The sequence below is a fragment of the Streptomyces sp. NPDC002446 genome, assembly GCF_053595675.1.
This window is the reverse complement of record NZ_JBSFYC010000063.1, coordinates 1-48,348: the sequence shown is the minus strand read 5'-3', so window position 1 is coordinate 48,348 and position 48,348 is coordinate 1. Positions and strand designations below refer to the sequence as shown.

Genomic DNA, 48,348 nt, shown 5'->3' with positions numbered 1-48,348 from the left:
CCTGCAAGACGGTCTGGGCGGAGTTCGATCTGCCGCTGTGGAGCTGACGGCCGGAAAGCGGGCTGACCAGGATGGCGATTGCCAGCTCCCGGTGCACCCGCGGGTGCCCGCCCCGACCACTGTGGATCTCCATGCCGGCGCCTCCGCCGCATGGGGGAGGCGGATCATGCGCCGGGCCGATCCCCTCGCGCTGCGGATCCAGAACAGTGATCCCATGGCGATCAGCGAGACAGCGAGACAGCGAGACGAGTCCAACGACGGCGGTCTCCGATGAGGGGCCGTCTGTGACGATTTGGCTGATGTCGTTCCCGGCGTTCGGCTGTCTACTGGCCTTGTTCGCCCTGGTGGAGAGCGCGTGGCGATGGTTCACGGGGCTGGGCTTGATCCCGTGGCTGCGCAGGCGCGCGGGGCGGTCGTTGTCGAACACGGCCTTCGATGAATTCACGGCGGTCGTGAACGGAAACAAGACGGTAGAGCTGGAGCAGCGGCGGGTGGAGATGATGCGGCGGGACGACGAGAGCGACGGTGCGCCACCTCGATCCAGCGTCGACCTGGCCCAGGGCACCGCGTTCATCGTGGTGCCGCAGGAAGCGGACAGCCCGCGCGCTGCCAGGTGCGATGCCCGTGAGGACCGGCGATGAGACGCACAGCGGAGGGAACGGTCGCAGAACCGTGCACGCTGTGGGGGCGTATCGCATGCGGGTGGGCGGCCGCGTTCGCCGGGGTGCACTTCTACTGGGCCGTCGGTGGTGATGTGGGGCTGAGCATCTCCGCCGGTCCGCTGGCCACCGAGCGCCCGCTGTGGTTCGTCGTAGCCGGTTTGTGGGGTGTGGGCGGGCTCTGTCTCCTCGGCGCCCTGCTGGCATGGCTGCTTGCCCGCTCCAGGCTCCGGGGCCTTCCCGCTCTGTTGGCAAGGTGGCTGGGGTGGGGCGTCAGCGCCCTGTTGCTGGCTCGTGGCATCGGCATCGAGGTGCTGCTGCTGACCGACACGACGTACCTGGACGCCTCCGTGAGCGTGGGGCAGCGGGCCTGGACGCTGGCCCTCTGGAACCCCTGGTTCATCGCCGGAGGACTGGCCTTCGGCCTCGCCGCCCTTCGGTCCGGCAGGCATACGGAAGCAGAACCGCCGCCCCCGTAGGGAGTTTGGAGGGTCGGTGTCGGTGTCGGTGTCGGTGTCGGTGTCGGCGTGGCCTGCGGCGGGACCGGATGGGTGGGATGCCGCGGACCAGGGCCCGGGATCGACGCCGAGCTGGCCCGAATTGGAGGTGACCTGGATCTGAGGCGGTCCGCTGCTGAAGGCGACACTCTCGTCCTCGTCGGCGCTCATATAGCGGGCAACGTGCTCGTCACGGACACCAAGGTCTCAAGCGCCGGAACTGCTCCCAGGGCTTCACCGCGCAAGGGGAAGTGCGGCTGCGGAGGGCCCGGATAGAAGGTCCGCTGACTCTCGCAGGAGCTCACCTGAACGGCACCGGCATCGCCCTCGACTGTGCGGCGATGCAGGTAGGGGAATTCGACTACACACCCGCCGCGCCCCCCGAAGGAACGGTGGACCTCCGCTCCGCACGGGCCGCTGGTGCCAGGACCGCGAGCAGAGCTGGCCGCAAAGGGTGTTGCTGGACGGATTCACCTACGGCTCCCTCCGCTTCGGGAACACGGCGTATGCGGCAGGCGAAGACGGAACTCCCGGCAGGAATGACGTGGCCCGTCGCCTGGCGTGGATCCGGCGCAATCCCGGCTACGCTACGCAGCCGTATGAGCAGTTGGCGGGCTGGTACCGGCAGATCGGCCACGACGACGCCCGCCGCGTGCTCCTGGCCAAACAGCGCCACCGGCGCCGGACGCTGCCTCTGGCCGCACGTGTGTGGGCGGCACCTGCTCGACGTGACCGTCGGCTATGGCTACCGGCCGTGGCTGGCCTACCTGCTCATCGCCGCAGGCTGGGTGCTGACGACCGCCGTCATCGCGGGTGTCACCCGTACCCTGCAGAAGAACTAGCAGGCGACAGGCGGGCGCAGGGGCCGTCAGCAGAACAACCCAGCGCTGGGAAGCGGCTCCCGGGCGGCTACGACCCTCGTCCCCGAGCGCTACGCCCAGGCCAGGCAGCCGGTCGACGGTCCCCGTTCACCGGTCATCCCCCGGAACCCAGCTCCCGTGCAGACCCAACGGCACCCGTACCGGCAGGTGGATCCGGGCGACCGGTTCGCCGCTGAAGTCCTGTGCGGGGAGGATGACCAGGTCGGATGCGGACCGCTCCGGGTTGAAGACGTACGCCATGACGTACCCGTCATCCTCCGCCGTCGGCGACTCCGCCGCGACGAACACCCCCTCGCCCACGGCCGCGTCCCGCCCGAACTCATGGGCTTGTGTCGTTCCCCGGCTCAGATCGTGTTTGAGCAGCGCATTGCTGAACCCCTCGTCCGGCCGGTCGTCTTCCGGGCCGGAGGGCGGGGCGTAGAGCTCGACCGCTGCGGCGTAGCCGTACCGGTAAGGGCGGCCCGTATAGCGGGAGTTGAGGCGGGGGAATTCCTGGACCCGGTCATCGAGGCGTTCCTCCCGGACCGTCCCCGCCGTCAGGTCGATCGTCCACCGGTCCAGTGTGGGCCGACTGGACCCGACGTCCCTGATGTCGAACCCTTCGGGATGCCGGATCACGTCGACGACGATGTCACAACCGCCCGCGCCCGACCCGCGCAGGTCCTCGTGCGGCCTCTCGTACGCGTTCAGGGTGTGCCCCACCATGCTCGGGGTGAGCCCGAACCAGCGCACCTCGCCACCCTCGCGCGGCAGTACCCCCACGCGCGCCCCACGGCGGTCATCCCAGGTGAACGGCACCCCGGTGGCCAGATGCGCGGGGCTGAACACCACGGGTGAGTCGAAGAGCAGCACGTAGTGGTCGGTCAGCGCGAAGTCGTGCATATACGGGTTGCCGGGGACCGGGATGGTGGTGGTCCGCTGCACCGTGCCGGAGTCGTTCATCACGATGTGCTGGACGTTGTCGGAGCCGTAGCGGAAGGCGAGCGAGTGCAGTTCGCGGGTGCGCGGGTCGAAGAGGGAGTGGGCGTTGGCGCTGTACCCCTCCGGGGTCGCCCCTAAGGCGCAGGGCCCCACCGTCTCCAGCTCGTAGGTGAGTTCGTAGGGGCGGATGCCGCCCTCGATGAGTGCGAAGGTGCTGCCCGCGAAGCCCACGACCTGCACGTTCGGTGAGATGTCCAACTGTTCGTCGATCGGGGTGCCGCGGCGGGGCTCGCCGAGGTGGTCGGCGACCGAGCTGGAACGGACCCAGCGGTTGCGGTACCACTCGGCGCGCCCGTCCCGTATGCGCACCCCGTGGACCATGCCCGCGCCGAGGGTCCAGATGTGCGCGGCGGCGTCCTCGATGCCCAGTGGGTTGGGGCCGTTGCGGAGATAGCGGCCGTTGAGATGAGCCGGAATCCGCCCGGTCACGGGCAGGTCGTAGGCGGTGACTTCCTCGGTGACCGGGGCGAAGTTCCCCGACAGATAGCGGTTACGTGTGGTGGTCATGTTCCTTGCCCTTCGTTCTTCGACTCGTGCTGGGTGCTGAACGCCCGTGCCACGGCCGCCATCAGCGCGTCATAGCGCCGACCGCCGTCCTCCGGCGTGAAGTGTCCGGCGATCTCCAGACTCACCGCGCCGTGCGAGGCCGCCCAGAAGATCTTTGACACCTCATGGGCATCGCCCGGCTGGAAGATCCCGGCCTCCATGCAGGCGGCCACGGCGGCGGCCGAGGTGTCGAAGGCGGTCTCGGCGACGGCGAGGGCCTCCGCGCTCGGCCGGAAGCCCGGTACGGTCTGCTCGAACATGACCCGGTAGTAGGCCGGTTCGGCGAGCGCGTGCTCCCGATAGGCCGCCCCGAGATGGGTGAGGTGCGTCAACGGGTCTTCCGTACGCGGTACTTGTTCCTGAACCCGGCGCAGCCGCGCGAAGCCCTCTCGGTACAGCGCATCGACCAGCCCTTCCTTGCCGCCGAACATGGTGTAGAGGACCTTGGTCGAGGAACCGATGTCGGTGGCGATCCGCCGCATGGTCAACGCGGCGGGCCCGTCCGTGACCAGCAGGTTGATGGCGCAATCGAGGATCGTGGTGCGCACGGCGTCCTGGCCGGCCCGTAGCGCGTCTTGATAGAGCGTGCTCATGGGTAACAATGTAGCGCAGTGGAAACAGTGTTACCGGTGTTATCGGTGTTACTGGCGCGCGTGCCTGGTTCGGCCGCGGTGGGTCAAGACGTCGTCAGAGTTGACGGTGTGCTGGATATGGGCGTGGTGGCTGAGTGATGGCAGCCAGCTAGCTAGCCAGCCGCGCTGCTGATCTGGTTGCGGAGCTGAACGTCAGGGGCGTCAGGAAGCGCATCGCTGGGTCAGGCGAACTCCGGTCGGCCAGCCGCCTGTTGGGGGCGCAAGGTGCGGAGGTACGCCTGGGGGCTGACGCCGATGGCGGCGTGGAGGCGTTGGCGCAGGGAGGCGCCCGTGGATGTACTGGGCCTGGCCGCCGTCGCGCCACGGCGGTACAACGCAGGAGCGGGCGACCTCGTTGGCGATGCGGTTGCCGTGGTCGCGGCGGACGATGTGCAGACACAGGTCGCACAGGTCGCACAGGTCGATGCCCGCGGCGACTCCAGCGGAGGTGAGGACGTCGCCGTCACCGTCGCGGTCGTCGACGTACAGGACGTCGGGGCGATCCGGGTGCTGGTGAACATCCGCTGCAGCCGGTCGGCTTCGCGCCAGTGGGTGGTGGCGGGCGGTAGCGGGACGGCCGTTGAGGAGTCCGGCGGCCGCCATGACGTAGGCGCCGGTGCACAACCAAGCCCTGGCCACCCGCTACGACAAACACGCCCGCCACGTCGGATGCCCTGGTTCCGGCAAGCAGCTCCGTGTTTCCCAACTAGGCAGCTGAGGCCTGTTCTTCGGGTTCTCCGGTTCTCCTTGGCGTCCCTCCACTACTCACACCCGTGTTAGCCGGACGTTAGCGGAGCGGCATCCCTCCGATAGCGGCCCCGACCAGAGTGGGTGACGTACCGAGGAAACAACGACACCGACTGCCCCGGGGGATCCGAAATGAGCTCCAGCACCACTGTCCGTATCGCTCGTCGCCGCACCCTGCGCGTTGCCGCCGCGGCCCTGACCGCAGCCGCCGGCCTTACCCTGACCGCCTGCTCCGGCTCGGACGCCAGCGGCGCGAAGCCCGCGGCCCACACGGACACGGAGACGGGCGCGGCCGCCGCCGAGCCCAGCGGCGCTGGCTCCTCCGCCGGAGCGCAGGGCTCCGGTGCCCAGGCGAGCCCCGGTGCCAAGGCCGACGGCAAGGCGGGCGCTGCGGGCAAGCAGTCGGGCAGCGCGCGCGCCGCCGACGGTGGGAGGGCGGGCTCGGGAGTCCAGCGCTGCCACACCTCCGGCCTGAAGGCGGCGTTCGCCACGGGCGAGGATGTGGCCCCGGACCCGAACGCGGGCGGCTCGACGACCACCAGCGTCGTGCTGACCAACAAGGGAAGCCGCACCTGCGTGATCGGCGGCTTCCCGGGCGTGGACCTCAAGTCCGAGAACGGCGGTCAGAGCTGGTCGCTGCGACGCTCGTCGGCCAAGCACGGCTCGATCACCCTGAAGCCCGGGGACAGCACCGACTTCACGATCAACCTCGGCATGGCCAAGGAGAACGAGGAGGGCTCCTGGATGCCCGCCTTCGCGGCCGTCACCCCGCCGAACGAGACCACCGCGCTGACCCTGAAGTGGCCCTGGGGCCCGCTCGTCGACCAGCAGGGCGCCACCCACCCGGCCACCTACGTCAACCCCATCGGCTGACCATCTCGACTCCGGCATTCCGCGGCACTTGCCCCAAAGGGGGCGGGCACGGATGGATCGTGCAGATCCGCCTGCGTTGCACCCCACGCAGCAGGTGAGAGGCGAAGAACCCCCGTCGGCTGGCTCCGGCGGGGGTTTCCGCGTTCGGGCTCGGCGATCTCCTCGTGCTCCTCGTGCCATGGCCGCCACGCCCCGCCGCTCACGCAGGGTGGCGCGTTGTGCGCACAGAGCGACCAACGTGGATGACGTGCCGTGACACATCCGCGCGAGCTGCAGATGTGCAGGAATGGTAGCTAAGAGTTTCGAAGATGTTACGGACCAGACATCGACAGCGTGCCTACTATGGCCAACTTGTTCAGACGAGTTATTCGCACAAGTTCTCACCTCCCACGCGAATCTCGTGTGTCCCCTGTGCCCCGTTGTGTACCCCTCTGGAGAGACCGTGACCGAGATCCTGCCGAGATCTGTCGTCCTTACCGGCGGCCTCGTCGCCGCCACCCTCGTCCTCAGCGCCTGTGGCGCGGGCCAAGACGCGTCGACCAACGCCGACGGAGAGAGCGCGGCCACCGCGATCACGGCCAAGGACTTCGGGGGCATGGACGCGCTCGTCAAGGCAGCCAAAGAAGAAGGCACGCTGAACGCCATCGCGCTCCCTCGCGACTGGGCCAATTACGGCGCGCTGATCGACGGCTTTGAGAAGAAGTACGGCATCAAGGTCAAGGTGGAGAACCCGGACGGCGCCAGCCAGGACGAGATCAACGCCGTCACCTCCCGCAAGGGCCAGGACCGGGCGCCCGACGTCCTCGACCTCGGCAGCTCCTTCGCGTACAGCGCCGCCCAGCAGGATCTGCTGGCGCAGTACATGGTCGCCGATTTCATTGACATCCCCGACGGCCAGAAGGACACGATGAGCCGCTGGTACAACGGCTACGGCGGCTACATATCCATCGGCTGCGATGCCAATCGCGTGAAGACCTGCCCGACCACCTTCAAGGAACTGCTCAAGCCGGAGTACAAGGGGCAGGTCGCGCTCAACGGCAACCCCACCAAGTCGGGTTCGGCCTTCGGCAGTGTGTACGCGGCCGCCCTCGCCAGCGGCGGCTCCTTCGACTACATCCAGCCCGGCCTCGACTTCTTCGCCAAGCTCAAGAGGAACGGCAACTTCACGCCCGTCCAGTCCACCTCGGCCACCATCGTGAAGGGCCAGACGCCGATCGTCCTCGACTGGGACTACCTCAACGTGAGGTACACCGACGAGTTCAAGAGCAAGGGACTCGACTGGCAGGTCACGGTCCCGGAGGACGGCAAGTTCTCGCAGTACTACTCGCAGGCCATCAACAAGGACGCCCCGCACCCGGCGGCCGCCCGACTGTGGCAGGAGTACCTCTACAGCGCCGAGGGCCAGAACCTCTGGCTCAAGGGCTTCGCCCGCCCGGCCCTGATGGCCGCCATGGAGGAGAAGGGCACGCTCGACAAGACCGCGGCCGCCAAGCTGCCGAAGGTCTCCGGCACGCCGAGGTTCCCGACCGAGTCGCAGCTGGGCCACGCCAAGGACGACATCGCCCAGGGCTGGGCCAAGGCCGTCTCCAGATAGCCGCGACTCTCACCAGGCCGACGCGGTGCCCGCCGTTCCTTCGGAGCGGTGGCGCCGCGCGGCCGGCCGCCCGGTGCTCGCGCATCTCGGCGGCGCCCCGCTGGCCTGCGCCTTCGTCGGCCAGGCGGGGCCCCCGGCGTCCGGTCAGCGGGTGGCGAGGAGTTCGAGTGTGTCGATCACGCGGTTCGAGAAGCCCCACTCGTTGTCGTACCACGCGACCACCTTGACGTGGCGGCCGTCGACGCGGGTGAGGGCCGAGTCAAAGATCGACGAGGCGGGATTGCCCGTGATGTCGGACGACACGAGCGGGTCCTCCGAGTACTCGAGGATGCCGGCGAGCGGCCCCTCCGCTGCCGCGCGGTACGCCGCCAGCACGTCGTCGCGCGTCACGTCGCGGGCGACGGTCGTGTTGAGTTCGACGATCGAGCCCACCGGCACCGGTACGCGGATCGAGTCGCCCGACAGCTTGCCGTCGAGGTTCGGCAGCACCAGGCCGATCGCCTTGGCGGCGCCGGTCGTGGTCGGCACGATGTTGACGCCGGCGGCCCGGGCGCGACGGGCGTCGCGGTGCGGACCGTCCTGCAGGTTCTGCTCCTGCGTGTAGGCGTGCACCGTCGTCATGAACCCGTGCTCGATACCGGCGAGTTCGTCGAGGACCGCGGCCAGCGGCGCGAGCGCGTTGGTGGTGCACGAGGCGTTCGAGACGATCGTGTGCACGGCCGGGTCGTAGGCATCGGTGTTGACCCCGAAGGCGAGCGTGACGTCGGCGCCGTCCGACGGCGCGCTGACGAGTACCTTCTTCGCGCCCGCGTCCAGGTGGGCGCGGGCGGCCTTGGCCGAGGTGAAGCGGCCGGTGGCCTCCAGGACGATGTCGACGCCGAGTTCGGCCCACGGCAGCTGCGCCGGTTCGCGCTCGGCCAGCACCGTGATCCGGCGGCCGTCGACGACGAGGACGTCCCCGTCGGCGGTCACCGGGCGCCCGAGCCGGCCGGCCGTGCTGTCGTAGGCGAGCAGTCGGGCGAGAGTCGCGGGCTCCGTGAGGTCGTTGACGGCGACGACCTCAAGAGTGCTGTCGCGCTCCAGCAGTGCGCGCAGCACATTGCGTCCGATGCGGCCGAATCCGTTGATGGCGATGCGAGTCATGAGTGATGTCCCTTCCCTTCGCCACCAGGCTCGTCCGCGGCCGGCGCCGCTGACAGTGGCGGTATCGCCACGGTTCAAAAGGATCCCGCCACCGATCCCGCCACCCGGTGCCAGGCGGCGGGGCTATTCGCCCCGGGTGAAGGTGCGCCGGTACTCGCTCGGTGTGGTGCCGAGGACGCGCTGGAAGTGCAGCCGCAGATTCGCGCCGGTGCCGAGCCCGACGTCGGCGGCGATCTGTTCGACGCTGCGCTGCGAGCGTTCGAGCAGTTCGCGGGCCAGGTCGATACGGGCGCGCATCACCCACTGCATCGGCGTGTAGCCGGTCTCCTCGACGAAGCGCCGGGAGAACGTGCGCGGCGAGACCCCGGCCTGCCGCGCCAGTATGTCGAGGGTGAGGGGCTCGCCGAGCTGGTACAGCGCCCACTCGCGGGTGGCGGCGAAGCGTTCGCCGAGCGGCTCGGGGACGCTGCGCGGCACGTACTGGGCCTGGCCGCCGCTGCGATAGGGGGCGGCGACCAGACGCCGGGCCGCGTGGTTGGACGCGGCCACTCCGAGGTCGCCGCGCAGGATGTGCAGGCACAGGTCGATGCCGGAGGCGGCGCCGGCCGAGGTGAGCACGCTGCCCTCGTCGACGAACAGCACGTTCTCGTCGACCTGGACGAGCGGATGCCTGGCCACGAGTGCCCGCGTGTAGTGCCAGTGCGTCGTGGCGCGCCTGCCGTCGAGCAGGCCCGTGGCGGCGAGCGCGAAGGCGCCCGTCGAGATGGCGGCGAGCCGCGCGCCCCGGTCGTGGGCGGCGATCAGTGCGTCCACGACGGCCTGCGGCGGGTCGTCGCGGTCCGGGAACCGGTAGCCCGGGACGAAGACGATGTCGGCCCACGCAAGCGCGTCGAGGCCGTGGGCGGTGTGGTACGCGAGGCCATCGCCGCCGGTCACGAGACCGGGTGTCGCCCCGCACACCCGCACCTCGTACGGCATGCTCGCGCGGGTCGTGAAAACCTGCGCGGGAATGCCGACATCGAGCGGCTTCGCACCCTCAAGCACAAGGACGGCGACGCGATGCAGGCGGGAGGCTGGCACGGGAAGAGGTTACGTGGGGCGTGGCCTGCCCGTCACCGCGGGAACCCGCCTGTAGGCAGCGCGTTCTCCCAGTCGATCAATGCGACTGCCGAAGCTTCAGCCTCCGGCCCGGGTGTGCTGTTCGGAGAGGTTTCGGAGAGGTTGGTGACGCGGCTGGCGGGGGTTTGGCCGCTGATTCCGGTGTGAGGTCGGTGTGAGGTCGGTGGCAGATGACCGGACCGGGGAATCGACGGGCGGGACGGGCGGGGCGCTTCGCGGGTGGAGTAGCGGGTGGCGTGCCTGTGGGGCCCGCCTAACATCACTTGCCATGACTGCTGAAGCCGCCCCGGCAGAGCCCGAGGTCACGCTCACCTGCCCGGCCGAGTTGTTGGCGGGCTATCTGGATTTCTACCGTGACGCCGTGCTGCGCAAGCTGGACGGTCTGACCGACGAGGAGCTGCGGGGTAGCCGGCTGCCGTCCGGTTGGGCGCCGCTGGAGCTGTTGAAGCATCTGGCCTATGTGGAGCTGCGCTGGCTGCAGTGGGGCTTCGCCGGCCAGCAGGTCGAACAGCCGTGGGGCGATATGGAAGCCCGTGGGGGCAGATGGCGTGTCGAGGCGGGTGAGTCCGTCGAGGATGTGACGGCGTTCTTCCGCGCCCAGTGCGAGCGGTCCCGCACGATCGTCGCCGGCGCGCGGCTGGAGGACCGGATGGCCACGCTCGGAGGCCGGGTCCCACCCGAGGAGGAGCGGCCAACGCTGATCTGGATCCTGTTCCATTTGCTCCAGGAGTACGCGAGGCACGTCGGGCAACTCGACATCGTCCGGGAGCTTGCCGACGGCGTCACCGGCGAGTAGCCGGAGCCAGCGGCGGTGTGCCGCTCCCACCGGCTCTCGATAGAGCACGTGGTGTGTGACGACCACAAACTCACCGGCGGAATGGGCTTCTTCGAGAATCCTCGATAAGGGCATGGCAATGACATGACATGACATGGTCAGACGCCTCGGTAGGTCACCTTCCTTCCTGGACCCAGTTCGCGTGCCACCCGCTCGGCGAGCGTCTCGCCGACGTGGTCCAGCCGTTCATACGTGGCTTGCTGCCTGGCGTCGTCACGGTCTTCCAGCCACGTATTCATGGCCTCGTCGATGTCCTTCGCCCACTGGTAGAGGTCGGATACGAGAATGTCGGAGAGGTGGAGAGCGGCAGCAGGGTCATCCGGAGCGAAGTCTTCGAATCCTTCAGCGCGGAGCGGATACCAGTGGTACTCGCCCTGCACGATGACGTGGACCGGGTGCGGTGGTGTGCCGTGAGTATCAATGGTCCAGTGGAGCCGGTCGCATCCCCAGCACACGAACTTCACCGAATCGTGCGCCTCGTCTCTATAGCGAACGACCCATAGCGGTCCGAGATGCTTTGCCACCCGCTGGGCGGCTTCCCTGCCTTGCCGTGCGTGCTTACGCAACTGGGGGCGGGACGTAAACCCGTTCTCAGGCCGTGCCTGAGACCACGACACCAGCCTGTCGGCCAGGTCGTCCGGCAAGCTCAGCTCGGGTTCTTCCACCGGTACGCTGAGAGCGAATTGCTCGACCTCGGCGTGGAACCCGGCCTCCGCCGTGTACAGAGGCGATCTGCCGCCGCTGGCCTGAACAAGAAGGTGCCGAGGCTCGTCGTAGTCGTGACTCATGCCCGATTCGCCCCCACGATGAATCCGTTGTCCCCAACGGCGATGGCTACGTAGCGAGTTATTCCGTGGTACACCGTTTCGTGAATCGGCCTTTCCTTGTCCGCGCCCTGATACCCGATACCCGATACCCGATGATCTTCCCGTCGGTCACGGCGTGCTTGATGAGTTCGGGAATTTCCTCGGCAGCCGTGCCTCGTTCGATGAACTCACCTGCGCGCCTGAAGAGTATGTGCACGAGGCCAGCTTTGACATCACCCTTTTCGATCCAGGCTATAGGGCTGAAATCGTCGCCGTCTTCCTTCTGAACCTCTGCAACGGCGGACAGGCAGGCGCGATGTGCGCTCATCGCCCAGCGGACCGTCTACTCGTTAGCGGACCGTCGACGGCATCGAGGCGTCGTTCGTCGTCAACCACCTCTCGCCGTACCTGCTGACCGAGCTCCTGCCGGAGTCGCTGCGCGCCGCGACACCGAGTCGGATCATGAACGTCAGCTCCGGAGCCGTCCGGGTTGCCAAGCCCACCTTCGACGCCGTCGAGCCGCCGGCGGCTACTACGGCTTCCACTGGTACGGCCGGGCCGGGCCAGGCCAGGCTCGCGAACCTTGCCTACGCCCTCGGGGAGCCATGACCGGACGAAGTCCTGCATCGATCGGGGCAAGTACCGCCGCCTGGTCTGGGCGCTCGGTGTGAATCCGGTGATCGTCCGTAGGGGTATCGACCACGGTTCCGGCCTGGGCACCCAATGCTGGGTTGTGGAGCGGGGGTTCGCTCACCTGCACTGGCTCCGTCGTCTGCGGATCCGCGGGGAGAGAGGCGACGACTGGTCGGTGGTTCGCGCTTGCTGCCAAGCGCCGAGCGCGTCACTCGTCGCAGGGGGTGCGGACGACATGGCTTCAGCAGCCATGAGGAAATCTTGCACTCGTAGCATTTTTATGTTGACACTCCTGGGGGATCTGGCCTAACTTTACTTCCGTCGTAAATTTGCCACGGAGCGAAGAACGGAAGTGCCCATGCCCGAACCCCACCTCACCTCCCTCTGCATTCCGGCCGTCAACATCGGCCCGGCCCTGGCCGAGCGCGACGGCCGCACCCCCGCCCCGCCCCGCGGCGACCGGCGCCCGCCCGTCCAGGCGTCCCCCGCACGCGCCCGACGGGTTCCCCCGCCGGTCCGCAATCTGCCGCGCCGCTCCGGCTACTGACCCGCGCCCGACCGGCACCCACAACTCCCACCTCCCGGAATCCGCTGAGGAGAAACACCGTGCAGATCACCGCCTCCACCGTCTCGCTCACCGTCGACGACGTCGCCGCCTCCCAGCAGTTCTTCACGACCCATCTCGGCTACACCGAACAGGCCGCCGCCGACGGCTTCGCCTCCCTGACCCGCCAGGACGCCGCGGTCGACATCGTCCTGCTCGCCCGCGGCACCCAGGTCCTGCCGGCCGACCAGCGCGACCAGCGCGCCTCCGGCCTGATCCTCGCCTTCACCACCACCGGCATCCAGGACGAGGAGAAGCGCCTGCAGGCCGAGGGCGTGGAAATCACCATGCCGCTGCGCGAGGAGCCCTGGGGCGAACGCCTCTTCCAGATCACCGACCCCAACGGCGTGATCGTCCAGTTCGTCGAGTGGGCAGCACCGGCAGCCCCCTGACCACACGACGACGCCGTCACGCCCTGCCCCCGCGCAGGGGAGACATCCCATACATAGGACGCCCGCTACCCCCTCCAGCCTCGCTGCGAGGTCGGTGTCATCGGCGACAACCGATCCGGGAAGTCCACGCTGCTCAGACTCATCGCCCGGCAGGAGCGCTTCGAGAAAATGCTGTTGGTGAGACGCGTGTGATACGGCGTGAGAGGTGAGAAACCCCCGTCGGCTTGCCGGCGGGGGGTCCCGTGTTCGAGGACGGGGCACCCCGCTGCCCTGACATGCCCCTGTCGATCGCTGGGCGGGCGGGTGTCCGTCCAGAGGATGACGTCGCGCCTGGGGATGGCACTTCCGGCGGGTCCGGGTTCGGTCCCTGTGGGTGAGGACCGGGCTGACCTGTGTATTCGAGAATGGTGTCGAATCGTCCGCCGAGGCGCTCCTACGAGCTGCCGCCCTCGGGGCGTATCGGGCTGAAGGAGTTCAAGGCCGTCTGGCTGCACTTCCGGGACGCCGTCGACCCCTTCCTAGCTAACTGGCCGGAGACCGCTGTGAAGACCCCCACCGAGCCCGCGCACCCGTTGATGAAGAGCTGTCTGTCCGCCGCGGCGCGTGAGACGGCGACCGCGTTCGGTGAGGAGCCTCCCACCTCGTTCGGTGAGGAGCCTCCCACCTCGCCGGCCGGCCGCGGCCGCACGCTCGCTCTCGTAGGGCTGGCGATCGTGGCGCGGTCGGCATGACGAACGCATATCTGCTGCCGATCGGCACGGCCGCGCTGCTCTTCCCTGTGCTGGCCCTCCTGATGTTCGTGCCGACGGCGATCGTCCTCTACCGGCGGCACGGCGTCATGACCCGCTGGCGGGTGCTGTCGCTGTACGGCGGCGTGTACTACGCGCTGACCGCCTTCTGCATGACGATCGTGCCCCTGCCGAGGCCCTCGGTGGACGTCTGCAAGGCGTATCCGACCTTCGCCCACCCCCAGCTCACACCGGGCGTCGCCTTCTCCGACATCTGGAAAGAGGCACACCACCGCATCACGCTCGACGCGCTCATCCTGCACAACTCGGCCTTCTGGCAGACCGTGTTCAACCTGATCCTGCTACTGCCGCTCGGGGTGCTCGTACGGATTCACTTCCGCCGCGGCCTCGCCGCGGCCACTGCGGCCGGGTTTGCGGCATCGCTGCTCTTCGAGCTGACCCAGTACAGCGGGCTGTGGGGCCTTTACGAGTGCCCCTACCGCCTCTTCGCCGTCGACGACCTCATCGCCAATACGGCGGGCGCCGCATTGGGGTGGGCCGCCGCCGGGCCTCTGGCACGGGTGCTACCAGCCCTGGACGCCCTGGACGACCGCGCGTTGGCCGCCGGCAGGGTGCCCCTCGGCCGGCGCTTGGTCGCGCTGCTTGTGGATGTGACAGGCGTCGAGCTGCTGATCGGCGTTGTCGCCGGGATCGCATCCGTCGTGGCCGGGGCGGGGTCGGTGCTGTGGGTGCCGCCGGTCGTCTTCGCGCTGTGGTTCGTCGTCATCCCGTGGCGGACCGGTGCGACGCCGGGCAAGCACCTGCTGCTGCTGCGGCTGGCCACGGCGGAAGGCGGACGCCCGAGCCTCGCCGCACTCGCACTGCGCGCCGCGGTGCTCAGCCCCCCACTGGTGGTCATGGGGCTCGTCGGGGCAGCGGCCCTTCCCGCCGCGGTCACGGGACTCACCGTCGGCCCGGTCCTTCTCGGCTCCTCCAGCCCATCCGCCGACACCTCTGCGCTGATCGAGATGGCGGGCGAGAGGGGCTACCAGGTGGTGTCCTACGGCCTGACGACCGGCGCGGGGATCGTCCTGCTGATCTTCCTGGCCGGCTGCCTGACCCTGATCGGTGCCTACGTGAGGGCGGTCCGCCGTCACCCTTCGGGGCTGGGGCCGCACGAAACCCTCTCCGGGGTCCAGAACCACGCCCGTGCCCACACACGGGCACGGACCCGACCGGACACAGCTGGCCCGCCCGATGCACCCGACTCGGCTCCGCTGGCTGCGGCAGGGGACGTCCACACGAGCGGATGACCCTCTCTCGCCTTTCCGCGTACGCCTCCGATGTGGGCCGTGTCCGTGTGCGCCGGCCTGCTGTCATGTGGCGCCGTACCCCCGGACCGCCGTCGCCGCGGCCCGTACGGGCGTCGTCCCGTACGGGCGTCCTCCCGGGTGGACTCGACCGTCGACTGAGGGGGCAGCCCCGGCTCGCACCAGCCGCGCGGCCTGCGGATTCACCCGTTCGTGTGTGGGTTGGTCCGGGGGTGAGGGCGGTAACCGGCCATCCTCATGGGTCGAGAATTGCGGCATAGGTGAAATAGGGAACATCTCGCTGCGAGGGAGGGGGCTGGGGGCTGGGTACGTGCGGCCCATGGTCGGCCCTGCCCCAGTCGACGCCTGCCGGTGGCGGTCTCGATAATCCCTCCCGGTCCAACCGGCCACGGCGCCTTGCCGTATAGCAGACGACGAGGTCCCGGTAGGGCGTATGTCCACTTTCTGTGGCGGTGGGGTGTGCTGCGGCTGTGTGCTCTCAATACCGTTCGCGCACCCGCTGTTGAGCAATGGCGGGCCGGACGAACCACAAGGCGGAGTGGATGCATCTGACCCCCCATGAGCAAGAGAAACTGCTCATTTATGTGGCTGCCGACATCGCGGAGAAACGCTGGAAGGGCTCGAAGGATTCGGGCGAGCTCGTAAAGCTCAACCACCCCGAGCGCGTAAAGCTCAACTACCCCGAAGTGGTCGCGCTGATCAGCCGGTACGTCATGGAAGGGGCGCGCCGGGGGAAGCCGGTGTTGAAGCTGGCCGATGAAGCGGCCCGGTTGTTCGAGCCCGATGAACTGATGGAGGGCGTCTTCGAGATGGTCCGCGACCTCCAGGTGGAGGCGACCTTCCCTGACGGGAGCAAGCTGTGCTCCGTACGGGAGTTGGTGTCTCGTAGCTTGGAGGATATGCCTGGTCCTGGTCCTGGTCCTGGTCCTGGTCCTGGTCCTGGTCCTGGTCCTGATCCCGAGCCCGCCTGCACGGCCGCAGGGGAGCGATCGTGATTCCTGGGGAAATCGAGTTCGACAGCTCCGACATCGTCGTCAATGAGGGTAAGCCGGTGACGGAGCTGATCGTGAAGAACGAGGGGGACCGGCCCGTCCAGGTCGGCTCCCACTACCACTTCGCCGAGGTCAATCACAGCCTGAAGTTCTTCTCGAAGGAAGACCAGCCCCTGCCGCGGAGCGTGGCGCGCGGGCTGCGGCTGCATATCGCGGCGGGAACGGCGAAGCGCTTCGAGACCAATGACTGTCGCATCGAATTAGTACCGCTCGCGGGCAAGAGGGTGGTGCCGGGACTGCGTGGCGAGACCGCGGGACCGGTGGACGGTTACGCGGAAGCCGTGGACGGCGGCACGGAGTCGGGGGCGGAGCGATGACCGGGAATTCGCCACACAGGCTGGAGCTGGACCGGGAGAAGTACGCCGAGCTGTTCGGCCCGACGACCGGCGACCGCATCCGGCTTGCCGACACCGATCTGTGGATCCGCATCGAGGAAGACCGCTCCGGAGGACCGGGACTGGCGGGCGACGAAGTGGTCTTCGGTGGCGGCAAGGTGCTGCGCGAGTCCATGGGGCAGTCCCTGCTCAGCCGTAAGGACGGGGCGCCCGACGCCGTCATCACCGGCGTGGTGATCGTCGATCACTGGGGCATCGTCAAGGCCGATGTCGGCATCCGCGAGGGCCGGATCGTCGCACTGGGTAAGGCCGGCAACCCCGACATCATGGACGGAATCCACCCGGACCTCGTCGTCGGGCCCGAGACGGAGATCATCGCAGGCAACGGCAAGATCCTCACCGCGGGCGCCGTGGACACGCATGTGCACTTCGTCGACCCGCAGGTCATCCCCGAGGCGCTGGGGTCCGGCGTCACCACCCTCATCGGCGGCGGCGCCGGACCCGGCGAGGGCAGCAAGGCCACCACTGTCACGCCAGGGGCCTGGTACCTGGCCCGGATGTTCGAAGCGTTGGATGCCTACCCGGTCAACATCGGCCTGACGGGCAAAGGAAGTACGGTCAACAAGGAGTCGATGCGCGACCAACTGCGCGCCGGCGCCTTTGGGTTCAAGATCCACGAGGACTGGGGGGCAACCCCCGCCGTGATCCATGCCGCGCTGGAGGTGTGCCAGGAGAGCGGAGCCCAACTCGCCCTGCACGCCGACACCTTGAACGAGGCCGGTTACGTGGGGAGCACCCTTGCGGCCATCGATGGCCGGGGCATCCACGTGTACCACGCCGAGGGTGCGGGCGGTGGGCACGCACCGGACATCATCACCGTGGCCAGCTGCTGCAATGTGCTGCCGTCCTCCACCAATCCGAGCATTCCGTACACGTACAACACCGCGGAAGAGCATCTGGACATGCTCATGGTGGCCCACCACCTCAACCCGAAGGTCGACGAGGACCTGGCCTTCGCCGGTTCGCGGATTCGGCCGACCACCATGCTCGCCGAAGACATCCTGCACGACCTCGGCGCGATGTCGATGACATCCTCGGACGCCCAGGCGATGGGGCGCGCGGGCGAGACCATCCTGCGCACCTGGCAGCTCGCACACGTCATGAAGGAGCGCAGAGGCGCCGCGGACGGCGACTCCAGGCGCTCCGACAACCACCGGGTGCGCCGCTATGTCGCCAAGTACACCATCAACCCGGCGATCACCCACGGCGTCGGCAACGTCATCGGATCGGTGGAAGCGGGCAAACTCGCCGACCTGGTGCTGTGGGAGCCGAAGTTCTTCGGCGTCAGGCCGCATCTGGTCATCAAGGGCGGGCAGATCGCGTACGCGCAGCTGGGCGACGCCAACGCCTCCATCCCCACCCCGCAGCCCGTGCTGCCTCGCCCCGCCTACGGCGCGGTCGGCCGGGCGCCGGCATCGCTCTCGCTGAACTTCGTCACGCCTTTCGCGCTGAGGAACGGCGGCCTGGTGCAGGACCTCGGTGTGGCCAAGCCGTTCCACGTGATCGAGGACACCCGGAACCTCACCAAGGACGACATGAAGGAGAACGACGCGAGGCCGGACATCGTCGTCAACGCCGACACGTTCCAGGTCACCATTGACGGCAAGGACGTGGAGCACCTCTGCCCGGAGCGCGAACTGAAGGTTCTTCCGCTCGCCCAGCGGTACTTCATCGTCTGATGGCTGCTGTGAACGCCGTCCCGAGGACTGCGGCGAACTTGCCGATGAGTCACCCTCGACACCGTCGCCTCTGCCGCCGTTGCAGTCACTTCAGGGAATCGCGATGAGCCGCGCGGCACTGCTGGTACTCGCCGACGGTCGGTTCCCCGCCGGAGGGCATGCGCACTCCGGCGGCGCCGAACCGGCCGTCGCCGCGGGCCGTATCAAGGACACCCCCACCCTGGAGGCGTTCTGCCGGGGCCGGCTGCACACCGCGGGGCTGGTCAGCGCGGGCCTGGCCGCCGCGGCGGCATCCGGCTGCGACCCGCTCCTGCTGGACGAGGCCGCCGACGCACGGACCCCCGCCCCCGCCCTACGGCTCGTGGCCCGCAGGCTGGGGCGGCAGATGATGCGGGCCGCCCGCGCGACCTGGCCCTCGGCCGAGCTGGACGCGCTGGCCGCCGCCCGCCCGCGCGGCGCCCACCAGCCCGTCGTGATGGGGCTGGCGGCCCGCTCGGCCGGGTTGGCGCCGCTGGATGCCGCCTACGCGGTGGCGTACGAGAACGTCAGCGGCCCGGCCACCGCCGTCGTACGCCTGCTGAGCCTGGACCCCTTCGAGGCCACCGCCGTCCTGGCGCGCCTGACCGACGATCTCGACCTGGTCGCCGCGCAGGCCGCGCAGGCCGCCGAACGTGTCCCCCGGGAGGGAGTCGACGCGCTGCCCGCCGCGTCCGCGCCGCTGCTGGACATCACCGCCGAGCAGCACGCGGCCTGGCCGGTACGCCTCTTCGCCTCCTGACCCGCCCGCATCGACCACGAACACGCCTCTTCGCCTCCTGACCCGCCCGCATCGACCACGAAACACCGGAGCGCCCATGCACCTCGACCACTCGCAGACCTTTCCCGAGCGGCACACCCACAGCGCCGCCGACCCCACGCGCCCCGGCTCGGCATCCAAGGGCCGGCAAGAGAGCCGAGGCGGAGCGCAGCGGAGCGGAAACCGCCGGGCGCTGCGCATCGGCCTGGGCGGGCCGGTGGGCACCGGCAAGACCGCCACCGTCGCGGCGCTGTGCCGGGCACTGCGCGAGGAGCTGTCCATCGCGGTGGTCACCAATGACATCTACACCCGTGAGGACGCGGAATTCCTGCGGCGGGAGGCGGTGCTGCCCCCCGAGAGGATCAGCGCGGTGGAGACCGGCGCCTGCCCGCACACCGCCATCCGCGACGACATCTCCGCCAACCTGGAGGCGGTGGAGGACCTGGAGGCTGCGTTTTCTTCCTCGGGGGGCGGGCCGCTGGACCTGGTACTGGTGGAGTCCGGCGGTGACAACCTGACCGCCACCTTCTCCAAGGGCCTGGTCGACTTCCAGATCTTCGTGATCGACGTGGCAGGCGGGGACGACATTCCGCGCAAGGGCGGCCCCGGCGTCACCACCGCCGACCTCCTCGTCGTCAACAAGACCGACCTGGCCCCCTACGTCGGCGTGGACCTGGAAGGCATGGCCCGCGACGCCACAGCACAGCGCGGCGAACTCCCCGTAGCCTTCACCACCCTCACCACCCAAGCCGGCATCCAGCCCGTCTCCGACTGGGTGCGCGCACGCCTGGCCGACTGGACCACGGACGCCGCATGACCCTCGCACCCGCTGAGCACCCACCTCACGCGGCCGCACCTGCCGCACCCGCCTCAGGGGTTTCCTCCGCCGCGCGGATCGTCGCCGTCCCCGACCCGCGCGGCGGCACGGCCCTGCCCGTGCTGCGCGGACGACGGGCCCTCATCCCCCGCCGGCTCCACGCCCCCGGCACCTACGCCCGAGTCGCCCTCACCGCCGCCGTGAGCGCACCTCTCGGCGGCGACCGGCTCAGCCTCCACATCGACGTACGCACCGGCGCACGACTGCACCTCGACACGATCAGCGCCACCCTCGCCCTCCCCGGCCCCACCGGCGGCACCGCCACCAACGACGTGCTGCTCCGCGTTGAGGACGACGCGGAACTGCACTATCGGCCGGATCCCCTGATCTCCGTCAGGGACAGCGACCTGGTGACGACCACCCGCGCCGAACTGGCGCCCAGGGCCCGGTTGGTCCTGCGAGAAGAACAGGTACTCGGCCGCACCAACGAACCCCCAGGACGGTTGCGCACCCGCCTGACCGTCCGACTGGCCGAACACCCCCTGCTCGACCAGGAACTCCTTCTCGGCCCCGGGGCCCCCGGCTGGTCGGGCCCAGCCGTCCTCGCGGACTACCGCATGACCGGCCAACTCCTCATCGTCACCCCGGAATTCACCCACCACAAACCCTCAGCCCAGCTGCTCTCCACCGACTCCGACCACGGCGAGGCCGTCCTCACCCCCCTGGCCGGCCCTGCCGTCCTGATCTCCGTGACGGCAGCCGACAACCGCACCCTCCAACGCCTACTGGAACGGGGCCACCAAGCAACGGGAGTACCCGCGCAGCCTGGTCCTCAGCGTTGATGTCCTGGTGCTCTGATGCCCTGATGCTGTCGGCGATCTTCGGGCCAGGTACCGCCGCCTTACATGGGAGTGGGCAAGGGAACCGGCCTGCACCCCGCGAGCGCGGGGTCACCCGCCCGGCGGCCTTAGGGACCGGGGCACTGGGTAGGACCGGCGAGCCAGTGCACGGCAGCACCGCCGGGCGGTCCTGACAGAAGGGCTTTCAGTGAACGGAATCGTCGCCAAGCGACTCGTCTTTGCCATGCTCGACACGGATGGAGACGGGGTTGTCTCCAGGGATGACTACTTCACGCGGATCGACCGGGTGACAGTGGCGACGGGACGCAGCGAGCAAGACTCCATGGTCGTCCACGCACGCGCGGCCGGTGAACGGGCCTGGGCAGAGATGGACGGGGACGGCGACGGCAAGATGACCCTCGACGAGTATCTGGCGTGGGTCGGCGTCGAGGCGTTCGACAACATCTGCTCACCCGCGCTCGGCGCACTGTTCGACCTCGCCGACACCGACGAGGACGGCGCCCTGAACCGGCCGGAGTTCATCATGCTGCGCACGGCACTGGGCAACCGGGCCGGCAACGCCGAGGCGGCCTTCGACGCACTCGATGCCGACGGCGACGGACGCGTCAGCCGCCATGACTACCTCATGTCGATCCGCACACACATCGCCGGGGGCGACTCACCCGCGGGTGCGGTTCTGTACAGCACGGAGACATTGGAGCCCAGCGGGCGGGAGTGAACCCGAGGCCCGCCGGCACCGCAGCCGTTGTCCCTACCTTCCTCCGTACACATGGGACAACGGTGCGTTCGGCCGTACACCTGGACATCCGCCGACGGTCGGAGAACGGGCTGGAGGAGTCCCTTGAGAGGGGAGGTATTTGGAGTGCGTCCGAACCAAGCGGGGCCTCCGCCGTGCGGCGGAGGGGGTTCGTGCTCCGGGAGGATCTGAGGGTGTCCGGCCCGCGCGAAGGTACTGATGTCGCACTTTCACCGGGAGCGGAACGGGGGCCTGTCATGGCCAAGGAGCAGTACCGAGTCGATCTGGACGCTTTGGACCAGGTCGTACGGGAACTCAACGAAATCCTGCGCGATATGGGCGGTCCTAGACGTACGGCGGAGAACAACACCTATCTGGCTCCGGGAGCCCTGGGGGTGAATTTTTCCGAGCAGCAGGAGTTGTACGACGCGCACGACAAGATGGTCGACCATCTCAAGCACGATGTCATCGGTCCGTTGGAGAAGCTGATCGATGACTTCGGGCAGAAGACCAAGAAGGTCAAAGGGGCGTACGACGACGCCGAGGCCGAAAATTCCGTGAGGTAGCGGCGGACGCGCACGGAAACAGGGTCAGGAAAAGAAGCGGGAACGGGGAGCGGGAATGTCGGGTTCGGAGAGAAGTCTCAAGCCCTTCGACACGGATTTCAACACGCAGACAGGGTCGAGTCTCCACTGGATGCTCAGCGACGCCAAAGTGGACCATGTCTACGGCGTCGCGAAGAACTGGCTGGACGTTCACGACCAACTGGTGGGTGAGGAAGGCGACGGCGGGGCCAGTGTCCGGGGGAGACTGGTCAAGGCCGTGAAGAAGGTGCGGGAGACCTGGCACGGCAAATCCGCCGAGAAGTTCTCCGAAGAGGCCGACAAGGTCATCGAGGACATCGGGCGCGGCGCGACGTTCGCGAAGAACGTCTCCGGCACGATGAAGGAGGCCGCCGACGCGTTGCAGCACGCCGTGGGGGAAATGGAGAAGATCGACTGGGGCCTGCCCGCGTGGGGGTCGCCGTATATCGAGTACGAGCAGGCGATTCAGCAGGGCATTTTCGATGATCCCGTTCTCGAGATGCAGTCCCGACTCATAGGCCACGACCGCTATCGACGGCTTGGCGATGCCTACAAGAAGGTGCAGGAGGACCTCGCCAGTGAGATGAGTACGGAAGACATCCTCTCCATGTGGAAACCGGATAACGACGGTGACCTGGCACTTGGGGATCTGTGGATGCCCAAGTTCCAGCGGCAGGCGCTCGAGGCCGCGTTGGCCATGGAGAAGCTGGCCACGTCGTACAAGAAGCACACCGGCAACCTCAAGCCGCCCGAGGACATCAAGGGCGCGCGGCCCGAGAGCCAACGGCCGTCCGGCGGCCCCAAGGGCGGCATGCCGATCCCCAAGGGCGGCCTGCCCGGCGGAGGCGTGTCGCCGAGCGGGCTGATCTCCGGTGGGGCGCCCTCGGGGGCCTTGGGGGGTCCGTCCGGGGGAGCGGGCGAGCTGCATGGGCCGGGGTGGTCGCCGCCGGACGTGCCCGGCGCGTCCCACGGCTCCGGGTGGTCCGGAGGCGGTGGGCACCACACGTCGCCGGTCAGCACCGGGCTCGACAGCTTCCCCAGCACGGACGCCCCCTCGGTGACGGGTGGCGGCGGCCTCTCCGGACCCGGGTACTCCGGGCACAGCGGGGGATCCGGCACCCCCGGCGGCAGTACCGCCAGCGGCGGCTACACGGGCGGACTACCGGGCGTGCCGGGCGGGTTGGGGCCCTCCGGCAGGGCGAGCGGCGGATCGGGCCCGCGCGCGGTCCCGTCGCCGGGCGCCGGGGCGCGTTCCGTCCCGGGGGCGCCGGGCGGTGCGTCCGGAGGGCGTACGGGCTCGGGTCCGGGTGCCGGCCGCCCCGGCATGCCCGGTATGGCGGGTGGCGGTGGCATGGGCACCGCGGGCAAGGGAGCCACGGCGGGCCGTGGCCCCGGCGGGTTGCGCACTCCCGGCGGCACGGCCGGCACCCCGTCCGGCGGTGCGGCACAGGCCCCGGCCCAGGGTGGATCCGGGCTGCACCGCAGCCGCGGCGGCAGCGCGGGGCCCCGGTCCGCCACCGGCGGGCTGCCGGGCGCCCCGGGTATGAACGGCGCGGGCGCACAGCGCCGTACGGGCCGCGCGGCCCGCGACGACCGCCGCCGTAACTTCCTGGCCGAGGAAGAAGAGACCTGGCTGCCGCGGCGCAACACGGTGCCGCGGGTCATCGAGTAGGCGATCGCGCGGGTGTGGCGGTGGGCGCGGCGGGGCCGCCTCCGGACCTGGCCAAGAAGGCGGCCACCGAGACCAACGGCGTGATCCAACGCCGTCTGCGCCCGTTCGCCGAGCCCGGAGTCGGGCGTCTCGCCCTGAGGTTCTCTCCGTCTTGGGTTCTCTCCGTCTTGCCGGTCGTTTGAATGTCGACCCCACTGGAGGTCACAGGCTGACGAGCAGGCTCTCGAAGCCGCGTAGTGCTCCGGTGGACCGACGCCGGGGAGGTGCGGCGAGTGTCAGGCCGGGAAGCCGGTGGCGCAGTTGTGTCACGACAGTGGCCATCTCGGTTCGTGCCAGTGCTGCACCGAGACAGTAGTGCGGGCCCTGGCCGAAGGTGAGCAGAGGGCGGCCCGACGTCCGGCACGGCAGGAACCGGCCGGGCTCGGCGAAGATCTCCGGGTCGCGGTTGGCCGCGCCGAAGAGGACCCGCACATCGGCCTCGGGGGGCACGAGTACGCCGCTCAGTTCGACCGGTTCAGCGGGCATCCGTGGAGTACCGGTGGACGAGATCGGCGGGTCGTGCCGCAGGCACTCGGTGACGAATGCGTCGGCCTCCGCAGGCGTGCCGTCCAGATGGTGCGCCTGGTCCGGGTGGGTGAGCAGGGCGACGATGGCGGTGTCGATGCCGCCGACGGTGCTTTCGTAACCGGCCGTCCACACCACCCACAGCATGGTGACGGCGTCCCGCTCGGGCAGTCGACCTGCCACGCAGGAGACCAGATCCTCCCGTGACTCCTCGTGCAGACCGTCCGCACGGCTCCTCAGCAGTCCGGCGAAGTAGTCCTCGATGCGAGCGCTCGCAGCGTCGGCCCGTTCCAGCTCCTGTTCGCCGATGCCCGGGTTGACGGCGGCGAGTGCGGGCAGGGCGTCGGCGATGAGCGCGGAGCGTTCGGCGTCGGGAACGCCCAGGACGTCGGACACGACGTTCCAGCTCAGGGGGAAGACGAGGTCGCGGTGCAGATCGACCGTCTCGCCGTCGCGCAGCCGCTCGGTCACCGGTGCGAGGAGACGGTCGCAGTGGTGTGCGCAGATGGCCTGGAACTGCTGTGTCCTGCGGGGGGTGAAGTACTGACCTACGGTCTTGCGCAGCTGGGTGTGCTCAGGCGGGTTGGCCACCACCATGCTGTCCAGGAAGGCCCGCGTCGCTCGTGACGTGCGGTAGTGCGGGTACCGCTCGGCGAGTTGGGCTCGGCCGGGCGGTCGGAACAGCGGATCGCGCAGGACGCGTACGGCGTCGGCGTACCGGCTGACGAACCACAGCCCGCCGGTGGGATTGCGGTGGACGGGTGACTCTTCCCGGAGCCGGGCAAGGAAGGGGTACGGATCCTGTTTGATCACGGGATCCGTGATCGCGGCGAGTACGTCCGTCTCGTTCAGCCGCGATGCGGATGCGGTGGCCGACGTGTTCACGTGTTCCTCGGGTGGTAGGGCGACCAGTAGTACTGGCGGTAGAAGCTCTCGGCGAGCTCGACCCATTCGCGGAGGCGGGCGGGGCTGTCGAGGAAGTAGGGAAGGCTGACCAGGAGCCAGCTCTGCACCGCCTGGCTGTCGCGGCAGCCGCCGCAGTCTCCGGAGGTGCAGCAGAACTGCACCGTTTCCAGGTCCGGCCGGTAGGCGGCGAAGCCGGGGAGCGAGGCATGGCCGTTGGCCAGTCGTTCGGCATGGTCGGGATGCTGCTCGCTGACCGTGGCGCAGACGTCGTAGCCGAACTCCGCCCAGTGGGACTGACCGGTGATCGCCGTCCGGATGTAGTACGGGTGACTGGCGACGGTTTCCGGATACAGGCGCTGGACCCGCAGCGCCTCGGCCAGCAGTGCCTCTCGGCGGGCGGATGCGGCCGGCAGCGGGGTATCGGTGCCGTACGCGCTGTAGAAGCTGAAGGTGGTTTGGTTGCCGTTCTCCTGGATGCGTCGGACGGTCTCCTCGATGTAGTCGGTGCCGTCTTCCGAGAGGGCGTAGATGAACACCGCGCGCGGGTCGTCGCGGTAGTTGCGCAGGGCCTTTTCGAACAGACCGCTGAAACGTGTGCCGTTGGGGCGGATGCCGCGCAGCTGGTCGTCGAGCGGCCCGCCGCCGAATACGGAGACGGCGACGTTTGCCCGCTGGAACCCGTCACCGCGCGGCAGGGGACGCAACCCGTTCGTGACGACGGTGACGTAGGCGAGATGCCGGGTGAAGGCCCTGATGCGACCGGGCACCAGCGTCGGTTCTCCGCCGAGGAGCATGGCGTGGGTGACGCCTTCCTCCACCAGCCGACGAGCGAAGGCATCCGCGGCATCGTCGCCGGACGATTCGGTGACGCCCTGGTCCATCTGGTGCCCGAAATACCAGCATCCCTCGCACCGGATGTCGCAGGCCCTGGTCAGGAACACCACGTTGGTGCGGACGGTGCGGGAGAAGCGCTGAAGACGGTGCAGGCGCTGCGCCAGCTCCGGGTCCTCGGCCCTGATGCTGCGCAGCCGGTCGCGGATGTAGCGGCCGGTCGGGCGCACTGCTACGGGGACAGCCGACATGGCTCAGTCCTCCCCTTCGTGATCATGCTCGTCGTACCCTTCGGTCGTCGTCAGCGGAGGGTCGGGCGCGGCAGCGGCGAGTGCGTCGGAGCGGTGGACGCGATCCAGCAGGTCTGCGACCAGAGGCTCGAACCTGCCTGCCGGTTCGGTCAGATCGCACCACATGAGGCGGGTCACCTCGTCGTACAGCGGATAGGGCCGTACGTGTCCCAGATCCTGGGCTCCGTAGTGAGCGAGGAAGCGGTCCTGCCCCCGGCCCGTGGCCACGAATCCCCAGGCACTGCGCCTACGCAGCGCTCGCGCGGTGGCGATGGCCAGTGCGACGAGGACGGAGGCGACGGGCCCTCCGCGGCAGTCGGGGGCAACGACCAGCTTGCCCAGCTCAACGCCCTCACCGGGCCGCGGCCGTCCGAGTCGGCGCAGGACCTCCGCCCGCGATACGGCGTCCAGTGCCGCCAGCACCGGACTGGTGAGGGCTTCACCCACCGGTGTGACGCGCGTGCACCCGACCAGCCTGCCCTCCGCCTCCCTGCCCAGGCAGTGCCAGGCCGCACGGTCGTGCTCCTCGCCCTCTCCGATGTCGTCGTAGCCGCCGTCAGCGGTGCGGAACCACGGCCGGGCGACGGGATCGTGCCAGGATTCGCCGCGAAACGCCCTGATGTCCGCCACAGCTGCGGCCTGTTCTTCAGTAAGCGGCTCCGCAGACATCCACCGCAGGGACAGAGTGAGCCGGGAGACGACACCGATAGCCGTCTCCCCACTCGGTGTGTGAGAACCAGCCGCGGACACGCAGGCTCACCTGAAGATCTGTGTGGTGCGCTGGCCCTTGCTCCCTGCGGTGATCTCCGCCCCCTGGAGCGTTCGGCTCAGGTCGAGGAGCACCGCTCCGCGTGTACTGGCACACGTGTAGCGGCCGACATGCCGCAAGCCGGTGTCGGCGGCGGTGAGCAACAGCCCCTGCCCCACGCACTCGGCACTCACCAGCGGGGCGGGGGTCGCCGCGGCGGCGACGGTGGGGACAGCCAGGACATTCACCGCGGTGAGCACGCCGGCCACGGCAAACGCGGCACGCCTAGCCATGGTTGATGAAGGCATCGTGGTTGACGGACTTCGGGCTCAGCAGGTTCATCGGGATGCCCTGGCGCACGTTGGCGGAATCGAGGAGCAGAGCTCCCGTGCCCTTGTTGACAAAGGTGCGGTCCTGCACGGCACCCGGGCTTGCGTAGGTGCCCGACATTCCCTGCATGAGGTTCTTCGTGCTGACGAGCGGCGTGACGCCGTGGTCGTGGGCCACCGCCGGGGCCGCCCCGGTTCCCACCGCCACCAAAGCGGCGGCCGCCACGGCCACGCGGACAGGCAGGTTGCTCAATCGACGATTCACGGTCATGCCCTTCGTGGGAACTTCCAGATATTCACCTCGCTAACCACAGGCCCCGGCAACGAGATGCTGTTCATGAGGCAGGTTCACCCCTACGTGGCGCGCGTCGTGATACCCCAAGTGCCCCTGTATGAACGGGCGTTGAACGATGAGCGTGGCATGGTCCGGATTCACCCAAGGCGGTTCTTCCGCGACCGCGACCTGGCCCCATCCCGCGGGGTGTCGACCTGTTGGGGTCAGGTCACTCTCATAGGGGCAGCTGTTGAGAGGGTTCATTCACCGGGCACGAGATGACCGCTCACGCAGTTCAGCTTCTCGCAGGTCTCTTCGTGTTCGCGTTCCGGGCGGGAATGGCGTACGACTCCCGCCCCGGCGCGCAGCCAGGTCCGGCTGTTGTCCTGGAAGCGGGGAAGACGGCGGCGAGCGCGTGCCACGGGCCGTGGCCCTCGCGCAGCCGTCCGCTCACTGCGGAGGCGAGGTGCTGGACGCTGCCCCGCTCCTGGACGGTCATGAAGTCCCGGACGTGCACGGTGCGGCAGACCGAGGCGAGTTCGTCGCAGGCGAGTCGGACGGATATGGCGTGCTCGTGGATCTCCTTCGGGTCGCTGAGCAGGTCGGCGCGGAGCCGGGCGTCGGCGTGCGGCGAGCCGGTCCGCGCACGGGTACCGGCCAGGGGGGTGGTGGTGACCCGGCCGTCTCTGGTGGCCTCCAGGATGGTTTCCGGGCTGAATCCGGCGGCTTTGAGTCCGCCGAGGTCCAGGAGGAAGGACCGGGCGGGCGTGTTGTGTCGACGCCCCGCGTAGTAGCTGGCGGCCAGGTCGACGGTGTACGGGACGGTCACCTCCCGCGAGAGGATCACTTTCTCAAGGCGTCCGGCCTCGATGGCGGTGAGCCCGGCGGCCACGGCTGCCCGGTAGTCCCCATGGTCCTCGGCGTTGATGGTGAGGCGGGCCTCCGGGAGTGCGGGTGGGCCGGCGTCCGAGCGGACGAGCCCTGCCAGGTGCTCCAGCCGTTCCTCGTCGGACGCCCGGAGCAGGGCCCTGCCGTCCGTGATCCGCACTTCCACGGCGGGAACGACGAGGAACAGCAGATCGTCCGAGCCCGCCGGGAGCGTGGCGCCCGAGAGCACGTCGGCCAGCTCGAACCTTGCCCAGCCGTACGCCCGCCATCCCCGCAGCGGCAGACTGGCCAGCAGTGATCCGACAGCCGGCAGGCCCTTGGCAAGCGGCAGGTGACGTACCAGCGGGCCGCAGGTCAGCTCAGTGCCGGTCGGGCTCAGCCGGAGCTCGGCCAGCCGCCCCGCGGCGAACGACCAAGTGCCTTGATTCTCGTAGACCATGTAGTCGTCGAACGCCTCGGATCTGGCCAGGCGGTAGGCGAGCGCCAGTGGCTCCTCCGCGATGTCCAGCGTGGTCTCGCAGTAGTGCGTGGAGACGGCAGCGCTCATGACCTCGCCTCCGTGCGGCCGAGGGGGAGACGCCCCCGGGCGGAGATCAGCGGATACGACGCGACGGCGAACCTCCGGTCCTGCAGCAGTGCCCAGAACGCCTGGAGGTCCTCCTCCGTGACGTCACGGGCGTGCAACCCGGCGCGCACTTGCTCGGTGTTGGCACGGTGGAGCCGTACGCCGGTTTCACCGCCCCGCCACGCCTCGGCGTACGTCGTGGCGCTTACGCCGTCCAGACCGCCGGCCGTGAGCGCCGCAACCAGCTTGCGCCCCCACAACGGGTCGGCACCGGCCGCACGCAGCTGATCCATCAGCGCTTCGTGCACCCGCTCGAAGAGCGCGGCCTCGCCCTCTCCGGGAGCGGCCAGTACGGGCGTGTACCCGCAGTCGAATTCCTCCAACAGCAGACATCCGCCCGGCCGCAGCGCCCTCACCAGGCGCGTGAGCACGTCCTCGCGCTGCGGCAGATGCAGCAGCACCAAGCGGGCGTGCACCAGATCAAACTCCCCGTCCGGTAACGGGTCACGGGTGATGTCGTGCCGCCAGACCTGCACGTTCTCGCGGTGCCGGAGACCGTGCATGCGGCCCGGCTCCACATCCGTCACCACGACCTGCCCCGTACTGCCCACCACAGCCGCCAGCCAGGCGCCTATCGAGCCTCCGCCGCCGCCCACTTCCAGACACCGCCACCCTGGCCCCACCCCGGTCCGCATCAACTGCGCCCGCGACACCGGGTCGTAGCACTCCTCCAGCACCGTGAACCGGTCCGGAGCCTGATCCGCCAGGTTCTCGAAGACGTACTGGTTCATCCCGTTCATCCCACCCCTTGTGTCAGCCAACCGGCCCGGCAGGTGGAGCTCCGCCTGCCGGTGATCACTCTCTGCCCGCTGCGAGGCCCGTTGATCATTCCCAGGGGGGCGCGCGGGGGGCGCGCGGAGGCGATGCGGGAGGTACTGAGGATCCGTACCAGCGGATCATGGTGGGCTGCGACGAGCTACGACGAGCCGGGTCACCCGGTCGTCTCCGCCATCTCCGCCGTCTCGACCGTGCAGCTCTGACCTGCGCGTATCCCGCTTCCGGCGCGGCGGCGGCCACGCCCCGGCCGTCCTCGTGACAGCTCTTCCTGACCCGGGTGTCAGGACCGCGTCAGAGTGTTCGGTAGCGTGGCCGGGTGAGTGAGAAGACCCTGCAGCACCGGATTGACGGTCCCGGCGACGCCCCCGTACTCGTACTGGGAGCCGCGCTCGGGACCACCTGGCACATGTGGGACCGGCAGATCCCCGAGCTGACCCGTCACTGGCGTGTCATCCGGTTCGACCTGCCCGGTCACGGCGGTTCGCCCGCCCACGCGGCGGCTTCCATCGCCGAACTGGCCGACCGGCTGGTCGCCACCCTCGACACGCTCGGTGTGGACCGCTTCGGCTACGCCGGCTGCAGCATCGGCGGCGCCATCGGCACCCAGCTGGCGCTCACCCGCCCGCACCGGGTCACCTCGCTGGCCCTGATCTCCTCCTCACCGCGCTACGGCACCGCCGATGCCTGGCGCCAGCGCGGCGTGGTCATCCGTACGAACGGACTCGACCCGATCGCCCGCACCTGCCCCGAGCACTGGTTCACCCCGGGCTTCGCCGGTGCCCAGCCCGCGATCGTCGAGTGGGCCGTCCAGATGGTGCGCACCACCGATCCCGGCTGCTACATCGCCGCCTGCGAGGCGCTGGCCTCCTTCGACGTACGGTCCTCACTCGGCCGGGTCGGCGTGCCCACGCTGGCCGTCGTCGGCTCAGAGGACCAGGTCACCCCGACCACCGACGCCCGCACCCTGGTCGCCGGCATACCCGACGCGAGCCTGGCGCTGGTCCCCGGCACCTCGCATCTCGCGCCCGTCGAGCAGCCCGCGGCCGTCACCGAGCTGCTCATCCGGCACTTCACCAACGCCTGGCACGACAAGCCGGGCCCCGGCGGCCAGGCCGCCATCGGCGCCGCGGCCCCCAAGCCGCAGATCGCGCCCCCGCCGCCCCCGCAGGCGCCGCCCGCCGCCATAGAGTCCGGTCTCGCCCGGCCGGACCAGGACCGCGGCGCCACGTACGAGGCGGGCATCAAGATCCGCCGCGAGGTCCTGGGCGACGCCCATGTCGACCGGGTCGAGGCCACCGCCGACGACTTCAACGGCGACTTCCACGACTTCATCACCCGCTACGCCTGGGGTGAGACCTGGAGCCGCCCCGGCCTGGACCGCCGCACCCGCAGCGTCATCACGCTCACCGCGCTGGTCGCCCGCGGCCACCAGGAGGAGCTGGCGCTGCACACCCGGGCGGCCCTGCGCAACGGCCTCACCCCCACGGAGATCAAGGAAGTCCTGCTGCACACCGCCGTCTACTGCGGTGTGCCGGCGGCCAACTCCGCCTTCGCGGTCGCCCAGCGGGTGATACGCGAGGAGACGACGCCGGAGGCGTGAGGCACGCCCCGCAGGTGCGGCACGGCGCCGGGTACGGGCCGGGCCGCCGCCCCGCCGGGCCCCCGGCGGCAAGATGGCAGGCATGGAACTCATCAAGAAGACCCACGCCTGTGTCCGGCTGGAGAAGGACGGGCAGACGCTCGTCATCGACCCCGGTGTCTTCAGCGAGGAGGACGCGGCCGTGGGGGCGGACGCGATCCTGGTCACCCACGAGCACATGGACCACTTCGACGAGGGCCGGCTGCGGGCGGGCATGGAGTCCAATCCGGGCGCCGAGATCTGGACCCTGGCCAGCGTCGCCGAGCAGCTCTCCGCCGCGTTCCCCGGGCGGGTGCACACGGTCGGTGAGGGCGACAGCTTCACCGCGGCCGGCTTCGAGGTGGAGGTGCACGGTCAGCTGCACGCCGTCATCCACCCCGATATCCCGCGCATCACCAACGTCGGCTATCTGATCGACGGCGGCGCGGTGTTCCACCCGGGCGATGCGCTCACCGTCCCCGCGGGCCGTACCGTCGACACGCTGCTGCTGCCCGTCCACGCGCCCTGGAACAAGATCGCCGAGGTGATCGACTACGTCCGCGCGGTGGCGCCCCGGCGGGCCGTCGACATCCACGACAGCCTGCTCCAGGACCACGCCCGCCCGGTCTACGACTCCATGATCGACAAGCTGGGCGGTGCCGACCACGGACGGCTCGCTCCCGGCGGCCGCACCGCCGTCGGCTGACCGCCCGGCCGGCGGGGAGCCGGACTGTCGGTGCCGGGCTGTAGGTTTACAGACATGCGCATCGCGACCTGGAACGTCAATTCGATCACCGCCCGCCTCCCGCGGCTGCTGGCCTGGCTGGAGAGCACCGGCACGGACGTGCTGTGCATCCAGGAGACCAAGTGCGCGGCCGAGCAGTTCCCGTACGACGAACTGAGCGAGCTCGGCTATGAAGCCGCGGTCAACTGCAACGGGCGGTGGAACGGTGTGGCCCTGCTGTCCAAGGTGGGGCTTGAGGACGTGGTCCAGGGCCTCCCCGGCGGCCCGGACTACGAAGGGGCCCAGGAGCCGCGTGCCGTCTCCGCGACCTGCGGCTCGGCCCGCGTGTGGTCGGTGTACGTCCCCAACGGCCGCGAGATCGACCATGCGCACTACACCTACAAGCTCGGCTGGTTCGAGGCGCTGAGGACCGCGGTCGCCGAGGACGCGGCGGGCCCCCGCCCGTTCGCGGTCCTCGGTGACTTCAACGTCGCGCCGACGGACGAGGACGTCTGGGACCCCGCGGTCTTCGTCGGCGCCACCCATGTCACACCCGCCGAGCGCGCCGCCCTGACGGCCCTGCGCGAGGCGGGCCTGACGGACGTCGTACCGCGCCCGCTGAAGTACGACCGGCCCTACACCTACTGGGACTACCGCCAGCTCGCCTTCCCCAAGAACCGCGGTATGCGCATCGACCTGGTCTACGGCAACGAGCCGTTCGCCAAGGCCGTCTCGGACGCCTATGTGGACCGCGAGGAGCGCAAGGGCAAGGGCGCTTCGGACCATGCGCCGGTCGTCGTGGATCTCGACGTCTAGGGCCTTTCCGGCCTTGACCCGTCGGACAGGCCCGTAGGGCCTCGTAGGCGTACCTCGCAGGCCTACCACCGCCCGGCCCTCACCGCCCGGCCCTCACCGTCCCGTCCTCACCGCCCCGGCATCAGCGCCCGCAGGTCCACCGCCTCGCCCAGTGCCTGCAGGCCCGTGTCGCCGGGGTGGAGGTGGTCCCCGCTGTCGTAGGCGGGCAGCATCCGCTGGGGGCGCTGGGGATCGCGCAGTACGGCGTCGAAGTCCAGCGTCGCGTCGAAGACGGTGCCGGAGCCGCCGCGGACGAAGGCGTTGACGGCCTGGCGGCGGGCCTCCACATCCGGGGTGCAGTCGCGGTAGCCCTCACAGGGCGCGATGGTCGCGGCGACGACCCGCAGCCCCCGCTCGTGCGCCCGCCGGGCGATGGCCCGCAGACCGGCGATGACCTCATCGGCCGGGGTCCCCCAGCGCACGTCGTTGACGCCCTCGAAGACCACCACCGTCCGTGCCGAGGGCTGTGCCAGCACATCCCGCTCCAGCCGGTGCTGGGCGCTGACCCCGCCGGTGTCCGTGCTGACCCCGTCGCCCTGATAGCGGTCGGTGACGATGCGGTTCGCCGAGATGCCGTGGTTGAGCACGCCGTAGCGGGGCAGGGCGCTCTGCGTCTGGAAGCGGCGGTTGAGCACGTCCGGCCAGCGCCGGTTGGTGCCGCTGGTCGACTTCACGCCGTCGGTGATCGAATCGCCCAGCGCCACGATCGACCCGGGACCGCCGTCCACGTCCACCCCCGTCAGAAACGGCCAGACGGTCATGGTCTCCGGATAGGCACCGCCCCCGGCGTCGCCCGTGCGGTCCCCGCTGCCCGCGGCGCTCAGATACGACAGCTGGGTCGCCTCCTGGTGCACCGGCGCCGCCGTCACCGTGCCCGGCAGATGGATGCTCACCAGCAGATCGGTGCCGGCGGGGACGGTGAACGGCGCCGGATCGCTGACGGCCTCGGCGCCGGCCGGTATCCGGGTGCCGTTCCGCCCCCGCCCGAAGGTCAGCGGTACGGGCGCGCCGTCCGCGGCCGCCCCCGCACCGCGCACCGCGATGCTGGCGGCCCCGATGTCCACCGGCGCCGCCGCGAAGGTGTTGGCGATCCGTATCCGCGCCCGCGGTCCGCCCGCGCCGCTGTGGACCACCAGCCGCAGCGTACGGTCCCGCCAGGGCCCGACGGCGCGGTAGCCGGCCGTGCTCGCCGCCCAACTCCCGGTCCTGCCCGACCCGTTGTCCTGTACGGACACCGCGAAGACATGCAGTGCGGCCGCCGTCCCCGACGCCTCGGGCAGCACCACGGACGCCACCTGACGCCCGCTGTGCAGCGGTACGGACACCGCGTACAGCCGTGCGGGCCCGTCCGTCTGTCCGTCCGCGCCGTTGATGTGCGGCAGCGCCACCGCCTTGGTGCTCAGCGGCCCGGACCGCCAGTCGGGCGCGGTCAGTTCGTAGGAGCTGCGGGAGCCGTCCTGATAGCGCACGGTGCCGGTGCCGTACGCCGCGCCGCCCGTGCCGGCGACCAGGAACGTCAGCGCCGAGCCCCGGCCGCGCACGGCCACCGACTGCCCGGCCGCCCGGACGTTGTCCGGCGTGCCGGCCGCCGTACGCGGCCATCCGAGCCGCGCTCCGTCGATGCTCAGCACGCTGCCGGGCGTCCAGCCGGCCGCCGCCAGGTCCTGTGCGGACAGCGAGTGGCCGGCGCCGTCGAAGTCGGCCGCGCCGGGTGCGGAGTTGTCGCTGACCGCCGTGTTGTCGAACTGTCTTGCCAGGGGCAGCGGGCGGGGCGGGTGGTGCGCCGGGCCGGGGGCCGCGGCCCTCGCCGGGCCGGCGGAGGTGGTGGCGGGCAGTGCCGTCGCGGTGAGCAGCAGGGCCAGGGCGGTGCCCCATCGTCGTAGGCGCATCGGTCGGTATCCCTCCGGGGGCGTCAACGGGCAGGTCTGCACTGCGATCCGGCCGCTCCCCGGGGCGCACCCGGGGGTTTTGGCGGCCTGGCCGATCCGATCCGAGCGCCATGAAGGTAGGGAGGCGAACGGGGAGCGTCAAGGTGACGAACGGGGCCCGATCGCGCCGCGCGCCTGTGGCCCGCACCACAGGTCGGGTGGGACCCTGCACACCATGAACATGTCTTTCCTGGACAAGTGGCGCAAGCGTCAGCATGTGCACCGGTCCGTGCCGCTCGCGGAGTCGGTGCGCGCCGATCCCGGAAGCGTCGTCGAGCTGCTGTCCGAATGCGAGCTGCTGCGGGCCCAGGCGGCCGCCGCGGGGGTGGAACTGGACGACTCCGCACGCTCGTTGGAGCGGCTGGACCAGCTGCAGCCGGTATGGCGGGACGACCCGGAGGTGGTGCCCTGGCTCGGCAATGACGCGGGCCTGTATCTGGGCACGGTGGTGGTGCGGACGGTACGCGGCGCGGTCTGGCACGTCCGGCCGGACGGGCAGCCGGTGGTCCGGCTGGAGTCCGGGCGGGTGATCGATGTGGTGGCGGCGGGCCACGCCTGGGCCGATGTCGGCGCGCCCGAGCTGTCCCAGGTCTACGCCGAGGCCTCCGAGACCTGACGCCCGGTAAGCGGGCAACGGTCTTACCTGATTTATCCGCCCCTCTGCACTGATGCGTGCGTGTCAGTGGAGAAGTGCCCCTTTTGTCCCGGTAGGTTGCGGGCTCTCCGCTGTACGGATGAGAGTGGGCAGGTCTGCATATGGCCGGTGATGCGCTGATTGAACTGCGCGGGGTCAACAAGCACTACGGAAAACTGCATGTCCTGCGGGACATCGACCTCACCGTCGGCCGTGGGGAGGTGGTGGTGGTCATCGGGCCCTCCGGGTCCGGGAAGTCCACCCTGTGCCGGGCCATCAACCGCCTGGAGACCGTCGAGTCGGGCACCATCGAGCTGGACGGCCGGCCGCTGCCGGAAGAGGGCCGGGCGCTGGCCGGGCTGCGCGCCGAAGTCGGCATGGTCTTCCAGTCGTTCAACCTCTTCGCCCACAAGACCGTGCTGGCCAACATCATGCTGGCGCCGGTCAAGGTCCGTAAGAAGAGCAAGGACGAGGCCGCGCGGCGCGCCCGCGAACTCCTGGACCGGGTCGGGCTCGCCTCCCAGGCCGACAAGTACCCCGCTCAGCTCTCCGGCGGCCAGCAGCAGCGCGTCGCCATCGCCCGCGCGCTCGCCATGGAGCCCAAGGCGCTGCTCTTCGACGAACCGACCTCCGCCCTCGACCCGGAGATGATCAACGAGGTGCTGGAGGTCATGCGCCAGCTCGCCCGGGAGGGCATGACGATGGTCGTGGTCACCCACGAGATGGGCTTCGCCCGCGCCTCCGCCAACCGCGTGGTGTTCATGGCCGACGGCCGGATCGTCGAGGACCGCACCCCCGAGGAGTTCTTCACCGCACCGCGCAGCGAACGGGCCAAGGACTTCCTCTCCAAGATCCTCAAGCACTAACGGGGGCGCCGCGATGCCGCACCGTCACTCCACGCGCCTGCGCCGCGCCCTCGTGGCCCTCGCGCTCACCGCACTCGCCCTCGTCCTCGCGGGCTGCGGCCGGCCCGGCAGCCCGCCGGCCAAGGGCCCCAAGGGCAGCGAACTGCCCCAGTATCCGGTCGCCAAGGACTTCCGCCTGCCCGACTCCCCGACCTGGGTGCGGGCCAAGCGCCGCGGCCATCTCACCATCGGCGTCAAGGAGGACCAGCCCTACCTCGGCGAGAAGGACCCGTCCTCCGGCCGCTACACCGGCTTCGACATCGAGATCGCCAAGATGATGTCGGCCGCCCTCGGCTTCCCGCCCGACACCGTCCAGTTCCGCACGATCGCCTCCGCCAACCGCGAGACGGCCCTGCAGAACGGCCAGATCGACCTCTACGTCGGTACGTACACCATCAACGACAAGCGCAAGAAGCTGGTGGGCTTCGCCGGGCCCTACTACATGGCCGGCCAGTCGCTGCTGGTGCGCGCCGACGAGCGCGACATCAAGGGCCCGCAGGACCTGGCCGGCAAACGCGTCTGCTCGGCGGCCGGCTCGACCCCGTACCAGCGCATCCAGGCCGAGTACCCCAAGGCGAACCTGGTCGCCTACGACACCTACTCGGTGTGCGTCGACAACCTGCTCACCTTCCAGGTCGCCGCGGTCACCACCGACGACGCGATCCTGCTGGGCTACGCCGCCAAGGTGCCCGAGGAGCTGAAGGTCGTCGGCGAGCCGTTCTCCCAGGAGCCGTACGGCATCGGCGTCCCGCGCGGGGACAACGCGCTGCGCTTCGCGCTCGACGACGCGCTCGCCGCGGACGAGAAGAACGGCAACTGGAAGAAGGCGTACGACGCGACCCTCGGCCTGTCCGGGGAGCCCGCGCCGAAGCCGCCCCCGATCGACCGCTACCCGGCGACCTGAGGAGCCAAGGAACCGACCGATGAACGTTCTCCTCGACAACCTCTCCCTCTACGGGGAGGGCATGCTGGGCACCGTCGAACTCACCTTCTACGCCTCGCTGCTCGCGCTCGGTCTCGGCTTCCTGATGGCGGCCTTCCGCGTCGCACCGGTCGGCTCACTGCGGGCCCTGGGCACGGCGTGGGTGACGGTGCTCCGCAACACGCCGCTGACCCTGCTGTTCTTCGCGGTGGTGCTGGGCCTGCCGCGCTTCGGCCTCGTCCTGCCCTTCAAGCTCTTCGCCATCCTGGCGCTGGGCTGCTACACGTCCGCCTTCATCTGCGAGGCGGTGCGCTCCGGCATCAACACCGTGCCGGTCGGACAGGGCGAGGCGGCCCGCAGCCTGGGTCTGACCTTTCCCCAGACCCTCGGCGACATCGTCCTCCCGCAGGCCTTCCGGTCCGTCATCCCGCCCATCGGCTCCACGCTGATCGCGCTCGCCAAGAACTCCGCGATCGCCGGCGCCTTCAGCGTCACCGAACTGCTCGGCGTCTACAAGCCGCTCAGTGAGATGGGCTACAGCATCATCTGGTCCTTCATCTGGATCGCCGTCGGCTATCTGATCGTGACCCTGTCCATCAGCGCGATCTTCAACGTGCTGGAGAAGCGCTTCGGAGCCGCCCGATGACCACCACCGCCCTCTACGACATCCCGGGCCCGCGTGCCAGAGCGCGGCACCGGCTCTACGGCCTCGGGGCGACGGCGGTGATCGCCGCCCTGCTCGCCTGGATCCTCTACCTCCTCTTCGACACCGGGCAGTTCACCGCGGCCAAGTGGACTCCGTTCCTCTACACGGGAATCCAGGAGCTGCTGCTCACCGGCCTCGGCAACACCCTGCGGGCCTTCGGCATCGCCGCGGTGCTGTCCCTGGCGCTCGGCGCGGTGCTCGCGACCGGCCGGCTCTCCGAGCACCGGTTGGTGCGCTGGGTGTGCACGCTGGTGGTGGAGTTCTTCCGCGCGATGCCCCTGCTGGTCATGATCTTCTTCATCTATGTGGCGATGCGGGTCGCGCCGCTGCCCGCCCTGGTCGCGGGCCTGACCCTCTACAACGGCTCGGTGCTCGCCGAGGTCTTCCGCAGCGGCGTCAACTCCGTCGAGCGCGGCCAGCGGGAGGCCGCGTATGCGCTGGGCATGCGCAAGACCCAGGTCATGACGCACGTCCTGGCGCCGCAGGCGGTCCGCGCGATGCTCCCGGCGATCATCAGCCAGCTGGTGGTCGCCCTGAAGGACACCTCGCTCGGCTACCTCATCACCTACGAGGAGTTCCTGCACGCCGGCAAGCTGATCGCCGCCAACCTCGACTACGACCTGCCGTTCATCCCCGTCGTCATGATCATCTCGCCGATCTACATCGGGATGTGCATGCTGCTGTCCTGGCTGGCCAACTGGGTCGCCCGGCGCCAGCGGCGCAACCCCAAGGTCGAGGCCGCCGAGGTGGCCGCCGCCGAGCCCGGCACCTTGATGCCGGGAGACCACCAGCGGCACGTGTGAGACCCGGCCCGCCCCGGCCCGCTACACCCGCCACACCCCGTCCCGCATCAACTCCCGCTCCGCCAGCTCGTTCTGCTCGCGCCAGGCCAGGAGCCGGCGCGGGCGGAAGGAGAGGAAGACCCAGCCGTCGCGCCCCCGCGGATCCCAGCCGAGCTTGTGGACGAAGGCCGCACCCGCGTCGTCCGGCAGCGCGTCCGAGGCGATCACCTCGGCCGTGCTCTCGATGAGCACCACGTCCCGGGTCGGCCCCAGCGCCACCCAGCTGTCGCCCCGGGCCGCGAGGTTGCGGGCGGTCGGATTGTTCTTCTTGGTGGCCATCACCAGCCGTCCGTCGTGCCAGACGAACGACAGCGGTACGAGGCAGGGCACGCCTTCGCCGGACGACGAGGACACCCATGCGTCCTCGTCCATCCGCAGTCGCCACAGTGCATCGCGTTTCCGCTCGTCGGCGTCGCGCGCCGGTGGAAAGGTAGCCATGGCGGGAGGCTATCGATCACCGGCCTCCCGCCGAATCGGCCGTGAGCTGTAGGCCCGAGGTCGTACGCCCCGGCCCGCCGCTCAGTCGCGTACCGGCACCGACACATACGACGGGTCGTTCTCCGGGGAGGAGAACGTCAGCCGTGCGCCGCTCGGGTTGTGCTCGATGTACAGCGGGTCGACGGTGTCCACGACCACCGCCAGCCGGTGACCGGCCGGGACGTCGTAGGAGGTGGAGAAGAGCTCCAGGTCCACGCCGAAGGGCTGCTGGGGCGTCTTGTCGTGGAAGGTGAACGGGGCGTGGGTGACCAGCTTGCCGATGCCGAGCGGTCCCACGTCGTAGAGGTAGGCGATGGCGGTACCGCTCCCGGCGGTGCTGGTGAGGGTGGTGTGCAGCCGGGTGGTGCCGCGGACCCGCTGCCCGGTCTCGTAGCGCTCGGACTGCCAGACGGCGGCCAGGGAGCGCGGGAGCAGCGGAATCGAGGCCATCGGCGGCAGCCGGAAGAACTGGTCCATCATGCTGGAGAGGAAGATCAGCCCGCCGTTGGCGCCGGAGTCCCAGTTGGTGTGGATCTGCTTGCTGCCGCCCAGCTCGATCCTGCGGTGCGCGGACGGTACGTCCTTCCAGCTCTTGTAGCCCTCGTACGCGCCGGAGGAACGGGACTTCAGCAGCACCGGCGACTCGCGGTCGATGCCGTTGTCCACGCCCTTGAGGTAGCGGTCGAACCACCGCTTGGTGTTGGTCCAGGTGTCGTCGGGCAGCCCGAACAGCCCCGTTGCCTCGGCCGTCGCATGGTCGCCCGGGCGGAACTCCAGCCGCTTGGGGCCCTTGAGCTTCTCGTAGAAGTCGGCGTACTGGTTGGGCGGGAAGATCGAGTCGCCCCAGGCGTTGCCGAGCATGATCGCGGTGCCATTGGCGTTGATCTTGTCGAGGTAGGTGGCGGGGGAGCGCTTCTTCCCCCAGGCGAGCATGTCCTGCTCCTTGGCGAGGTTCGAGGAGAGGAAGTCCTTGAGCACGGTCTGCAGTTCGGGGCTCGGCCGCCCGGTCACCGCGCCCGCGCCGCCGAGCATCGCCGCGGCCTGCCGATGCTGGGTACGGCCGCTGTAGATCGACCCGATGAGGTCGCCCCAGCCGCTGAGCGCCGCCACCACCTTGATCCGCTTGTCGAACGCGGACGCCAGCAGACTGATCCCGGCGCCGTAGGAGACCCCGCCCATGCCGACCTTCTGCGGATCGGCCGGCGTGTGGGCCAGCGCCCAGTCGATGACCTTCGACGCATCGGCGATGTCCTGCGGACCGGCCGTCTCGATGTACCCGCCGGACTGCCAGAACCCGCGCGAGTTGTAACCGACCACCACATAGCCCGCGTCGGCCAGCTTCTTGGCCTGCACCATGTACTCGACCTGCGGCATTCCCCAGCTGGTCGGCAGCACGATGACCGGGTACCGGCGGGTGCCGTCGGCACCGGCCGGGGTGAAGACGTTCGCCTTGAGGGTGATCCCGCCGTCGCCCTCGATGTCGACGAACTTGACGGCGGCGGACGCCGCGGTGGCGTCGGCGGACGCCGTCGTGGCGGTGGACTCCGGTGCCGCCGCCTGGGCGGTGGCCGGCGCACCGGTGAGAACGGTGGTGGCCAGCAGCGCCGCCGAGACGGTGCCGATCGCGGCACGCAGAGTCGTGCGGGAGGGCGTCATCTTCTGCTCCAGATCTCTATGCGAGCCCGCCGCACGCTGTCGGAAGGACAGGAGGGGGCGTACGGCGGCCCGAGTTGACTGGAGAGTAAGGCGCGGCACTTACCTTAGGTAACCCGTCGGTAGGTTACGGGTGGGTAACACCCTTGGGTCCAGGGTGAGTCGGCGCGGACGCCGGGCGGCGGCCTGCGGCCCACGGGTGGCTAGAGAAGTGCGGTGAGGAACTCCTGGAGTGCGGCGTTGAATTCGGGCGCCCGCTCCAGGTTCGGCATATGTGCCGCCCGCTCGATGACCGTCAGCTTCGCATACGGAGTGCGCCGGCAGATGTCGCGGGCGTCGCTCACCGGCGTGTACGTGTCCTCCGCGCCGACGGCCACCCACACCGGAACCGTGATCCGCGACAACAGCGCCGTGTAGTCGGGGCGTTCGGCGCGGCCGCGCAGGGCCGCCGCGGCGCCCTGCGGCGGGGTGCCCGTCATCATCCCCAGGACGTGCCGGGCCACGTCCGGCTGCGCTTCGATCGTGCGCGGCGAGATCATCTTCGGCAGGACCTCGTGCGCATAGCCGGCCATCCCCTCCCGCAGCAGGCGCTCGGCCATCGCGCGGCGCGCGGCCTTCCCCTCGTCGGTCTCCGCCGCGGCGAAGGTGTCCGCGAGCAGCATCCCCCGGATCCGGTCCGGGAACAGCCGCCAGAACTCCATGACGATCTGGCCGCCCATGGACAGACCGCCGACGACGAAACGCCCGACGCCCAGCCGGTCGAGCAGGGCGACGGTGTCGCGGACGAAGGTCTCCAGCGGGGTCGTGCCCGGGACGACGGAGCTCTCGCCGTAGCCGCGGAGATCCGGGGCGATCACCCGCCATCCGGCCCGGCTGAAGTGCTCGATCTGCGGACGCCACATCGAGCGGTCGAACGGGTGCCCATGGAGGAGGACCAGCGGCTCGCCGCTGCCCTCGTCCTCGTATCCGATGGTGATCTCTGCGAACTGAGCCGATCCCACGCTGCGCATCCCCCTCTGTCGCGGCTTGACGGATCGATGCTATGTGGCGCAATCTCTCGGTGCAATGTAAATAATGTGCTCGGTGCAATGTTGCCGGGCCGGTCGGACCGCGGTCCGGGGCGAGGGGTTCGATGGACGACTACCGCGTGATCGCCGACGAGCTGGCGGCGGACATCGCCGCCGGACGGCTCCGGCCCGGCGAGCGGCTGCTGCCGCTGCGCCGGTTCGCCCGCGAACGGCGCATCGCCGGCTCGACGGCGGCCCGGGTGTACCGGGAACTGGGCCGGCGGGGCCTGACGGTGGGCGAGGTCGGCCGCGGCACGTTCGTCCGTACCGCCGCCCCCTCGGCCGAACCCGCGCTGGCCGAGCCGGGGGAGGTCCGGATCGACCTGGAGATCAACTTCCCGGTCCTGCCGGAACAGCCCGCCCTGCTAGCCAAGAGCCTCGGGCATCTGCTGCGGCCCGACGCCCTGACCGCCGCACTCCGCCCGGTGGGCGCCGCAGGTACGCCCGCCGCCCGGCAGGCCGCGGCCGCGCACCTCACCCGCGCCGGCTGGGCCCCCGACCCCGGGCAGCTGCTCTTCGCCGGCAACGGCCGCCAGGCGCTGGCCGCCGCGATCGCCGCCCTGGTTCCGGCCGGCGAACGCCTCGGCGTCGAATCCCTCACCTACCCCGTCGTCAAAGGCATCGCGGCCCGCCTGGGCGTCACCCTCGTACCCCTCGCCATGGACGAGCACGGTCTGACGCCCGATGCGCTGCGCGCGGCCGCTCCGCTGCGCGCCGTCTACCTCCAGCCGGCGCTGCACAACCCGCTGGGCATCACGATGCCGCACCCACGGCGCGCCGAACTCACCGCCGTACTGGGGGAGTTGGGCATCCATGCCATCGAGGACGCCATCTACGGCTTCCTCCGCGACGACCTGCCGCCGCTCGCGGCGCTGGCGCCCGAGCGCACCGTCGTCGTCGACAGCCTCTCCAAGCGGATCGCACCCGGCCTGTCCCTGGGGTTCCTGACGGCGCCCGCGGCCCTCACCCAGGACCTGGCGACGTCACTGCGCTCCGGAACCTGGACGGCGTCCCGCTTCGCGCTCGACGCCGCGACCCAGTGGATGGCCGACGGGACCGCCGCCGTCATCGAGGAGAACAAGCGCGCCGACGCCGCGGCCCGCCAGGACATCGTCGCGAAACGGCTGGCCGGGTTCCGGGTGCGGGCCGATCCGCGGGCGTATCACTGCTGGTGGGAACTGCCGGAGCCGTGGCGCGCCGACACCTTCGTCGCGGCCGCCGCGCGCCGCGGGATCGCCGTCACACCGTCCGGCGCGTTCGCCGTCGGCACGGGTCACGCGCCCAACGCCGTACGGCTGGCGCTCGCCTCCCCGCCCCTGGACGCCCTGGCCGAAGCGCTCGGTGTGCTGGGCGAGCTGGCGCACGGCACACCGGAGGACACCGCACCGGAGTGAGCGCCGGCGGCTCAGGTGCCGCTCATCAGATCGCCGAGCCCCGCGCGCAGATCGTCCGCGTTCATCACCGGCTGGAGGGAGATCTTGGCGTTCAGGTCCATGAAGAACGACTCGACCAGGGCCGGCATCTGCGACGAGTGCTGCATGTCGAAGTAGTAGAAGCAGGTACGGTCGCCGCCGTCGAGGGTGAAGTAGGCCGCCTCCGGCTTCAGCGCGGCGATGGCCGTCTCCATGATCTTCGGCATGGCGCCGTTCTTGATCAGCTCATTGCCCACTTCGGTAGGTATCTGGACCTTCAGGACCATCCTCATCGGGCTCACTCCTCGCATGGATCTCGTGGAGTTCACAGGTGTCCCCGCTTGTTCTCAGGGTCTCACGTACGGGCGCGGCGGTCAGTCGGGCGGGGAGCCGGGGCGGGCGGTCAGGAGCCGGGGAGCAGGCGCTCGGGGCGTCCGCCGGGCGGGACTTCCTCGGCCGGCGGCACCGGGCCCGGCGGGGTGCCGTCGCCGAACGGCCGGCCGCCCAACTCCTCGCGGTGGTGCGGCGTCAGCCAGCCGGACAGGTCCGGGCCCAGGGGGACGACGCCGGTCGGGTTGATGCCCGTGTGCACCCGGTAGTAGTGCTGCTTGATGTGGTGGAAGTCGACGGTGTCGCCGAAGCCCGGTGTCTGGTAGAGGTCCCTGGCGTACGCCCACAGCACCGGGTCCTCGGCCAGCTTGAACCGGTTGCACTTGAAGTGCCCGTGGTAGACGGCGTCGAAGCGGACCAGGGTGGTGAACAGCCGGATGTCGGCCTCCGTGAGGGAGTCGCCCACGAGGTAGCGCTGACCGGACAGCCGCTGTGACAGCAGGTCCAGCCGCCGGAACAGATCGCGGAAGGCCGCGTCGTACTCGCTCTGCCCGGTGGCGAAACCGGCCCGGTACACACCGTTGTTGACGTCCCGGTAGACACCCGCCATGACGACGTCGATCTCCTCGCGCAGCCGCTCGGGATACAGGTCCGGCGCGCCGGGCCGGTGCAGTGCCGTCCACTCCGTCGCGAGGTCGAGGGTGATCTGCTGGAAGTCGTTGGTGACGAGCCTCCCGCTGGGCACGTCCACGACGGCGGGCACACTGACCCCGCCCGGGTAGTTCTTCTCGCGGGCGTCGTACGCCTCGCTCAGGAAGCGGATGCCGAGTACCGGATCGCGTCCGTCCGGATCCAGTGTGAAGCGCCAGCTGCGGTCGTCCTGGAGCGGGTCGGGGATGGCGAGCGAGAGCGCGTCCTCCAGGCCCAGCAGCCGCCGCGCGATGACGGCGCGGCTCGCCCAGGGGCAGGCGCGGCTGGCCACCAGACGGTAGCGGCCGGCCTCGACCGGCCAGCCGTCGCGGCCGTCCGCCGTGATGCGGTCCGCGAAGTGGCTCCTGGCGCGCTTGAAGGCGGTCCTGCCGTACTCGGTGTTGCCGCACATGCCGTCGCCGTCGGTGGAGTGGGGCACCACCGGCTCCTTCCGTCCGCGGTTGCTCACAGGGGTCATGGCGAGCTTTCCCGGACCGGCGCGGGTATCCCGGCGCGTCAGCCGCCCGGCGCATCACCGACCCGCGACACATCGAAAAAACACCCCCCTTCCCGATATAGAACTCATAGAACTCATCGAACTCCTCATCCCGATCGATACCGCGACGACTACCCTGAAGGTCGTGGCATCTTTACGAAGTGCCCATCGATCACTCATCGGTAACCGCACGCATCGCCCTACCATCGCCCGATGATCAAGAAAGCGATCAGGAATTCATTCGGTGTGGCCCTGGCCGGCGCCGCGCTTCTCGCGCCGGCCTCCGGTGCCCGTGCGGCGGACGGCTGGCAGCGTGTCGGGGACGGCATCACCGCCGGAATCAGCGGCCTGGTGGTCGAGGGCGCGCACGGCGATACGGTGGACGCCCTTGCCGTGCGCGACAACAAGGAGCCCGGCCAGCGGCGGCTGGTGGCCATACGGTTCAGCCCGCACGAAAAGCCGCAGGTGAGCCCGGTCGGCTGGAGCGGCGAGCCGCCCGTCGACCTGGAGGCGATCGATGCCGTGCCGGGGCGGGCGCACGAGTATGTGGCCCTGGCCAGCGACGGGACGGCATACCGAATTCACCGGGAAAAGGACACCGTGCGCGTACTGCGCGAATTCCGGCTGCCGGATATTTCACCGGACGGCAACTACGAGGCATTCGCCCTGGCCCCGACCGGCCACGGCACCATAGCCGCGGTCTGGGCGGACCGGGGCGACGACGACCGCCCCGCGAAGCTCACGGCGGCGGAATGGAACCCGGACACCAACGGATTCGGCACGCGCGATTCCGCGGAATTCCACGTGCCCTACCCGGCCGAGGACGTCCGCCATGTCTCCGACGTGGAACTCTCCGCCGACGGCCGGCTGACGGTGTCATCCGCCTCGGACCCGGGCGACGACGGCCCGTTCGACTCCGCGCTCTACGCCGCCGGACGCCTCCTCCTGCGCGAGGACGGCGAGGCCGCCCTGGCGTTGTCCGACGAGCCGCACCGGCTCGCCACGTTCGACGGCCACAAGATAGAGGCGCTCGCGTGCCGGCCGGGCACCGGCAAGGGGATCCTGGGCACCGACGACGAGAACGACGGCGGCTCGGTCACCACGGCGGCGTTCTGCCGCCCGTGACCCCGCCGGGCACCACCGGGCCCGACCCGGCCCCTCGGGGGCAGCCGTCCCTGCCCCCTTCCTCAGCCCAGACGCGTCAGATCGGGCCGCAGCCGGTGCCAGATCGGGTGCCGCAGCCGGCCCGCCGAGGTCCAGCCGGTGAGCGTGACCTCGGCGACCAGCCGGGGCTCGGCCCAGTGCGCGTCCGCCACGTCCACGGGGTTGAGGAACGGCGAGCGGTCCATCGGGATCACCGCCAGATACTGCGCCAGCTCCTGCCGCTCCCGGTCCGACAGCCCCGAACCCACCGAGCCGACGTACCGCAGCCCGGCCGGGTCCGCCACACCCGCCAGGACGGAACCGGGAAGGCCCGCGAGATTGCCGTGGCCCTCCGTCCAGCCCCCGATGATCACGTCGAGCGTCAGCAGATGCTTCGTCTTGCGCCACTCGGGTGACCGGACACCCGGCAGATACGCCGAGCCCAGCCGCTTCGCCACCACCCCTTCGAGCCCGCCCTGCAACGAGGCCTCCCAGGCCTGCTGCGCATGGCCCTCGACATACGCGGGCGACGACCAGTTCGGGCCGCGCAGCCGCAGCCCGGACAGGACGGACCGGCGCTCGAAGTACGGCGAGCCGAGCAGCGACCCGCCCAGGTACATGACGTCGAAGAGGATCAGATGGACCGGGTGCTCCATGGCCAGCCGGGCCGTACGGCGCGGGTTCACCACCCCCATCCGCCGCTGCAGCAGCCCGAAGTCCGGCCGCCCGCGCGCGTCCAGCACCACCACCTCGCCGTCGAGCACCGCGGGCCGGCCCCGCAACTGCTCCCCGAGCGGCCCCAGCTCCGGGTACGTCATGGTCGCGTCGTTGCCGGCCCGGGTGATCAGCCGCAGCGTGCCGTCGCCCGGTGTGTTGACGATGCAGCGCGCGCCGTCCCACTTGGCCTCGAACGCCCAGGCCGCCTCCTCGTCCTCGTCGGGCAGCGGCCCGATCGTGGCCAGCATCGGCCGGATCACGGGGTACGGGGACGAGCCGTGCTCGGCGGTCGGGGCCATGGTTCGATGATCGGCCGAGGGCCGGGCGGCCGCAGATCGGCGCCTACCACCCCACGCGGCGCCGTGCCCCCGGCCACCTCCTCAAGGCCGTTTCCCTAAGATCGTTTGCAGGTCAATCTGCTGAGGGAGGGTGTCCGATGAGCCGGGCGGTATTGGTGACCGGGGCTTCGCGGGGGATCGGACGGGCGGTCGCCGAGCTGTTCGCGGCCGGTGGCGACCGCGTCGCACTGCACTACTCGTCCCGCAGGGAGGCGGCCGAGGCCGCGTTCGCGGGACTGGCGGGGAGCGGGCATCTGCTCGTACAGGGCGATGTGCGGACGCCGGAGGGGGCGGCGGCCGTCGTCGAGGCGGCCGTGGACGGGCTGGGCGGCGTCGACGTCCTGGTCAACAACGCCGCCGCGAATGTGGCGCATCCGCTGGACCGTACGTCGTTCGAGGACTGGCAGCGCGCCTGGCGGCAGGTCGTGGACGTGAACCTGCTGGGAACCGCGAACGTCAGCTACTGCGCGGCGCGCAACATGATCGAGCGGGAGGTGGAGGGGCGGATCATCAACATCGGCTCGCGCGGGGCCTTCCGCGGCGAGCCGGACCATCCCGCCTATGGCGCCTCCAAGGCGGCGCTGCACGCGATGGGGCAGTCGCTGGCGGTCCACCTGGCCCCGTACGGGATCGGTGTGGCGTCCGTGGCCCCCGGCTTCGTGCAGACCGAACGGGTCGCGGAGCGCCTCACGGACGAGGTGCGGCACCAGAGCCCCTTCGGCCGGGTCGCCTCACCCCGGGACGTGGCCTCGGCCGTCCACTACCTGGCCTCACCAGAGGCGCTTTGGTCCTCCGGCGCCGTCCTGGACGTCAACGGGGCGTCGCACCTGCGGTAAGGGGGGCCCCGGCCGAACGGGGGAATCCGGCCGGGGCCGAAGCGGGCACGGGGGGGAAGGTGCCCGCTTGCGTTTGAACGATAAACCATTGGGTTTTGCGGGGCGGAACGGGGTCCCTTCGCACGTGTTCGGCTGTCCCGCCGTGGGGGTTTGTCGCCGTTGCGCCTGCGGCGGGCGTTGCCGCTGCGCGGGGCGTTTTCGGGGTGCGGTGGCGGTCCTCCGGGGCAGGGT

The 48,348-nt window shown here is 70.0% G+C and carries 48 protein-coding genes and 3 pseudogenes; 30 read left to right on the top strand and 21 right to left on the bottom strand.

What is annotated here, in order from left to right:
* Positions 1–284: 284 nt before the first annotated feature.
* Positions 285–641, top strand: a complete 357-nt coding sequence (locus ACWD6P_RS28535; protein WP_451447039.1) for a DUF6191 domain-containing protein — start codon at positions 285–287, stop codon at positions 639–641.
* A complete protein-coding gene (locus ACWD6P_RS28530) occupies positions 638–1,138 on the top strand; it encodes a DUF3995 domain-containing protein (RefSeq protein WP_451447038.1) in 501 nt (166 codons plus the stop codon). The genes ACWD6P_RS28535 and ACWD6P_RS28530 overlap by 4 nt, the downstream gene beginning before the upstream one ends.
* A 986-nt stretch (positions 1,139–2,124) precedes the next feature.
* Here the strand turns inward: ACWD6P_RS28530 and ACWD6P_RS28525 are convergent.
* The 3 genes and pseudogenes from ACWD6P_RS28525 to ACWD6P_RS28515 form a co-directional block, all read right to left on the bottom strand.
* On the bottom strand, positions 2,125–3,525 hold the full coding sequence (locus tag ACWD6P_RS28525) for a carotenoid oxygenase family protein (protein ID WP_451447037.1): 1,401 nt from the start codon (positions 3,523–3,525) through the stop codon (positions 2,125–2,127).
* The gene (locus ACWD6P_RS28520) at positions 3,522–4,157 is read right to left on the bottom strand and encodes a TetR/AcrR family transcriptional regulator (protein WP_451447036.1); all 636 of its coding nucleotides are present in this window, start codon (positions 4,155–4,157) and stop codon (positions 3,522–3,524) included. The genes ACWD6P_RS28525 and ACWD6P_RS28520 overlap by 4 nt, the downstream gene beginning before the upstream one ends.
* Positions 4,158–4,466: 309 nt before the next feature.
* Positions 4,467–4,820: pseudogene (locus ACWD6P_RS28515) on the bottom strand (hypothetical protein); the annotation flags it as partial.
* 255 nt (positions 4,821–5,075) lie between these two features.
* On the opposite strand from ACWD6P_RS28515, the gene ACWD6P_RS28510 reads away from it, so the two are divergent.
* Positions 5,076–5,816 carry a DUF4232 domain-containing protein gene (locus ACWD6P_RS28510; protein ID WP_451447035.1) on the top strand — a complete coding sequence of 247 codons (741 nt, stop codon included), beginning with the start codon at positions 5,076–5,078 and terminating at the stop codon, positions 5,814–5,816.
* A 442-nt stretch (positions 5,817–6,258) separates the two neighbouring features.
* Positions 6,259–7,410 (top strand): ABC transporter substrate-binding protein, encoded by a 1,152-nt coding sequence (locus ACWD6P_RS28505; protein ID WP_451447034.1) that lies wholly within the window; start codon positions 6,259–6,261, stop codon positions 7,408–7,410.
* Positions 7,411–7,554: 144 nt separating this feature from the next.
* Here ACWD6P_RS28505 and gap read toward each other — a convergent pair whose 3' ends face one another.
* On the bottom strand, positions 7,555–8,553 hold the full coding sequence (gap, locus tag ACWD6P_RS28500; protein ID WP_451447033.1) for a type I glyceraldehyde-3-phosphate dehydrogenase: 999 nt from the start codon (positions 8,551–8,553) through the stop codon (positions 7,555–7,557).
* Between the two features lie 123 nt (positions 8,554–8,676).
* A complete protein-coding gene (locus tag ACWD6P_RS28495) occupies positions 8,677–9,633 on the bottom strand; it encodes a GlxA family transcriptional regulator (protein ID WP_451447032.1) in 957 nt (318 codons plus the stop codon).
* A gap of 307 nt (positions 9,634–9,940) precedes the next feature.
* Between ACWD6P_RS28495 and ACWD6P_RS28490 the strand changes: the two genes are divergently transcribed.
* Positions 9,941–10,468: a DinB family protein gene (locus ACWD6P_RS28490; protein ID WP_451447031.1), complete on the top strand. Its 528-nt coding sequence runs from the start codon at positions 9,941–9,943 to the stop codon at positions 10,466–10,468.
* 137 nt (positions 10,469–10,605) lie between these two features.
* Here the strand turns inward: ACWD6P_RS28490 and ACWD6P_RS28485 are convergent, their stop codons facing one another.
* Both ACWD6P_RS28485 and ACWD6P_RS28480 read right to left on the bottom strand, forming a co-directional pair.
* Complete coding sequence (locus ACWD6P_RS28485; protein ID WP_451447030.1) at positions 10,606–11,295, bottom strand: hypothetical protein; 690 nt, start codon at positions 11,293–11,295, stop codon at positions 10,606–10,608.
* Positions 11,296–11,353: 58 nt separating this feature from the next.
* Positions 11,354–11,641 carry a hypothetical protein gene (locus ACWD6P_RS28480; RefSeq protein ID WP_451447029.1) on the bottom strand — a complete coding sequence of 96 codons (288 nt, stop codon included), beginning with the start codon at positions 11,639–11,641 and terminating at the stop codon, positions 11,354–11,356.
* Positions 11,642–11,667: 26 nt separating this feature from the next.
* Between ACWD6P_RS28480 and ACWD6P_RS28475 the strand changes: the two are divergent.
* The 14 genes and pseudogenes from ACWD6P_RS28475 to ACWD6P_RS28410 form a co-directional block, all read left to right on the top strand.
* Positions 11,668–11,873, top strand: a pseudogene (locus tag ACWD6P_RS28475) (SDR family NAD(P)-dependent oxidoreductase); the annotation flags it as partial.
* A gap of 431 nt (positions 11,874–12,304) precedes the next feature.
* Positions 12,305–12,493 carry a hypothetical protein gene (locus tag ACWD6P_RS28470; protein ID WP_451447028.1) on the top strand — a complete coding sequence of 63 codons (189 nt, stop codon included), beginning with the start codon at positions 12,305–12,307 and terminating at the stop codon, positions 12,491–12,493.
* A 59-nt stretch (positions 12,494–12,552) separates the two neighbouring features.
* A complete protein-coding gene (locus ACWD6P_RS28465) occupies positions 12,553–12,942 on the top strand; it encodes a VOC family protein (protein ID WP_451447027.1) in 390 nt (129 codons plus the stop codon).
* 404 nt (positions 12,943–13,346) lie between these two features.
* The gene (locus ACWD6P_RS28460) at positions 13,347–13,673 is read left to right on the top strand and encodes a hypothetical protein (RefSeq protein WP_451447026.1); all 327 of its coding nucleotides are present in this window, start codon (positions 13,347–13,349) and stop codon (positions 13,671–13,673) included.
* The gene (locus ACWD6P_RS28455; protein ID WP_451447025.1) at positions 13,670–14,983 is read left to right on the top strand and encodes a VanZ family protein; all 1,314 of its coding nucleotides are present in this window, start codon (positions 13,670–13,672) and stop codon (positions 14,981–14,983) included. Before ACWD6P_RS28460 ends, ACWD6P_RS28455 begins: the two co-directional genes overlap by 4 nt.
* A gap of 560 nt (positions 14,984–15,543) precedes the next feature.
* Positions 15,544–15,876 (top strand): annotated as a pseudogene (ureA, locus tag ACWD6P_RS28450) (urease subunit gamma); the annotation flags it as partial.
* Between the two features lie 116 nt (positions 15,877–15,992).
* Complete coding sequence (gene ureB, locus ACWD6P_RS28445) at positions 15,993–16,370, top strand: urease subunit beta (RefSeq protein ID WP_451447024.1); 378 nt, start codon at positions 15,993–15,995, stop codon at positions 16,368–16,370.
* Positions 16,367–18,127: an urease subunit alpha gene (locus ACWD6P_RS28440; RefSeq protein WP_451447023.1), complete on the top strand. Its 1,761-nt coding sequence runs from the start codon at positions 16,367–16,369 to the stop codon at positions 18,125–18,127. Before ureB ends, ACWD6P_RS28440 begins: the two co-directional genes overlap by 4 nt.
* 103 nt (positions 18,128–18,230) lie before the next feature.
* A complete protein-coding gene (locus ACWD6P_RS28435; protein ID WP_451447022.1) occupies positions 18,231–18,905 on the top strand; it encodes an urease accessory protein UreF in 675 nt (224 codons plus the stop codon).
* 76 nt (positions 18,906–18,981) lie between these two features.
* Complete coding sequence (gene ureG / locus ACWD6P_RS28430) at positions 18,982–19,740, top strand: urease accessory protein UreG (RefSeq protein ID WP_451447021.1); 759 nt, start codon at positions 18,982–18,984, stop codon at positions 19,738–19,740.
* The gene (locus ACWD6P_RS28425) at positions 19,737–20,582 is read left to right on the top strand and encodes an urease accessory protein UreD (protein WP_451447020.1); all 846 of its coding nucleotides are present in this window, start codon (positions 19,737–19,739) and stop codon (positions 20,580–20,582) included. Before ureG ends, ACWD6P_RS28425 begins: the two co-directional genes overlap by 4 nt.
* A 205-nt stretch (positions 20,583–20,787) precedes the next feature.
* Complete coding sequence (locus ACWD6P_RS28420) at positions 20,788–21,318, top strand: EF-hand domain-containing protein (RefSeq protein WP_451447019.1); 531 nt, start codon at positions 20,788–20,790, stop codon at positions 21,316–21,318.
* A 275-nt stretch (positions 21,319–21,593) separates the two neighbouring features.
* Positions 21,594–21,902, top strand: a complete 309-nt coding sequence (locus tag ACWD6P_RS28415) for a hypothetical protein (protein ID WP_451447018.1) — start codon at positions 21,594–21,596, stop codon at positions 21,900–21,902.
* A gap of 130 nt (positions 21,903–22,032) precedes the next feature.
* Complete coding sequence (locus ACWD6P_RS28410; protein ID WP_451447017.1) at positions 22,033–23,592, top strand: hypothetical protein; 1,560 nt, start codon at positions 22,033–22,035, stop codon at positions 23,590–23,592.
* 201 nt (positions 23,593–23,793) lie between these two features.
* Here ACWD6P_RS28410 and ACWD6P_RS28405 read toward each other — a convergent pair whose 3' ends face one another.
* The 7 genes from ACWD6P_RS28405 to ACWD6P_RS28375 form a co-directional block, all read right to left on the bottom strand.
* Positions 23,794–25,041: a cytochrome P450 gene (locus ACWD6P_RS28405; protein ID WP_451447016.1), complete on the bottom strand. Its 1,248-nt coding sequence runs from the start codon at positions 25,039–25,041 to the stop codon at positions 23,794–23,796.
* Positions 25,038–26,144 (bottom strand): radical SAM protein, encoded by a 1,107-nt coding sequence (locus ACWD6P_RS28400; protein ID WP_451447015.1) that lies wholly within the window; start codon positions 26,142–26,144, stop codon positions 25,038–25,040. The genes ACWD6P_RS28405 and ACWD6P_RS28400 overlap by 4 nt, the downstream gene beginning before the upstream one ends.
* 3 nt (positions 26,145–26,147) lie before the next feature.
* On the bottom strand, positions 26,148–26,813 hold the full coding sequence (locus ACWD6P_RS28395) for a GNAT family N-acetyltransferase (protein WP_451447014.1): 666 nt from the start codon (positions 26,811–26,813) through the stop codon (positions 26,148–26,150).
* A gap of 126 nt (positions 26,814–26,939) precedes the next feature.
* On the bottom strand, positions 26,940–27,224 hold the full coding sequence (locus ACWD6P_RS28390; RefSeq protein WP_451447013.1) for a hypothetical protein: 285 nt from the start codon (positions 27,222–27,224) through the stop codon (positions 26,940–26,942).
* Positions 27,217–27,531: a hypothetical protein gene (locus tag ACWD6P_RS28385; protein ID WP_451447012.1), complete on the bottom strand. Its 315-nt coding sequence runs from the start codon at positions 27,529–27,531 to the stop codon at positions 27,217–27,219. The genes ACWD6P_RS28390 and ACWD6P_RS28385 overlap by 8 nt, the downstream gene beginning before the upstream one ends.
* Before the next feature lie 298 nt (positions 27,532–27,829).
* Positions 27,830–28,969: a chorismate-binding protein gene (locus tag ACWD6P_RS28380; RefSeq protein WP_451447011.1), complete on the bottom strand. Its 1,140-nt coding sequence runs from the start codon at positions 28,967–28,969 to the stop codon at positions 27,830–27,832.
* Positions 28,966–29,787, bottom strand: coding sequence for a class I SAM-dependent methyltransferase (locus ACWD6P_RS28375; RefSeq protein ID WP_451447010.1), 822 nt, complete (start codon positions 29,785–29,787; stop codon positions 28,966–28,968). The genes ACWD6P_RS28380 and ACWD6P_RS28375 overlap by 4 nt, the downstream gene beginning before the upstream one ends.
* 353 nt (positions 29,788–30,140) lie before the next feature.
* On the opposite strand from ACWD6P_RS28375, the gene pcaDC reads away from it, so the two are divergent.
* The 3 genes from pcaDC to ACWD6P_RS28360 all read left to right on the top strand — a co-directional run bounded on the left by pcaDC (position 30,141) and on the right by ACWD6P_RS28360 (position 32,982).
* Positions 30,141–31,424: a bifunctional 3-oxoadipate enol-lactonase/4-carboxymuconolactone decarboxylase PcaDC gene (pcaDC, locus tag ACWD6P_RS28370; protein WP_451447009.1), complete on the top strand. Its 1,284-nt coding sequence runs from the start codon at positions 30,141–30,143 to the stop codon at positions 31,422–31,424.
* Between the two features lie 82 nt (positions 31,425–31,506).
* Positions 31,507–32,148, top strand: coding sequence for an MBL fold metallo-hydrolase (locus ACWD6P_RS28365; RefSeq protein ID WP_451447008.1), 642 nt, complete (start codon positions 31,507–31,509; stop codon positions 32,146–32,148).
* A 54-nt stretch (positions 32,149–32,202) separates the two neighbouring features.
* Complete coding sequence (locus ACWD6P_RS28360; RefSeq protein ID WP_451447007.1) at positions 32,203–32,982, top strand: exodeoxyribonuclease III; 780 nt, start codon at positions 32,203–32,205, stop codon at positions 32,980–32,982.
* Between the two features lie 107 nt (positions 32,983–33,089).
* Here the strand turns inward: ACWD6P_RS28360 and ACWD6P_RS28355 are convergent, their stop codons facing one another.
* Positions 33,090–34,910, bottom strand: coding sequence for an SGNH/GDSL hydrolase family protein (locus ACWD6P_RS28355; protein WP_451447006.1), 1,821 nt, complete (start codon positions 34,908–34,910; stop codon positions 33,090–33,092).
* A gap of 214 nt (positions 34,911–35,124) precedes the next feature.
* Between ACWD6P_RS28355 and ACWD6P_RS28350 the strand changes: the two genes are divergently transcribed.
* The 5 genes from ACWD6P_RS28350 to ACWD6P_RS28330 all read left to right on the top strand — a co-directional run bounded on the left by ACWD6P_RS28350 (position 35,125) and on the right by ACWD6P_RS28330 (position 38,919).
* On the top strand, positions 35,125–35,565 hold the full coding sequence (locus ACWD6P_RS28350) for a DUF6278 family protein (protein ID WP_451447005.1): 441 nt from the start codon (positions 35,125–35,127) through the stop codon (positions 35,563–35,565).
* Positions 35,566–35,705: 140 nt separating this feature from the next.
* On the top strand, positions 35,706–36,449 hold the full coding sequence (locus tag ACWD6P_RS28345) for an amino acid ABC transporter ATP-binding protein (protein WP_451447004.1): 744 nt from the start codon (positions 35,706–35,708) through the stop codon (positions 36,447–36,449).
* A gap of 13 nt (positions 36,450–36,462) precedes the next feature.
* Entirely contained in the window at positions 36,463–37,392 is a 930-nt protein-coding gene (locus ACWD6P_RS28340; protein WP_451447003.1) for a glutamate ABC transporter substrate-binding protein, read from the top strand.
* Positions 37,393–37,411: 19 nt separating this feature from the next.
* A complete protein-coding gene (locus ACWD6P_RS28335) occupies positions 37,412–38,056 on the top strand; it encodes an amino acid ABC transporter permease (protein WP_451447002.1) in 645 nt (214 codons plus the stop codon).
* Positions 38,053–38,919: an amino acid ABC transporter permease gene (locus ACWD6P_RS28330; protein ID WP_451447001.1), complete on the top strand. Its 867-nt coding sequence runs from the start codon at positions 38,053–38,055 to the stop codon at positions 38,917–38,919. Before ACWD6P_RS28335 ends, ACWD6P_RS28330 begins: the two co-directional genes overlap by 4 nt.
* Positions 38,920–38,940: 21 nt before the next feature.
* Here ACWD6P_RS28330 and ACWD6P_RS28325 read toward each other — a convergent pair whose 3' ends face one another.
* The 3 genes from ACWD6P_RS28325 to ACWD6P_RS28315 all read right to left on the bottom strand — a co-directional run bounded on the left by ACWD6P_RS28325 (position 38,941) and on the right by ACWD6P_RS28315 (position 42,089).
* Positions 38,941–39,396, bottom strand: a complete 456-nt coding sequence (locus ACWD6P_RS28325) for a pyridoxamine 5'-phosphate oxidase family protein (protein ID WP_451447000.1) — start codon at positions 39,394–39,396, stop codon at positions 38,941–38,943.
* An 81-nt stretch (positions 39,397–39,477) separates the two neighbouring features.
* Positions 39,478–41,091 (bottom strand): alpha/beta fold hydrolase, encoded by a 1,614-nt coding sequence (locus ACWD6P_RS28320; protein ID WP_451446999.1) that lies wholly within the window; start codon positions 41,089–41,091, stop codon positions 39,478–39,480.
* A gap of 200 nt (positions 41,092–41,291) precedes the next feature.
* On the bottom strand, positions 41,292–42,089 hold the full coding sequence (locus ACWD6P_RS28315) for an alpha/beta fold hydrolase (protein WP_451446998.1): 798 nt from the start codon (positions 42,087–42,089) through the stop codon (positions 41,292–41,294).
* A 131-nt stretch (positions 42,090–42,220) separates the two neighbouring features.
* Here ACWD6P_RS28315 and ACWD6P_RS28310 point away from each other — a divergent pair, with 131 nt between their 5' ends.
* Positions 42,221–43,549 (top strand): aminotransferase-like domain-containing protein, encoded by a 1,329-nt coding sequence (locus ACWD6P_RS28310; RefSeq protein ID WP_451446997.1) that lies wholly within the window; start codon positions 42,221–42,223, stop codon positions 43,547–43,549.
* A gap of 11 nt (positions 43,550–43,560) precedes the next feature.
* Here the strand turns inward: ACWD6P_RS28310 and ACWD6P_RS28305 are convergent, their stop codons facing one another.
* Positions 43,561–43,824 carry a hypothetical protein gene (locus ACWD6P_RS28305; RefSeq protein ID WP_451446996.1) on the bottom strand — a complete coding sequence of 88 codons (264 nt, stop codon included), beginning with the start codon at positions 43,822–43,824 and terminating at the stop codon, positions 43,561–43,563.
* A gap of 146 nt (positions 43,825–43,970) precedes the next feature.
* A complete protein-coding gene (locus ACWD6P_RS28300) occupies positions 43,971–44,999 on the bottom strand; it encodes a glutathione S-transferase family protein (protein WP_451447040.1) in 1,029 nt (342 codons plus the stop codon).
* 297 nt (positions 45,000–45,296) lie between these two features.
* On the opposite strand from ACWD6P_RS28300, the gene ACWD6P_RS28295 reads away from it, so the two are divergent.
* A complete protein-coding gene (locus tag ACWD6P_RS28295; protein ID WP_451446995.1) occupies positions 45,297–46,208 on the top strand; it encodes a hypothetical protein in 912 nt (303 codons plus the stop codon).
* A 62-nt stretch (positions 46,209–46,270) separates the two neighbouring features.
* Here ACWD6P_RS28295 and ligD read toward each other — a convergent pair whose 3' ends face one another.
* Positions 46,271–47,242, bottom strand: coding sequence for a non-homologous end-joining DNA ligase (gene ligD, locus ACWD6P_RS28290; protein WP_451446994.1), 972 nt, complete (start codon positions 47,240–47,242; stop codon positions 46,271–46,273).
* 137 nt (positions 47,243–47,379) lie between these two features.
* Here ligD and ACWD6P_RS28285 point away from each other — a divergent pair, with 137 nt between their 5' ends.
* Positions 47,380–48,117, top strand: a complete 738-nt coding sequence (locus tag ACWD6P_RS28285; RefSeq protein WP_451446993.1) for an SDR family NAD(P)-dependent oxidoreductase — start codon at positions 47,380–47,382, stop codon at positions 48,115–48,117.
* Positions 48,118–48,348: the final 231 nt, after the last annotated feature.

Bases quoted from the DNA above. Each gene is read 5' to 3' on its own strand.
- ACWD6P_RS28300 (WP_451447040.1), bottom strand. From the start codon at position 44,999: ATGTGCGGCAACACCGAGTACGGCAGGACCGCCTTCAAGCGCGCCAGG.
- ACWD6P_RS28390 (WP_451447013.1), bottom strand. From the start codon at position 27,224: ATGGCTAGGCGTGCCGCGTTTGCCGTGGCCGGCGTGCTCACCGCGGTG.
- ureG (WP_451447021.1), top strand. From the start codon at position 18,982: ATGCACCTCGACCACTCGCAGACCTTTCCCGAGCGGCACACCCACAGC.
- ACWD6P_RS28455 (WP_451447025.1), top strand. From the start codon at position 13,670: ATGACGAACGCATATCTGCTGCCGATCGGCACGGCCGCGCTGCTCTTC.
- ACWD6P_RS28340 (WP_451447003.1), top strand. From the start codon at position 36,463: ATGCCGCACCGTCACTCCACGCGCCTGCGCCGCGCCCTCGTGGCCCTC.
- ACWD6P_RS28525 (WP_451447037.1), bottom strand. From the start codon at position 3,525: ATGACCACCACACGTAACCGCTATCTGTCGGGGAACTTCGCCCCGGTC.
- ACWD6P_RS28335 (WP_451447002.1), top strand. From the start codon at position 37,412: ATGAACGTTCTCCTCGACAACCTCTCCCTCTACGGGGAGGGCATGCTG.
- ACWD6P_RS28485 (WP_451447030.1), bottom strand. From the start codon at position 11,295: ATGAGTCACGACTACGACGAGCCTCGGCACCTTCTTGTTCAGGCCAGC.
- ACWD6P_RS28400 (WP_451447015.1), bottom strand. From the start codon at position 26,144: ATGTCGGCTGTCCCCGTAGCAGTGCGCCCGACCGGCCGCTACATCCGC.
- ACWD6P_RS28410 (WP_451447017.1), top strand. From the start codon at position 22,033: ATGCTCAGCGACGCCAAAGTGGACCATGTCTACGGCGTCGCGAAGAAC.
- ACWD6P_RS28415 (WP_451447018.1), top strand. From the start codon at position 21,594: ATGGCCAAGGAGCAGTACCGAGTCGATCTGGACGCTTTGGACCAGGTC.
- ACWD6P_RS28425 (WP_451447020.1), top strand. From the start codon at position 19,737: ATGACCCTCGCACCCGCTGAGCACCCACCTCACGCGGCCGCACCTGCC.
- ACWD6P_RS28440 (WP_451447023.1), top strand. From the start codon at position 16,367: ATGACCGGGAATTCGCCACACAGGCTGGAGCTGGACCGGGAGAAGTAC.
- ACWD6P_RS28520 (WP_451447036.1), bottom strand. From the start codon at position 4,157: ATGAGCACGCTCTATCAAGACGCGCTACGGGCCGGCCAGGACGCCGTG.
- ACWD6P_RS28365 (WP_451447008.1), top strand. From the start codon at position 31,507: ATGGAACTCATCAAGAAGACCCACGCCTGTGTCCGGCTGGAGAAGGAC.
- ACWD6P_RS28350 (WP_451447005.1), top strand. From the start codon at position 35,125: ATGAACATGTCTTTCCTGGACAAGTGGCGCAAGCGTCAGCATGTGCAC.
- ACWD6P_RS28330 (WP_451447001.1), top strand. From the start codon at position 38,053: ATGACCACCACCGCCCTCTACGACATCCCGGGCCCGCGTGCCAGAGCG.
- ACWD6P_RS28435 (WP_451447022.1), top strand. From the start codon at position 18,231: ATGAGCCGCGCGGCACTGCTGGTACTCGCCGACGGTCGGTTCCCCGCC.
- ACWD6P_RS28510 (WP_451447035.1), top strand. From the start codon at position 5,076: ATGAGCTCCAGCACCACTGTCCGTATCGCTCGTCGCCGCACCCTGCGC.
- ACWD6P_RS28345 (WP_451447004.1), top strand. From the start codon at position 35,706: ATGGCCGGTGATGCGCTGATTGAACTGCGCGGGGTCAACAAGCACTAC.
- ACWD6P_RS28355 (WP_451447006.1), bottom strand. From the start codon at position 34,910: ATGCGCCTACGACGATGGGGCACCGCCCTGGCCCTGCTGCTCACCGCG.
- ACWD6P_RS28295 (WP_451446995.1), top strand. From the start codon at position 45,297: ATGATCAAGAAAGCGATCAGGAATTCATTCGGTGTGGCCCTGGCCGGC.
- gap (WP_451447033.1), bottom strand. From the start codon at position 8,553: ATGACTCGCATCGCCATCAACGGATTCGGCCGCATCGGACGCAATGTG.
- ACWD6P_RS28375 (WP_451447010.1), bottom strand. From the start codon at position 29,787: ATGAACGGGATGAACCAGTACGTCTTCGAGAACCTGGCGGATCAGGCT.
- ACWD6P_RS28360 (WP_451447007.1), top strand. From the start codon at position 32,203: ATGCGCATCGCGACCTGGAACGTCAATTCGATCACCGCCCGCCTCCCG.
- ACWD6P_RS28325 (WP_451447000.1), bottom strand. From the start codon at position 39,396: ATGGCTACCTTTCCACCGGCGCGCGACGCCGACGAGCGGAAACGCGAT.
- ACWD6P_RS28470 (WP_451447028.1), top strand. From the start codon at position 12,305: ATGCCCGAACCCCACCTCACCTCCCTCTGCATTCCGGCCGTCAACATC.
- ACWD6P_RS28310 (WP_451446997.1), top strand. From the start codon at position 42,221: ATGGACGACTACCGCGTGATCGCCGACGAGCTGGCGGCGGACATCGCC.
- ACWD6P_RS28320 (WP_451446999.1), bottom strand. From the start codon at position 41,091: ATGACGCCCTCCCGCACGACTCTGCGTGCCGCGATCGGCACCGTCTCG.
- ACWD6P_RS28285 (WP_451446993.1), top strand. From the start codon at position 47,380: ATGAGCCGGGCGGTATTGGTGACCGGGGCTTCGCGGGGGATCGGACGG.
- ACWD6P_RS28530 (WP_451447038.1), top strand. From the start codon at position 638: ATGAGACGCACAGCGGAGGGAACGGTCGCAGAACCGTGCACGCTGTGG.
- ACWD6P_RS28490 (WP_451447031.1), top strand. From the start codon at position 9,941: ATGACTGCTGAAGCCGCCCCGGCAGAGCCCGAGGTCACGCTCACCTGC.
- ACWD6P_RS28380 (WP_451447011.1), bottom strand. From the start codon at position 28,969: ATGAGCGCTGCCGTCTCCACGCACTACTGCGAGACCACGCTGGACATC.
- ACWD6P_RS28480 (WP_451447029.1), bottom strand. From the start codon at position 11,641: ATGAGCGCACATCGCGCCTGCCTGTCCGCCGTTGCAGAGGTTCAGAAG.
- ligD (WP_451446994.1), bottom strand. From the start codon at position 47,242: ATGGCCCCGACCGCCGAGCACGGCTCGTCCCCGTACCCCGTGATCCGG.
- ACWD6P_RS28460 (WP_451447026.1), top strand. From the start codon at position 13,347: ATGGTGTCGAATCGTCCGCCGAGGCGCTCCTACGAGCTGCCGCCCTCG.
- ACWD6P_RS28385 (WP_451447012.1), bottom strand. From the start codon at position 27,531: ATGACCGTGAATCGTCGATTGAGCAACCTGCCTGTCCGCGTGGCCGTG.